This is a genomic window from Enterobacter sp. JBIWA005 (assembly GCF_019968805.1).
GTDB lineage: Bacteria > Pseudomonadota > Gammaproteobacteria > Enterobacterales > Enterobacteriaceae > Enterobacter > Enterobacter vonholyi.
In genome coordinates this window covers 1-57,671 of record NZ_CP074159.1, presented here as the reverse complement: position 1 = coordinate 57,671, position 57,671 = coordinate 1, and the positions used below count along the sequence as shown (strand labels likewise).

Sequence of the window (57,671 nt, the reverse complement as noted above, 5' to 3'; positions counted from 1 at the left end):
ATTAATGTTCAGCTGCGCGTTGCCGAGCAGCGTGCCACTGTTGTTCAGCTGGCCGTAGTTAACCGTCAGCTGTCCCGCCTGGGTGGTGCCCTGGCTGGCAAACGCGGTGCCGGTCAGGGTGGCCCGGTCGGCCACCCACGTGCCGCCGTTGGTAGCGTTTGCCGCATTCAGGATCAGGTCGGTGGCCTGCAGCCAGCCGGTGCCGGTGAACTGCGGCGTGCCGAGCGTCAGGCGCGCGCCGGAAAGAAGCCTGCCGTCGTTACGCGCCTGCGAGGAGGCGGTCACGCGCGTCTCGCCGCCGCCCTGGATAAGGCCGTAATTAAACAGCGCGGGCGTGGTCAGCGTCAGCGCATCGCGGCTGACGATTTCGCCTCCGCTGCTGTTGGTCAGCGTCCCGCTGAGGGCCAGCGTCGCGCCGTTATCGCCCTGCAGACGTCCGTTGTTGGTGAGCGCCCCGGTGGTGATGCCGAGCGTGCTCCCCTGCATTTTGCCCTCGCTGGTGACGGAGGCCGCCGTGACGTTCAGCGCCCCGCCGGAGAGCAGGGTGCCGGTCGACTGCTGGCTGACCGCGCCGGTCTGGCTGAGGGTCAGGCCATTCACGCCGCTGATGGCGCCGCTGTTGCTGAGCGTGCCGCCCGTCAGCGTCAGGTTTTTCGCCGCCCACTGCCCCTGGTTCGCCAGCGTGGCGGCCTGCAGCGTGGCCGCACCCAGCGCGGTGATCTTACTGCCCGCGGTTCCGGTGAGCGTGTCGGCCAGCGTCATCTGCAGCCCGTCGGCGCTCTGCACCGTGCCGCTGTTGCTGAGCGACTGCGCGTTAAGCAGGATGTTCTGCGCCTGCCAGCTGCCGGCGTTGGTCACCGCGCCGGATGCAATGGTCAGCGCGCCCTGAGTGAGAAGCCTGCCGCCTGCGCCGTTAATCAGCGCCTGCTGCGGCACGGCCATCGCCATGCGCGCCATCAGCCGCTGCTCCCCCTGAACGGTCAGGCTCTGCAGGCCGGTCAGCGTGCCCTGGTTGTTAATGCTGTTCTGATGCAGCGCGAGGGTGTTCCCCTGCACGGTGCCGCTGTTTTTAAGGGTGCTGCCGCCGAGCGTCACATCGCCCTCGCTGAGGAGCTGCCCGCGGTTATCCAGCGTCTGTGCGGTGATATCCGCCCGCCCCTGGCTCATCAGCGAGCCGGCTGAGGTCAGCGTGCCGCCGGTCGTGGCCGTCAGCGCTCCCTGGCTGAGCAGGGACCCGCCGTGCGTCCAGTCGCTGGCGCGGATGTCCGCGCCGTTCCCCTGCAGCGTGCCCTGGGTGGTCAGCTGGCCTGCATCCAGCGTCAGCATGCCGCCGGAGAGGGTGCGCGAGGCCGCGCCCGTGGTCAGCGCGGTGCCGGTGAGCGCCAGGCCGTTCGTTCCCTGCATCAGCCCGCCGTTGTTCATCTCGCGGGCGGTGAGGGACAGCGTACCGCCAGTGATGCGCCCCGGGTTCGCCAGGGTGTCCGCGGTGAAGGCGGTCGTGCCGCCGCTCTGCAGCAGCCCGGTATTCGTTAACGCCCCGCCGAGCGTGCCGCTGAGTCCCGTCTGCCCGTTCACCGTGCCGCTGTTGGTGAGGGTGGTGCCGGTCATGCCCAGCGTCGCGCCCTGCAGCGTACCGGCGTTCGTCAGCTCTCCGCCCGTCAGCGTGAAGCCGCCGCCGGAGAGCCATTTGCCGTTCTGCTCGTTGATAAAGCGGTCAGCGGCGGCGTTAACCGCGCTGCTGCCCTGCATCAGGCCACTGTTGCGCAGCTCCGTCGCGCCAGCTGTCAGCGTTTTGCCCGCCACCGTGCCGCTGCTGGTCAGCGTCGTCGCGTGAAGCGCGGCATCTCCGGTGGCAACGATGTTCCCCGTGCTGGTCAGGGCACTGCTCAGGCCCAAATCCAGGTCCTGCGCCTGAATATCGCCCCGGTTGGTCAGGTCGCTGCCCCGCAGGGTAAACCCGCCGTTCACCAGCAGCAGGCCGGCGTTATCGAGCGTGTCGAGGGACAGGTCCAGCGAACTGCCGCTAATCAGCTGCCCGGTGGCGCCGTTGCTCAGCGCGCGGGTGGTCAGCGCCAGCGTGTCGTTGCCCTGAAGAATCCCGGTGTTGTTCAGCTGCGCAGCCTTCACCGTCAGCGCCTTCCCGGCCAGCTGGCCGTCGTTGAACAGCTGCGCCGCCGTCAGCGTGAACAGGTTCTGGCTGAGCAGGGCGCCCGTGTTATCCAGCCTGCCGGTCGTGGAAAGGGTCAGGGCGTCCAGCGTCTGAACGCTGCCCTGGTTATTCAGGCTCCCGGCGTCAAGCGTCGCGCTGCGCCCCTGCAGGCTGCCCGCGTTGCTCAGCGTTTGTCCGCTGAGCGTCAGGGTCTCGCCGCCCGTCACCTGGCCCTGAGGCTGGTTCGTGAAGGTGTTGCCGGACCAGGCCAGCGTGCTGCTGCCCTGAAGCAGGCCGCTGTTCTGCAGGTCGCCCCGCAGGGTCAGCACTTTCGCCAGCAGCTGGCCCCGGTTACCGGTGCTGCCGGCCTGGACGTCCAGCGCCTGCTGGCTGAGCACCTTGCCGCTGTTGGTCAGCGTGCCGGTCACCGCCGCCGTCACGCCCGCTTCCCCCAGCGCGTTGCCGGTATTCATCCACTCGCCGGTGGCCAGGTTCAGGGTGTTGCCCTGCAGCAGCCCGGCGTTGGTCAGGGTGGTGTGGCGCAGGCCGAGCGCGCCGCCGGAGAGCAGCATGCCCGCCTGCAGGTTGCTGAGCTGTGCCCCGGTCGCCGTCAGGGAACGGGTCCCCTGCAGCGTGCCGCCGTTGGTCACCGACGCGCTGTTAAACTGCGCGTCGGTACCGGCCATCAGGCCGCCGTTCGTCAGGCTGGCGGTAGTCAGCGTCAGGCCGTCCCGGGCAATCACCCGCCCGTCGGCATCGTTGCTGGCCTGGCGGGTCAGGCTCAGCAGCAGCGCGGTGGCGCTGAGCTCGCCGCTGTTGGCCAGCGTTTCACCGTTAAGCGTGAGCGTTCCGCCGCTGCGCAGCGCACCCCGGTTAGTGAGGTCTGCCACGCCGAGCGTCAGGGCCGCGTCCCCCCCGACGGTGCCCTGGTTCTGCAGGCTGTCCGCCGTGATGTGCAGGTCGCCGGCCGCAATATTGCCCGCGTTAGTAAATGCAGTGCCGTTCAGGGTGAGCCGGTCGTCCGCCAGCAGGCGCCCGCTGTTGGTCAGGCTGAGGTAGTCGCTGCTCAGGCTGACGCCGTTGATTTCACCCTGGTTTGTCAGCGTGTCGCCTTTAATGCGCAGCGTGCCGTCGGTGGTGATAAGCCCGCTGTTGGCCAGCGCCGGAACGTTCAGCGTTAAATCCTGCGCGCTGTAGACCGACCCGCCGGCGAGGTTCGTGAGCGACCCGGTCTTCAGGTCGAGCAGGGTGGTCCCCTGCAGCAGCCCGCCGTTCTCCACCGAGGCACCGTCCAGCGCCAGCGTACCGGCAACCAGCGTACCGCTGCTGGTGATGCGCCCGGGGGCCGTCAGGGTCATGCGGTCCGCTTTTGCGACGCCGGACTGGAGGATGTTCTGTCCACTGAGCGCGATGGCGCTGGCGGTGAGCTCGCCGCCGCTGGTCAGGTCGCCGGTCGCGTTAAAACTCAGCGCGTTACCGGTGGATTTCCCGGCGTGCGCAAGGGTGCCCGCCGTCACCGACAGAGCCCCTTTCGCCGCCTGCGTGCCGTTCAGCGAGGCATTCTTCGCCTGCAGGGTAAGCCCCTGCCCGCTCTGCAGGTGCGCATCCTGGCCGGTGGTCAGGTCGCCGGTGCTGACGGTTAATGCCCCCGCCGCGTCCGTCTGCCCGTTCAGGCTGGCGCTGCGGGTCGCGGTAATCTGTACGTTACCCTGGCTGGTGGTGCGGGACGCCTGACCGCTGGTCAGGGTGCCGGCCTGCGCCGTCAGCGCCGTCGCGCCGGACAGGGTGCCGTTCTGCTCAAGCGCGTCTGCCGTCACGCGCATCGCCCCGTCAGCCAGCAGGCTGCCGCTGTTACGCAGGGTCTGCTGCGCCGTGACGTTCGCGTTGCCTTTCGCGCTGAGCGTGCCCCGCTGCTCCAGGGTACCGGCGCTCAGCGCCAGGTTGCCGGCGCTCTGCAGGGTACCGCTGTTAGTGACCGTCTGCCCCTTCAGGGTGACGTCGTTACCCTGCGCCGTGCCGCCGTTCGTCAGCTCTCCCGCGTTCACGTCAAGGCGGCCTTTCGCCGCCAGCTGGCCGCTGCTGGACACCCTGTCGCCGGAGAGCGCAATGTCGCGCCCCGCATTCACCTGCCCCTGGTTACTGACGGCGCTGCCCGTCAGGCGAACATCGCCCGCGGCATCGGCCCGGCTCTGGCCGTCCAGGACTATTTGCCCGCCGCTCAGGGCCAGATTCTCTCCTGCCGAGACCGCGCTGGCCGCGGAGGACAGCGTGCCGCCGCTGCTGAGCGTCGCGCGGGTATTGCTTCCGCTGCGGGTATTCGTCAGGGTGATATCTTTCCCGGCCGCCACGCTGAGCGCGCCTTTGCTGGTGACGCTGCCGCCGCGCTGCGTCAGGCTGCCGCCGGTGGACAGCGTGGTGTCGGCCTGACCCGTCAGCGTCGCATCCGCAAGCGCCATTCCCTGTTTGCTCGTGACGGTCAGCGCCCCGCCCTGTGCCGACACGCCGCCGCCGTTGACGGTCAGGGTGTCTTTACTGTCCAGCGTCGCAGCGCCGCGGGAAACCAGGGAGGTATTGCTGAGCGTCATCCCCTGCCCGCTGCTCACCGACAGCGCGCCCGCGCTGTTTGTCCCGCCACCCGTCGTCTGCACTTTCCCCGCAGCGGAAAGGCGCATATCGCCCTGGCTGGCGAGCGTGCTGTTATTGAGTTTCACATCCTGCGAGCTGGTTACATTCACCGCGCCACCGGCCTGATGGCTGCCGCTGAGGGCCACCCCCGCGCCATTCGCGGTAATCGAGCCGCTGGCCAGGCTGTTCGTGACCGTCAGTTTCCCGCCCGCGTCCAGCTGAATGTCGCCCTGGCGCGCGGTGAGGTTGCCGAGGTTCACCCCCACGCCCGTCTCGCTGGAGACCAGGCGAATACGGTTCGCATACATCCCGCCGAGCGCGCCGGTATCCACGGCCACCACGGGCGCGGCGCCCTCACCGGCAACCGGCCTGACGCTGCCGTCTGCGCCCACGCGGTTCGCCCCTGCCGTCACCGTCAGGTCGTTCGCGTGTATCGCGGCGTTCACTTCCGTCGCGCGCGCAATAATCGACAGCGCGTCGCTTTTACTGGCATCCAGCCCCTGCCCTTCAACCGTGATGGCCCCTTTCGTCACCTCCAGCGCCTGCAGGTTACCGCTGGCGTCGAACTGCGGTTTCCCCGTGGTCAGGGTGACGTTCGGGGTGTTGATAAATCCGCACCCGTTACAGGTAATGCCGTACGGGTTGGCCACCATGACGTTTGCTGCTTTACCGGCAACTTCCGTGTAGCCCTGCAGCTGCGAGCGGCTGGCACCCGTGACTTCGTTGATAATGCCTTTCGCTTCCCGCCCGGCCTGCAGGTTGGGGTTGTTCTGGATAAGCCCGCCCAGCTGGGTCCGGGTTAAACGGTCCGTGCCGTTGTTAAGGATAAGCCCCTCTTTGCCGACGTTATACTCACCGAACTGGTTATGCGAGATACCCGCCCCGTTGGGCGTGGCGATGTTGACGACCGGCACCCCGTTCCCCGCCCGATCGACCGTGGCCTGTCCGGCCGGCGTGAGCGCCGCCGCGACGGCAGGCGCCATCGGCTGCCAGACCATCAGGCCGCAGACAATCCAGCTGATCAGACGCTGCGAGAAACGAACGGGTGGGTGACGGGTATCCATAGTCGTAGAGTCTCTTAAAGCATGAAGGCAATGCGCCAGTTAACGCTCACATGATCCGGGCCGAGCCAGTCGGGGTAGTGCAGGGGCGTCCCGACCGAAATCTGGCTGCTGTACCAGCGCCCTGCGCTGCTCAGCCCCACCGAGCCTCCCCACAGCGTGCCGGAGGCAAAGCGGTCCTGACGGTCTTTTTCCAGCCAGCCGCCGTCAACGGCGACCGTTGCGCTCACCGCGCCAATCACCGGAAGGGTGAAGAGGGAATACCCCAGCTCGTTGCGCCAGTAGCCGCCGTTGTCCCCGGACAGGTACTGCTCCTTAAAACCGCGCACGGAGCTTTCGCCGCCGAGCGTCAGGCGCTCAGAGCCGTACAGCCGGTCGGGCGACCACTGGCCGTAGGCGCTGGTCAGCCACCAGGCGTTACGGGCGACAGGACGCTGGAAGCTGGCGTTCAGGCTCCATTTACGGAATTCCGCGCGCGGCATATCCCCGGACTTATCTTCGTCGGTTTCGGCACTGAACCACGGCATGCCGTGGCTCCAGGTCGGGTTGAAGGTCGCCACGCCGCCCAGCATTTTTTGCGTGTGCGTAATGCCCAGAACCAGGCTGGAGAGGTTGCGCGTGCTGCTCTGAAGCGGCGCGTCGTTGAGCCAGTTGCGGCTGGAGCGCTGAACCACGCCAGCCGCAATGCCGGTTTTCACCTCCCCGTTGCGGAAGAGCACCCAGGACGCGTTAACGCGGTGGGTTTTCGTATCGCCCGTGGAGAGCCAGTTGAAGCCCTGGTTACTGATGGTGGTCCGGTAGTTACTCCAGGCGTAGCTGTAGTCCAGTAATCCGTAGCCAAACGGCACGCTGACGCCCGCCTGGAAGTTCTGCGCATCGTACGCGCTGGCAAAATCGCTGCTGCGCCCGCCGCTGACAAACCATTTATCCGCCAGCCCCAGCATATTATTCGCGGTGAGCACGCCATTCAGCTGATTTTCACCGGTGCTCTTCTGCCCGCTATTATCCAGGCTTACCGATGCACTTAAGGGAAATTCCGGTTTTGCCGTAAGATTAACGATGGAATATCCGGCCTGCGTTCCCGGAAGAATTTCAATCTGAACCGGTTCGGCACGCAAACGGTTAATTTGCTCCATGCCCTGTTCGATGTCGCGTAAATTAAGGATGCCGCCGACCCGTCCCGGAAACGCCATTTTCAGCATGTGCGGCGTTTCGCCTTCCAGGCGGATCGCTTCCAGCCGTCCTTCCAGCACCACAATATTCAGCTGACCGCCGGAGAGATCCTGCTCGGTAAGAAAAGCGCGGCTGGTGATATATCCCCGGCTGATATACCAGTCAGAAATATGGGCGAGAAGCTCCGTTATTTTTGCCATATCCAGACACCGGCCCTGCCACGGCGCGACAAGGGCCTGCCGGGTTTTCGGGGAGATTAGGGTCGTGCCGGAAAGGGTAATGGTATCAATGGTGAAGCAGGGCCCGGCGCCGGTAGCCGGCAGCGGTCTGGCGGGCGCGGGACGAGGAATACTCCGCTCCAGCTCCTCACGCTGTTGCTGGTTCTGTAATAAAAGCTGCTGCTGTTGCTGCTGGATGGAATCGCGATCGGCTGGAGACAAGGGGGCAGCGTTAGCGCTCGCTGAAAAAAGCGCAACCGATAAGATAAAAATAATATAATTTGCTAATGAAATTATTCTCTTTTTTATTTTATTGCTATTCATCCATGCCACAAAATTTATTCGCAATTAATATTTTCGAAATATAAGAGCATTCTTAATGCGAGTATATCTAATTTGCGTTAGGGCTCATCAAATAAAATATTTTTTTAGAAAAATGAGAGGTCGATTAAGAAAAAATAATAAATTATTTAACTAAGCCTTAAATCTTGAGTTAGCCAAAATAAACTAGCTGTGAAGACGAAAGGTTTTTCTCCATTCCGCAGGGCTCACCCCAAAACGCGCCTTAAACTGCTGTCGCCAGGTGACGGCGGAATTAAATCCCACCAGCTCGGCCACGCGCTCAATCGGCATATTTCCGGCTTCAAGCAGGACCTGGCTGCGCCGCAGGCGTTCGGCGGTCAGCCAGTCGGCGACGCTCATCCCCGTAGCGTTAACAAAATGACGGGTCAGGGTGCGGCGACTCATCGAGACGACCTCTGCCAGCGAGTCCAGACTATGCGGTTCGGTGATGTGCTGCTGAAGATAGTCGATCAGGCAGTTAATGCGTCCGTCGCGGGTATCTTTGGGTACCGGCTGGGCGATGAACTGCGCCTGACCGCCCTCGCGGTGGGGCGGTACAATCATCCGGCGGGCAATCTGGTTGGCAACCACGCTGCCAAAGCGCTGGCGAATGATATACAGGCAGCAGTCCAGCGCGGCGGCAGTCCCGGCAGAGGTAATGATATTGCCGTCATCCACGTAAAGGGCATTAATATCCAGCCGAACGTTCGGGAAGAGGGACTGAAACTGACGTTCGAACTCCCAGTGGGTGGCCGCACGCTTACCGTCGAGGATCCCCGCCCAGGCCAGCACAAACGACCCCAGACACAGCCCGACGATTTCTGCGCCGCGGTCTCTCGCCTGCACCAGGCTGTCGAGCAGCGACTGCGGCGGGCGTTCAAGAACGTGCTGCCAGTAGGGAACGACAACAATATCGGCCTGCCCAATGGCGGTAAAATCCTGCGTGGCGTTGAGGGCAAATCCGTCTTTTGAGGTGAGGAACCCCGGCGTTTCGGCGCAGATCGTCACGTTAAAGCGCTTTTCTCCGGAGACCGAGTCGCCAAACAGGATGCAGGGAACGGAGTAGTGGAACGGGCTGAACCCGTCTACCGCGACAATCGCGACGTTGACTAGCGGCATTTGTCTCTCCTTTCCCTTTTAGATACTCAGAATATAACGGTTTCGCCATCCTGGGGAATGCTCACTGCGTCACTCACCTGGTTGGCTTCAACGTACTCACGCAGCGCGCTCCGGGTTAACAGGCAGTGGTTAATGGCTTCCATATGGCTCGCCACAATTTTGGCCTGCGGCAGCAGGAAATGGACGTTGAGCACGTCCTCCTGCCCCATAATAATGGGCCCAAAGCCAATGACGTGAGCATAGCCGGCGTTCAGCACCACCACGTCCGGCTGATGCTTTTGCAGATCGGCCGCCACTTCGTCACGCCAGACGGTATCCCCGGCAAGATAGAGCGTCTTCTCATCAGGATGACGCAGCACCACGCCACAGGCCTCGCCCAGCCTCTCCGCCAGTTCGGGCACGGCGTAAGCGCGATCGGTCCCGTGCTGCCCGCCATGGGTTTTCGTAATCTGAATATCGCCGAAGAAGGTCGCGTCGGTCATGATCGTCAGGTTGCTAAACCCCTGGCTGCGCAGCAGCGCGGCGTCACGTTCGTTTTGCACGTAGATCGGCTTATCTTTGGCGATCAGCTCTGCCGCGGCGCGATCCCAGTGATCGTCATGAGTATGGGTGACGATCACCGCGTCGGCGTCCAGCAGCGTGTTGATGTCAACGGGGAGTTCAACCGTCGGGTTACGGCGTTCGGCATACGCCGTGCCGGGAAAGCCCGGATAAGCGCCCTGCGGAGCCAGCATCGGGTCGATTAAAAAACGTTTTCCGGCGTAGGTAATCAGCTGGGTGGCGTTGCGAATGTGGGTGATGTTCATGGGCTATCCTCCGGTTGGTGTGATAAGGAGGATAGCCAGCCGTCGCGCGTCATGCTGTGGGTTAAAGGGCGATTACCGATGGAATCGGGCCAATTTAAGCAACCCTTTTTCCATCAGATTGTTTACCAGCCTGGCACCGCCCCGCCGTTGAAGATCGTCTCCGCCGCTTTCGCCACTTCAGGCGACTGATACGACTGGATAAACTCCTTCACGTTCTCGGCATCTTTGTTATCTTCGCGCGTCACCACGATGTTCACGTACGGCGAGTTTTTGTCTTCGATAAAGACGCTGTCATGCACCGGCGACAGCCCGGTTTGCTGGATATAGGTGGTGCTGATGATGGCGACATCGACTTTCGGGTCGTCCAGCACGCGCGGCAGCTGCGCCCCTTCGAGCTCCATGATTTTCAGCTGTTTAGGGTTGGCGGTAATATCCAGCGCCGTTGGCAGCAGCCCGGTGTCCGGCTTCAGGGTGATGAGCTTCTCTTTTTGCAACAGCAGCAGCGCGCGGCCGAGGTTGGTCGGGTCGTTTGGAATGGCAATGGTCGCCCCGTCCTTCAGATCAGAGACGGATTTGATTTTGCGGGAATAGCCAGCCATCGGGAAAACAAAGGTGTTCGCCACGGCCACCAGCTTGTAGCCATGCGCCTTGTTATCTTCTGCAAGGAACGGGCGATGCTGGAAGACGTTGGCATCCAGTTCCCCCTGGTTGGTGGCATCGTTAGGCAACAGCGAGCCGCTGAAGCCTACCAGCTCCACGTCCAGGCCATATTTCTCTTTTGCCACCTTTTTGGCGACTTCCGCCACGTCCTGCTCGGCGCCGTTGATGACGCCGACTTTAATGTGTTTGGCATCGTTGCCACTTTGATCGCACCCTGCCAGCAGCAGGCCAGCCAGTACCAGAGCACCCAATCGACGTTTCACAAGACAGTTCCTTTTGCTGAATGTTGTAGTGACTATATCGACAACGAGGCGGTGAAATAAAAACCGAAAAAGAATCAATAAGAAGGATAAGTTATATGCGGCTATGGCCGGGTGGCGCTGCGCTTACCCAGCCTACGGATTCAAAGCTTAAAGGGCTTTCGCCAGGTAATGTCGCTGCATGCCCGGATAAGGATAATCCTGCAAAGACATTTGCAGCTGGTACCCCTGTTTTTCATAGAACGGCCGCGCCTGGAAGCTGACGGTATCGACCAGCGCGTGCTTGCAGCCTTTGCGTCTGGCTTCCTCTTCGGCCGTTCTGATGAGCTGGCTGCCAACGCCGGATCCGCGCACGGTCTCGCTCACCCAGAGATAGTCGATATTCAGCCAGTCGCCTTTACGCACACCGATTAACCCGCCCAGCATGGCGCCATTATCGTCACGCACGTAAACGCCAACGTCGCCGCTAAAGGTCGCCATATCCAAAAATTGCGCGTTGTAGGCACGCAGCCCAACGAATAACTCTTCTTTTTCCTGCTGCGTAACCGTATTGGTAATGCTCAGTTGCATGACGTTCTCCCTGTTTTTGTGTGCTGTTTGACTATCTCACAGATACTTTACGGAGAAAATTCATACTTTCGGCTGGCGTCGCTACACTGAATGTAACGATATATTTCATGGGAAGCCTGTGACGTCAAAAGGGGATTGTTGATGAAAGCTGCACACCTTGTCTGCCTGCTGGTTTGTCTGCTGTTCGCCGCGTTTGTCCATGCTCAGGAAAAGGAGGATCCCGCGAAAGAGGCGCAAATAAAACAGCAGGTCCTGAAAGATATTAAGAAAACCTGTACGCCACAGAAAAAGCAGAGCGATAAAGCCTGGCAGGAGATGATTTTGTCGTCCGAGGCCAATCAGCTGCTAATCAAAAATGCCATTACCGCCGTGAAGCGCGACAACCTGGACGCCTACTGGGGGGCGATTGGTCAGGTGGATTGTATGGAAGATTATTGAATGCTGCTTGCCGGGTGGCGCTGCGCTTACCCGGCCTGGAAAATATGTTTAACGCTTACGCACATCCGGAATAATTAAATCTCCGCGCAGCACATACGAGCCCAGCATCTGCGTTTTCTCCGTCAGCCAGCTCACGATACGCGCCGCCATGGCATCCATGGAATATTCAATCGCCGGGATCACCGGAATACCCGGCAGGTGCAGCGATCCGGCAAGGCTAAAGACCATGATGTCATCCGGCACCGATTTATTAAACGCCTGCAGCTGCGGGATCACCCGCTGGGCTTCCTGCTCGTCCGCCACCAGCAGCGCGTTGAAGTTCAGCGTGCTGGCGTTATTAAGCAGCTCCTGCAGCGCAACGGACGAAGACGTCGCGTCCATAAAGACCAGGTTGCGATTAAAGGGCAGGAAATTTTTCTCCAGCGCGTGCTTGTAGCCGAGCAGCACCTGGTCGGCAAAACCGCTGCCGTGGGGGTGGATCAGCGCAATCTGGCGACGCCCCTGGCTGGTGAGATAGTTACAGGCAGTTTCTGCGGCAAAAGCGTGATCGAACTGGATGCTGTTGGAATTATCAGAATCCATGCAGTCCACCAGAATGACGTTGTCCATGTCGACGTCCAGCGGGAAACGGGCGCCGATCACCAGGATGTCATCACAAAGCCCGCAGGAAAGTTCTTCAAGGGCGTTCATCACTTCCGCTTTGCTGTGCGCGAAACGCAGCAGCAGGTGTTTTTGATGCTGGCTGAGCTGTTTTTCCAGCGCGTACAGATAACCGGTGGTCTGGTTAATATTCTCCTGCGCGCAAATGACCCCAATGCAGCCCGTCGACTGGCTCAGCAGCGACTGGGCAATCACGTTGGGACGATAGTTCAGCTCATCCACAGCTTTCAGAACGGCCTGACGGCTGGCTTCCTTAACGCCACGCGACCCACTCAACACTCGCGAAACCGTGGCTTTAGACACCCCGGCAAGACGTGATACATCATTGATTGTCGACATCTTTTTCCCCTGGCAGGCTTACCTCGCGCCTGCAAATTCCATCACCGCTTCGGCTCACATTATAGCCAGAACGGAGTATATCCGTTTCCGTTTTCCATGGAAACCGATTTTCCGTTTCCACTCAAAATGCTGTCAAACCAGCCAAATTATGTGACACACATCCGGTTAATTAGCCTCATAAGTATTGGATCTTGATGGCTATCACAGTTCTGCTTTTTATAAATGGAAACCGGTTTCCGTATCATGTCCAATCATCCTCGCAATAACTTTTTACATTTAGAGGATGGTTGTCGATGTTCAAGATTATGCTGTGCTGCTCTGCCGGGATGTCCACCAGCCTGTTGGTCAGCAAAATGGTCGATGTCGCGAAAGAACGTGGTTTGCCGGTGAAGATTGATGCGTACGGTGTTTCCGAATTTGATACGCAGTTTCCGCAATACCAGGTTGTCCTTCTCGGACCGCAAGTGAAATACATGTTACAGACACTCTCAGACAAGGCGGCTACGAAAGGCATTCCGGTGCAGCCCATCGATATGATGGACTACGGCATGCAGCGTGGCGATAAAGTACTGGACTATGCTCTGTCGCTCATCGAAGCGGCACACTAAAAGGTGTTCACATGAGTTCGTTATATCAATCCATGGTCGCGGTGATTGAGCAGTCAATTACCCCGCTGGCCGCAAAGCTCGGCCAGCAAAAGTATGTGATTGCCATCCGCGACGGCTTTACCGCCGCGCTGCCGTTCATGATCATCGGCTCGTTTATGCTGGTGTTCATCTTCCCGCCGTTCTCGGCGGATACCACCAACAGCTTCGCCCGCGGCTGGCTGGATTTCTCCCAGACCTACCGCGAGCAGCTGATGCTGCCGTTTAACCTCAGCATGGGCGTGATGACCTTCTTCATCTCGGTGGGGATTGGGGCGAGCCTGGGGCGTCAGTTTAACCTCGACCCGGTGATGTCCGGCCTGCTGGCCTTTATGGCCTTCCTGCTGGTCGCCGCGCCGTATGCCGACGGCAAAATCTCGACCCAGTATCTCTCCGGTCAGGGCATCTTCACCGCGCTGATCACCGCGATTTACGCCACCCGCGTTTACGCGTGGCTGAAGCAGAACAACGTGACCATTCGTCTGCCGAAGGAAGTCCCGACCGGCGTGGCGCGCTCGTTTGAGATCCTGATCCCGGTGATGGTGGTGATCGGTACGCTGCACCCGCTGAACCTGTTCATTGAAGCGCAGACCGGGATGATTATCCCGCAGGCGATTATGCACCTGCTGGAGCCGCTGGTGTCCGCCTCTGACTCCCTGCCCGCCATTCTGCTCTCCGTGCTGCTGTGCCAGATCTTCTGGTTCGCCGGTATCCACGGCTCGCTGATCGTTACCGGCATCATGAACCCGTTCTGGATGGCAAACCTCTCGGCAAACCAGGCGGCACTGGCAGCAGGCGCGGCGCTGCCGCACGTTTACCTGCAGGGCTTCTGGGATCACTACCTGCTGATTGGCGGCGTCGGCTCCACACTGCCGCTGGCGTTCCTGCTGCTGCGCAGCCGCGTTACCCACCTGCGCACCATCGGCAAAATGGGCGTTGTGCCAAGCTTCTTTAACATCAACGAGCCAATTCTGTTCGGCGCGCCGATCATCATGAACCCGATGCTGTTTATCCCGTTCGTGTTCGTTCCGCTGGTCAACGCCTGTCTGGCGTACGCGGCAACCAAGCTCGGCTGGCTGGCACAGGTTGTGTCATTCACCCCATGGACTACCCCTGCACCGATCGGCGCCTCGTGGGCGGCGAACTGGGCGTTGAGCCCGGTGGTGATGTGCCTGGTCTGTATGGTGATGTCCGCGCTGATGTACCTGCCGTTCCTGCGCGCCTATGAGCGTACGCTCATCAAAAACGAAGAGCAGAAGGCCCAGGCAACCGTCGGTGCCGCCGAGACCGCCAGCAATTAAGTCAAAGAGGAAGAGTCATGAAATACGCATTTCCCGATAACTTCTGGTGGGGCAGCGCAAGCTCCGCTCTCCAGACGGAAGGGGCAAGAGAGGGGGAAACCACGTGGGATTACTGGTTTGCCCGCGAGCCGAACCGTTTTCACAACGGCGTGGGGCCACAGCAGACCTCCACGTTTTATCAGCACTGGAAAACGGACATTCAGCTGTTGAAACAGCTGAACCACAACAGCTTTCGCACCTCGATTAGCTGGGCGCGCCTGATCCCCGACGGTATCGGTGAAGTGAACCCGGACGCGGTCGATTTTTATAATCAGGTCATTGACGAGCTGAACGAACAGGGTATCACGCCGTTTATCACTCTGTTCCATTTCGACATGCCGATGGCGATGCAGGAAATAGGCGGCTGGGAAAACCGCGACGTGGTGGACGCGTACGCCCGTTACGCGCAGATTTGCTTCGAGCTGTTCGGCGATCGCGTGCTGCACTGGTTTACCTTCAACGAGCCGATCGTGCCGGTGGAAGGCGGTTATCTGTACGACTTCCACTACCCGAACGTAGTGGATTTTCGTCGGGCAGCCACCGTGGCGTATCACACGGTGCTGGCCCATGCGAAGGCGGTTCAGGCCTACCGCGCCGGGCACTACGCGGGGGAGATCGGCATCGTGTTGAACCTGACGCCGTCGTATCCGCGCTCGCAGAACCCGGCAGACGTGAAGGCGGCGCACGTTGCGGATCTGATGTTTAACCGCAGCTTCCTTGACCCGGTCCTGCGCGGCGAATACCCGGCGGATCTGGTGGCGCTGCTAAAATCCTACGATCAATTACCCTCCTGCAAGCCGGAAGATGGTTTCCTGATTGCGGAAGGGAAAATCGATCTGCTCGGCATCAACTACTATCAGCCGCGTCGCGTGAAGTGTCGCGACAGCGCGGTGAACCCGCAGGCGCCGTTTATGCCGGAGTGGTTCTTTGATAATTACGAGATGCCGGGCCGCAAGATGAATCCGCACCGCGGCTGGGAAATCCACGAGCCGGGTATCTACGATATTCTGATTAACCTGCGCGACAATTACGGCAACCCTCGCTGCTTTATTTCCGAAAACGGCATGGGCGTCGAAAATGAGCAGCGTTTTATTGAAAATGGTCAGATTAACGATCAATACCGCATCGAGTTTATTTCCGAACATTTAGCCTGGCTGCATAAAGGGATTAGCGAAGGGTGTAATTGTCTTGGCTACCATATGTGGACGTTTATAGATAACTGGTCGTGGTGCAATGCCTATAAAAATCGCTACGGATTTATCCAGCTCGATTTAGAGACGCAGAAACGCACCATTAAGAAAAGCGGGGAGTGGTTTGCCGCCACCGCGTTAAATAATAGTTTTGAAAAAGAGTCATGATTATGATCGCATTAGAAGAAGCCGTAATGGAAATTATCGTCAATGCCGGGCAGTCCCGCAGCCTGTGCTTTGAAGCCCTGCACGCCGCGCGTCAGGGAAACATTGACGAGGCCAAAAGCCTGCTGCGCGAAGCCGATGGCTACGCGCGCCAGGCGCACAAGATGCAGACCAAACTGATCGAGCAGGATGCGGGCGAAGGCCGTCAGCCGATGACGTTAATCATGGTTCACGCGCAGGATCACTTAATGAATTCCTTATTAGCACGTGAATTGTCCGAAGAAATTATTCATTTATATCAGAGATAGCCTATGTCGAAATAAATTAATGTAATACCTCTGTACCTAAAACTAGAAATCCACTTGTTCTGATGATAGCGACATATTCTGTCAGATCGGAGCGGGATGGTTATTGTCTGAATAAAATTAAACTATATTGAGATAACCATGAATACGATTAAAAAACTTCCATTAACCATGGCGGTTATCGCCGCGCTTTGCCCAATTTCCGTGCTCGCACAGGAATTCACGCAGGAACAAATCGACGCCATTGTGGCGAAAGCGGTGGATAAAGCCCTGGCTGAACGTCAGGCCAAAATGGATGCTGCCGTCGCGAAAAAAGCGGACGTGGTGACCGAGCCGCAAAGCGCAGCGCAATCTCCGGATATGGCGATTCCGTTTGGGGTTAAATTTACCGGCTACGCCCGATACGGCGCGCACTTCCAGGCCGCCGATCAGAAATACGTGGCGGTGGACGGTTCATACAACGGCGCGTCCGCCATTGGTCGTCTGGGCAACGAAGGCAACGGCGGGGAATTCCAGCTTTCCAAGGCCTTTAAAGGCGAAAACGGCGCCATCTGGGATATCAACGTGATGATCGACCACTGGGGCGACGAAGTTAACCTGAAAAAAGCCTACGCCGGGGTGACCAACATTATGGCCTCCAACCCGAACGCCTATTTCTGGGCCGGTCGTGACTTCCACCAGCGTCCGCAGCAGGGCATCAACGATTACTTCTGGATGAACCACGACGGCCAAGGCGCCGGGGTGAAGAACTTCGATATCGGCGGCGTGCAGTTTGACGTCGCCGCCGTGGCGGCGGTGGAATCCTGTAGCCCGGAAGTGATGGAAGATGAAGCCAACCCGTCGCGCATCACCTGTACCGGCGGGTCCGGCACGGGCGACAAAGGCAACTACGCCGCGACCTCAAAAATCCACGGCATGAAGCTCGGCCCGATCGACATGGAGCTTTACGCCAACTACGGCTTTGACTCCAAAGCGGTGGAGAGCGACGAACGTCTGAACGCGTGGCAGGGCGGCGTGGTGCTGAGCCACACCAACGACAGCGGCGTGAACAAGGTGATCGCCCGCTACTCCGATAATTCGGACAACAGCGTGTTCAATAAAACCGAAGACCTGACCACGGTCTACGCCAGTTTCGAAGGGCTGTACAAATTCACCCAGGCCACGCAGGTGGAGTACATCCTCGCCTTCCACGACTACGACAACAGCCGCGATAAGACCGATAACCGTAAGAACTACAACGCCATCGTGCGTCCGATGCACTGGTGGAACGACGTTCACTCCACCTGGCTGGAAGCAGGCTGGCAGCACGTTGACTACGACAACGGCGGCGACAACAAGGGCTGGAAGCTGACCCTGTCGCAGAACATGTCTATCGCCATGGGGCCAGAGTTCCGTCCGATGCTGCGCTTCTACGTGACCGGCGGCAAAGTGGATAACGCACGCACCGCGCGCGTGAACAACACCAAAGACGAAACGCTCGACGACTTCAACGTCGGCGCGATGTGGGAGGCGTGGTTCTAGTACAGCGCCGTTTGTTTCGCCCGGCGGCGCTGCGCTTGCACGGGCCTACAAGGTTTTGTAGGCCGGGTAAGCGTAGCGCCACCCGGAAAGATCCCATGTTATGCTAGAAAAAAACCAACATAACAGGGGAGAAAATGGGTTCTACACGTAAAGGGATGCTGAACGTCCTGATCGCCGCCGTTTTATGGGGCAGTTCCGGCGTTTGCGCGCAGTACATCATGGAGAAAAGCCACATTTCTTCGCCTTACCTGACCATGGTTCGCCTGCTGTTTACCGGCGTGATCCTGCTGACGCTCTCCTTCGTTCACGGCGACAAGATTTTCTCGGTCATCAAACATCGCAAAGACGCCCTCAGCCTGCTGTTTTTCTCGCTGGTCGGCGCGCTCACCGTGCAGCTCACCTTCCTGCTGACGATTGAAAAATCCAACGCCGCGACCGCTACCGTTCTGCAGTTTCTGTCACCAACGATTATCGTGGCGTGGTTCGCGCTGGCGCGGAAAAAGCGCCCTGGCGTGTTTGTTTTATCCGCGATTGTGACCTCGCTGGTCGGAACGTTCCTGCTGGTCACCCACGGCGACCCAACCTCGCTCTCCATCTCGCCTGCCGCACTGTTCTTCGGCATCGCCTCGGCGTTTGCCGCGGCGTTTTACACGACCTATCCGTCAACGCTGATTGCCCGCTATGGCACATTGCCGATTGTCGGCTGGAGTATGTTGATTGCCGGGTTAATGCTGACGCCGTTCTACGCCGGGCGCGGGACGACCTTCGTCATTGACGGCAGCCTGCTGCTGGCGTTTTTCTACCTGGTGGTGATCGGCACCGCGCTGACGTTCAGCCTGTATCTGAAAGGCGCGCAGACGATCGGCGGGCCGAAAGCGAGCATTCTGAGCTGCGCCGAGCCGCTGAGCAGCGCGCTGCTGTCGGTGGTGTTGCTGGGCGTGGCGTTCACCCTGCCGGACTGGCTGGGGACGCTGCTGATCGTGTCGTCGGTGGTGCTGATTTCGATGGATTCGCGTAGAAGGGTTAAGGCATCGGCGTAGCCTGATGCCCTCACCCCAACCCTCTCCCACGGGAGAGGGAAAAAACACTACTTCGCTTTAACCTTCCCTGCCACCAGCAGCGCCGTCAGCAGCATCAGCGTGCCGGAAATCACCAGCGGTGACGTCAGCCCCAGGTGGTCGAGCGCCACGCCGCCAATCGCCGCGCCGCAGGTGTTTGCCAGCTGGATCACCGCCACCTGAATCGACCCGGCTTTTTCAGCCTGATCGGCAAGCGAGCGGGTGATCCACGTCGACCAGCCCACCGGCACCAGCGCAAAGGCAAAGCCCCAGATAATCGCAATGGCAGACGCGACCCACTTATCGCTGCCCCACAGCACCAGCACCGCGGCGCTTGCAGCCAGCACCAGCGGCGCACCCGCCAGCGCCACTTTCAGGGAGCGCTTCAGGAACTGGGACGAAAGCGAGGTACCGACAAAGCTGGCGATACCGAAGCTCAGCAGCACCAGCGTCAGGCCGTCTACGTCAAAGCCCGCCATGGTCATAAACACCGGGCGGATATAGGTAAAGAAGGCAAACTGCCCGGCAAAGGACATAAAGATCGCGGTCATCCCCGCCAGCACGCCGGGACGCTTCAGCAGGCTAAACATGTTCTGTTTGTGGTGCGCCGCTTCGCCAGGCAGGGACGGCAGCGCCTTCCACACCCAGATAACGCAAAGCACGCCCATAACCGCCGCCGCATTAAAGACGTTACGCCAGCCGATAATCCCGCCCAGGAAGCTGCCCAGCGGCGCGGCAATCACCAGCGCGATGGAGACCGCGCCAAATATGACGGACAGCGCTTTCGGCACGGTGCGCGCAGGCACCAGGCGCATGGTGAGCGAGGCGGACATCGCCCAGAAGCCGCCGAGCCCCAGTCCCAGACAGGCGCGCCCCAGCAGCAGCAGGGTAAAGCTTTCCGCGAAGGAGACCAGCAGGCAGGAGAGCGTCAGCAGCACGCTGAACAGAATGACCACTTTGCGGCGGTCGATGGTGCCAATCACCTGGGTGATAAACAGGCTGGCAAACATCGCCACAAACGCGGTGACGGTAACGGACTGCCCCGCCACGCCTTCGGAAATGCCCAGGTCCTGCGCCATCGGCGTCAGCAGGCTCACCGGCAGAAACTCAACGGTAATCAGGCAGGCGACGCAGAACGCCACGGAGAAAACCGCCGACCAGTTGGGGCGTGAAACCTCTTTGGTCTGCGGTCTGGTCGTGGGCTGGATATGTTCTGTCATGGCATCACCTGAAGATAAAAACGTGCGGAAAAGTCGCGCAGTTTATCATCAAAAGTGTGACGGATTTAACGTTTAGACAACTTTTGTGGTTTTTAGAGGGGATCAGTGCAGATAAAACACACCCTCTTCCGGCAGAAAGAGCTGGTTGTAGCGTAGCTGGAAGGCGTTCAGCTCCTGCGGATCGGGCTCCATCTCCCGCATGAAGCCAAGCGCCAGACGAATTTGCGCATCGGTAATGGGTGCGGCAAGGCGGGCTTTTCGCAGCATGCGGTGCCAGGCGTGCAGGTTCTCCTCGCTGCCGTCGACAATGCAGACCTGCCAGATCAGCAGCACCTGCGCGGCGTTTTGCAGATGCGCTTCGTCCGGGCGCTCAAGGTAGCGGATAAACTCATTGCCCGGCATTTTGCCGAACTGATCGATCATCGACTCAACCGGCATCGGGGTGATGCCCAGACGCTCGCTTAAACGTTTGATGGCGCGGCGGGAGTCTGAGGTCAGGACGCGAAATCCCACCACAAACACCACGGCAAGCGTTGCCAGCATTATCCAGACCATGCGTTCTCCTTTGACTAGCCGCTCATCATAGCGGGAAACGCACGGCGTCAACAGCGGGCAGAACCAGAATAGTGCACTGAAAAGACGTTGCGGGACGGGGGATAAGGTATTAATGCCGTCGGCGGAAATAAAAAAGCCCGGCATCACACACCGGGCAAAGACGTTACCTGCACACTCAGGCTGTTTTTAATTTCTGCGCACGATTCTCACGGCGAATTTTACGTTCCTCCAGTACCGCGACCATCGCCATCAGGACGATACAGCCGATCGCTGCCGCATCCAGCGCCGCGAAGGTGCCCGCCCAGCCGGTGAGGCCGAAAATTGGCGTACCGTCAGCGATCATCCCCAGATCCAGCTTGGCGAAGCTGTCGCCAATCAGATAGGCGAAGGTGCCTTTAATCCCATCGGCAGCGCCGATCGCTTTTTTCGGTACGAAGCCCACTGCCGCCACGCCGATCAGCAGCTGCGGACCAAACACCAGGAAGCCAAGCGCGAACAGGGATGCGAGGTAAACGTACTGGTTGCTGGCATGCTGGTAGACGCCAAGTGTGGCGATAATCAGCGCCAGCGCGACGCAGGCCACCAGCGCACGACGGCCGTTGGCGAGGTCAGAGAGCCAGCCCCACAGCAGGGTGCCGACAAGCGCGCCCACTTCGAACAGGGTGAAGCCCTGAATCGCCACCTCTTTAGAGAGCTTAAGCTCCTGGAAGGCGTACACGGTGGACCACTGGTCGATGCCGATACGCACCACGTAGAGGAAGATGTTTGAGAAGCACAGCAGCCAGATCACTTTGTTTTTCAGCACGTACTCAACAAATATCTGCCATTTGGACATCTCGTTCTCTTCGGTCTCTTTGTCCTCTTCGCTGATCTCTTCCCCGAACAGCTCTTCGGCTTTGCCGAGGCCGTACGATTCCGGGGAGTCGCTGCCGTAGCGCAGGCCGATAAAGCCGACAATCAGGGCGATAATCGACGGGAAGATAAACATGCCGATCACGTGGCCGTCGAACAGGTAGTTTGCGCCAAACAGCGCCACGCCTGCCGCACCCGCTCCGCCGAGGTTGTGGGAGATGTTCCACATGCCGAGGTACGAACCACGCTTGCGGCGCGGGGTCCACTTGGTGATGGTGGAGTAGCTGCACGACCCGCCGGTACTCTGGAAGAAGCCGCTCAGGGCGTAGAAGGCGATCATCAGGAACAGGCTGACAGACCCTGCGCCCATGCTGGCGCTGAAGCCGAGCATACAGATGGCGGAGAGGATCAGCATAAACGGCAGGAACTGCTTGGTGTTTTTGCCGTCCGCGTAGTAGGACACAACCGTTTTTCCCACGCCGTAGGTGATGGAGAAGCCCAGGCCAATCATCCCCAGCTGCGTCATGCTCAACCCGTAGGTGGAGATCATGTCGTTCTGCGCGATGTTAAAGTTTTTGCGGATCAGGTACATGGTCAGGTAGCCGATAAAGACCACCAGATAGGACTGCATGAACGGTTTGAACCACATTTTGCGCCGCACGTCGAGCGGCAGATCCAGGGTCGGCTTGCGCACCTGGTTGAGGAAGGCCAGCATGGTTTGCTCCTGAGCTGATTTTTACCTGCGAATGGCAGGCATTGTAAAAATCAGCCAGGAGAGATGCCTGAGACAGCGTCCAGGTAAAACCGGGAAAATTTCTTAGTTTTACGCCACTCGGGCCAGAAAGGTGAGGCGCATCACGCTTCACCCATCTCGCGCGGGGCCTGCGCGTGCAGGAAAGGCAGCAGCAGCAGGGCGGAAATTCCCGCCGCGATGGCGATCACCGCGAAGAAACCGCTCCAGTGCCAGATATCGATCACCCGCGCCAGCGGCCAGCCGGAGAGCGATGCGCCAAGGTAGGCAAACAGCCCGACAAAGCCCGTCGCCGCGCCTGCCGCCTCTTTGTGGGAACACTCCGCCGCTGCCATGCCGATGAGCATCTGCGGGCCAAAGACGAAGAAGCCGGTGGTAAAAAAGCACGCCGCCTGCATCACGTAGCTGGCGAACGGCATCAGCCACAGCGAGCCGACGGAGAGCAAAATCCCGGCGGCAAAAATCAGGTTCATCGGGCCGCGGTTGCCGTTGAACAGCTTATCCGAACCCCAGCCCGCTACCAGCGCGCCGATAAACCCGCCCAGTTCGAACATCGTCACCGCCGAGTTAGCGGTGACCAGGTCCACGCCGAGCGTCTCGGACATGTACAGATTGCCCCAGTCGTTGATAGCCGCGCGCACCACGTAGACCAGCACGTAGCAGAGCGACAGCAGCCAGATGTACGGGTTTTTCAGCACGTATTTGGTGAGGATCTCCTTACGGGTCAGCCCCGCCCCCTCCTGCTGCTGGGCAATCTCCATTTCGTCGTGCCGCCAGTCGCCCACCGCAGGCAGGCCAACGGTTTGCGGCCTGTCGCGCAGGCGCCAGCAGAGGAACAGCCCGGCGAGAATGGCGAGGCCACCGGCAATCATCATCCCCGCGCGCCAGCCGTAGTGCAGCGCCGCGGCGCCGACCACCATCGGGATCAGCGCCCCGCCGACGTTATGCGCGGTGTTCCAGACGGCCCACCAGCCGCCGCGCTCGTTGCGCGAGTACCACGCCGTGAGCAGGCGGGCGCAGACCGGCGCGCCCCAGCCCTGGAAAAAGGCGTTCAGCGCCCACAGCAGGGCGAAGGCCCAAAGCGAGGTGGAGAAACCAAACAGGATGTTCACCACCCCGGTCGCGATCAGCCCAACGCCCATGAAATAGCGGGCGTTAGAGCGGTCGCTAACAATACCGGAGAAGAACTTCGACAGGCCGTAGGTGATGTAAAACAGCGTTGCCAGCAGGCCGATATCGGTGCGCGTCATCACGCCGCTGGCGAGGATCTCCGGCGCGGCGGCGTTGAAGCTTTTGCGAGTGAAGTAGAACAGCGCGTAGCCGAGCCAGATGGTAATCAGAATATGACGTCGCCAGTAGCGGTAGCGGGCGTCAATTTCCGCTTTGTTGCTTAATGGGGCTGCGCTGGCTGGGGGTTTAAACATGATGCGTCCTTAACGGCAAACTGACGCTGACGCGCGTCCCGTGGGTACAGGAAAGGTTCAGCGTGCCGCCCAGCGCCTTGACGCGCTCGCGCATGCCCGCCAGGCCAAAGCCCTGCTGGCCGGAGCCCGGCGGCAGGCCGCAGCCGTCGTCTTCAATCACCAGCATCAGGCGCTCGTCCTGCTGCCAGCCCTGTATCGTGACCGCGCTGGCACTGGCGTGTTTGACGATATTGTTCAGCCCCTCCTGACAGACGCGGAACAGGGTTACGCGCTGGCCTTCGCTCAGCGCAGATTCGTTAATTCGCCAGTTGAGATGGCTGACAATGCCGCGGCTTTCCAGCTCCATCTCGCGCATCAGGGAGCGCACCGCCTGCTCCAGCGACAGGTCGTCAAGCTGGCGCGGGCGCAGCCTGCCGAGCAGGCGTCGCACCGAGTCATATACGCCAAGTGAAAGCTGCTCGATATGCGCCCCGCCCTGCTTCACGCCCGCATTTTCCGCCGCAAGACGCTGGACAATGCCCGCCTGGGTGCGGATGGCGGTGATCGTCTGGCCGATATCATCGTGCAGCTCGCGGGCCACCTCCTGCCGCACGCTCTCTTCCGTCTCCAGCAGGCGTTCAGCCAGACGGCGATTGCGCGCCAGCTCGGTCTGCAGGGACTGGTTCAGCTCGCGCAGGCGCTGAATGCCCGCGCCGAGCAGCAGCCCGGTCAGGCTCTGGGCCAGCAGCGAGAGCAGCAAATCCACCGGATGGTCGTGCCAGGTCTGGCTGGCGATCAGCGCGATGGCGTTCATCAGGGTGGCGATCAGCGCCCCCTGCCAGCCATAGTGCCAGGCCAGAGCAATAATCGGCAGCGCAAGGCAAAACGGCGTGAAGCGTGAAAGCTCGGCGGGCAAACCCAGCTGAAGCCAGAGGCTTACCACGAACAGCAGCAGATACCAGATGAGATGCCGGGCGCGCCAGTTCACCGGTTGGGAAACCAGCCCCGGGCCGAGCGGCTGCCAGACGGTGCTGGTGAGGTAGTGCCAAATCACGAGGCAGGTGGGTGCCAGCGTCAGGCCACCGGTGAGGGTCAGCAGCAGGGCGTTGAGCATCTCTTTCTCGCCAATCCACGGCAGGGATTGTAACAACGCGGCGGCAATCAGCGCCGCCCCCTGCCGCAGCAGGGTGCGCCAGTCGCGCTGGTGACGATAGCGGGAAATGAGGGCAACAGGGAGAAGCGTGAGCAGGCTTCCGGTCATCAATAAGGGAAGATGCGCGAGGGCAACCTCCTGAGCCAGCCAGACCAGCATCAGCCACTCTGCCCCGAGCAAAACGGGCCAGTAGCCGCGCGGGCATTGCAGCATCAGCCCCAGACGCAGGCCGAATGGAAACAGCAGCACCGCCAGCTCCGGGCGCTCCACCAGATGCAGACTAATGCTCCACAGGCAGAACCACGCGGCGGAGAAGATAAAAAAGCTGGCGACGACGGCGATCAGCCGTGAAAAAGCGGAACTCATTGCCAGCTGTCGAACATGCGGCGCGCCAGCTCGACGTCGTTGCTGACGTTGAGTTTTTCCATCAGGTTGGCGCGATGGACATGCACGGTTTTTGGCGACAAATCCAGCTCAGCCGCAATCTCTTTCACCGACATCCCCTGCGCGAGCTTCTCAGCCACCTGACGCTCGCGTCTGGTGAGCGGATCCTGCCTGCCGGCCGCCAGCTTGATGGCGATATCCGGCGTCAGGTAGCAGCCGCCGGTGGAGACGGTGCGCACGGCGGCAATCAGCTCGTCCGTGCTACAGCGTTTGGAAAGGAAGCCGCGCGCCCCCGCGTTAAGCGCCTGCTCGACCAGCGCCGGGCTATCGTGAACCGACAGCATGATCGTCGCCATCCCTTTCGGCAGCTGGCTTAACAGCTCCAGCCCGGAGAGATCCGGCATCGAGATATCGCAGATACAGACCTGCACCCCACGACCCGGCAGGCCCGCCAGCGCCTCGCGACCAGAGCCAAACTCGGCCACCACCTGAAAATCCGGTTCGAGGTTCAGAAGCTGGGCAAATCCGGAGCGGACGATAAGGTGGTCGTCGATAAGGGCGATGGTGGTCATGGCGCGTTCCTGGCGGGCGGATAAAAAACGCGCCTACCTTAACGATAAGCGCGCGGGTGTTCAAGCAATGAGCGATCTATTCGAAAAACACCGCAATTTTGTTAAACATGGTGGGATCGGACTGGTTGCGCGCCACGTTGGTGACGTCCTCCAGCTTGTCAATCTGCGCCATCATCTGCTCCAGACGCTGGTCATCGTTCACCAGGAGCCAGATGCGGCTGTGCTCGCTGCCCTGAATCGGCAGACAGAGAATGCCTTCCACGTTAAACGCGCGGCGGGCAAACAGCCCGCAGACGTGAGTCATGACGCCGGGATGGTTGCGGACGGTGAGTTCCAGAATGACGTTATCATGTTGTTTCTGCATGGCTTATTCTCCCACCATCTCAGTATTTGCCGCACCCGGCGGCACCATCGGATACACTTTTTGTTCAGGGTCGATACGGACGTGGATCAGCGCCGGGCCCGGACGAGAAATCGCCGCCTGCAGCGCCGCGTGGGCATCCTCTTCCGCGTTCAGATCGCAGGTGTGCAGGCCAAAGCCGGCAGCAATCTGCATAAAGTTAATCATCCCCGGATAGGTCGCCGCAAACACGCCCTGCTTGTAGAACAGGCTCTGCTGCTGGTGGACCAGGCCAAGCGCCTCGTTGTTCATCAGGATGATTTTCACGTCTAACTGGTTTTCGGCCGCGGTCGCCATTTCCTGAATGTTCATCATCAGGCTGCCGTCACCGGAGAAGCAGATGACCTTGCGGTCCGGGTTGGCGAGTGCTGCACCGACCGCCGCAGGCAGGCCGAAGCCCATGGTTCCCAGACCGCCGGAGGTCAGCCACTGGCGCGGACGGTTCAGCGGATAGGCCTGGGCGGTCCACATCTGATGCTGGCCGACGTCGGTGGTGATAATCGCGCTGTCGTCCACGCAGGCGGCCACGGCGTTGATCAGTCCGTAGTGGCTCAGCGGATCGCCTTCGGTTGGGATAGCGCCCGGGAACTCACGCTGCAGATCGGCCACCAGCTGACGCCAGTCGGCGCGATCGGTCGCATCCGTTTGCGGGATCAGCTGCGTCAGTACTTCCGCCACATCCCCCTGAATCGCCACGTGCGGCTGTTTGATTTTACCCAGCTCGGCGCGATCGATATCCACGTGAATGATTTTCGCATTCGGGCAGAACTGCTCGGTTTTGCCAATCGCCCGATCATCAAAACGCGCGCCCATAACAATCAATAAATCCGCCTCCTGCAGGATGTAGTTGGTGCTGCGTGCGCCGTGCATCCCCAGCATGCCCAGGGACAGCGGGTGCGCTTTTGGCAGCATGCCGAGCGCCATCAGGGTCATGGTAGTCGGCAGGTTGGCTTTTTCTGCAAACTCGCGGATTTCATCTGCGGCGTTAATCGCCCCGCCACCCAGATAGAGCACCGGGCGTTTGGCGGCGTTAATCATGGCGGCAGCGTCGCGCACGCTCTCAGCGCTGAATTCCGGCGCGGGGGCTCGCTCGCCCGGCTCCGGCAGAACGTCGATCTCGATCTCTGCGGTCTGGACATCCTTAGGAATGTCTATCCACACCGGGCCCGGACGGCCGGACTGCGCAATGCGGAACGCATCGCTGATAACCTGAGGAAGCTCGCTGATATCGCGAACTAAATAGTTATGTTTGGTGATGGGGATAGAGATGCCGTAGGTATCCACTTCCTGGAACGCATCGGTGCCGATCATCGAGGACGGCACCTGGCCGGTGATGCAGATCAGCGGAATGGAGTCGAGGCGCGCGTCGGCGATGGCGGTCACCAGGTTGGTTGCGCCCGGCCCGCTGCAGGCCATACAGACCGCCGGTTTACCCTGGGTACGCGCCATGCCCTGAGCGATAAAGCCTGCCCCCTGCTCGTGGCGCGCCAGCACGTGGCGGATCTGCGTGCTTTGGCTTAACGCATCGTACAGCGGCAGCACCGTGCCGCCAGGGATGCCCGCAACCGTGGTGATGCCCTGTCGCTCCAGCAGATGAACGATCAGCTGCGCGCCGGTAAAACGCGTCTTGGTGGATGTTGTGCCCGAACTTGCCATGCTCCAGTCCTTTTCTTCTGGGCCGACTTTCCGGGGAGGGTCCTAAACGAAAAACCCCGCCCGGTTTGCGCCGGCGGGGTTTTGGATTCGTGTGTTGATCCAGTCCCTACGGCGCATTGCCGACGACCACCACCACACGCACGACGACCACTGCGGCTGGTTGCGCAGTTTTTAGTAGGGTCGAAGTGAAGATGGATGAAGTCATTGGGGACCTGTGTTTGGATTCATTGATCGAATTTATACAAACACAGGTTTTCGGGCGTGACAATGGAAAAATTTTCATCTGCGCAAAAATGCGTCAGGGATCACGTTTCGTTTGTTGGGTTTGCTCTCCGTTTTCACCTCTCAAATTTGCCCTAAACGCTATTAGGTTCAGTCACATATTAATTTCTTATGAAAATCTGAAAATAGCGGCTCGAGGGTATTGTCGCAGGCTTTATGTGGTTATGATTTTTCGAACCTAAGAACAACTACAAAAATACTAGAGCGTGCCGAGGGATACAGGCAGGTGTTAAGGAAGACAACATGAATAAGTTTAACACAATGCTTTTCGCGGCTTTGCTTTTACTGGCGGGATGCGACCAGCCCGTAAAAACGGAACCAGCCCCGCCCGGCGGGGGCGGAACCATTGAAGCCATTAACCACACCAGCTGGGCCATCAACCGCTTCAGCGTTAACGGGCAGTCCGGCCTCGATATTATCGGCCCGTATTCGGGTGGAGGTGGAGGATGCTGCTTTGGCGTGAGCGGGCCGTGGACGCCCGGAATGACGGTGCAGGTTGACTGGGAAACGGGCGTCGCGTTTGCCAGCGATGTGCCTGAGATCCCGCAGCCTGATGAACCAGATACCACCGGGATGAACCGGGATGAGCGTTACAAGGCATGGCAGGAATATGCAGATAAACGCCGTGGGTGGCGAGCAATAATCAAAGGGTTGAATAAAAAACATACTCAAAGCGTTCCGGTCCCCGATTACACCGGCCAGAAAACCTGCGGTATTACCGTTCACTTCCTGCCCTGTGACCAGGTGAAGGTCACCACCAGCTGTGCCGACTACGGCAGCCCTGATTATCCCGTCAAAGACCCCGTGCATATGGAGAAGCCCAAAGTATGTCCAAACTGAACCCTGATAATGTCTGGTACCCTCCTGAGTTTCCGGAAAGAGGTAGATTACCTAGTACTAGATCTCACTTTGGGCAAAACTGCAGGGAACAAGGCAGTCTGGAAACGCAATACCATAACCAGCTTTGCACGGCTGCCAACCGACGCGTCTTGCCTCCCTGCTGTAAAACGCTCCATATCAGCCTTTTCTTTGACGGTACGGGCAACAACCTGAATCATGACCTCTATGAATCGACCCCGCTTCATCCGACCAATATCGCTCGCCTGTTCCGTTCCACCATAGGACAAGGCTATGCAGGGGGAACCGGCGCGCATAACGCAGAGCTGGTCGATCAGGAAGGCGTCGCGCACAACCAGTATTACAAATACTATATTCCCGGCGTGGGGACGCCTTTTCCGGAGGTGCTGGATCTCGACTTCAGTGATGCAGGCCTGAAATACGCAGCTTACGGCGAGGAGCGCATCAACTGGGGTCTGCTTCGGCTGGTAGACGCTCTGCGACGTACGCTTGGGCTTGGCAAGCTGAGCGATGAAGAAAACTGGCACTCCATTCAGGCTATGGCCACCAACTACTCACACTCCAACGTTCACGGAGAATACCTCCGCCACAGAGAGCTTTTCCGGCTGTTAAACGGGTTGGGTAAAACGCTGGAGACCGCGTTAACGCAGCCAACGCCAGGCACCTCTAAGCTGCTGGGAATCAAGCTCTATGTTTACGGTTTCTCGCGCGGAGCGGCCTCGGCCCGGGCCTTTGTTAACTGGCTTAACGCCCTGCTTTCGCCTTCCCGAGCAGGGGCCTTACAACCTTTTTACCTGGCGACAAAACAGGGTGAAATTCCGATTAGCATTGAATTTTTAGGTTTGCTGGATACGGTCTCTTCCGTAGGGATTGCCCATATTGCCCCGGTAGCGGAAGGTCATATGGGCTGGGCCGACGGAACGATGGAATTGCCGGACAATGCGCTGATTAAGCGCTGCGTGCATCTGGTTTCGGCTCACGATCAGCGGTTGTGCTTCCCACTCGATTCAATCTGTCGTGCTGACGGGCGATATCCTGAATATGCCGTAGAGGTGGTTTATCCTGGCATGCACTCTGATATTGGGGGCGGGTACCCACCAGGCGATCAGGGGAAAGCAAATGCTAATGTCGATGATTTCTTATTATCACAGCTTTGTTTAAACGACATATACGCAGCAGCCTTTACTTCAGGTGCCCCATTAAAAGTCCAAAAAGAGTCGCTCCCTGAAGATTTACAAAAAGATTCATGGAGAATTATGCCAGAAGCCCTGGTTGACGAATTTAGTACTGACCCCTTACTAATCCAACGCTTCAACGCCTGGCGCCAGCTCACTCTTGATTTACCTCCTTCCGAAAGTGGCGTTCCCGATGAACAGGCAACCCTCTACTCCCCCGTTCGCGCTCGAGTCAATATCATCGAAGCGCTTGAAAACCAAATCGGCTGGATAACCGCCTGGCGCATCAATCGCTACGCCCAGGAAACATTCCGGAGCCAGCGCTTTTATCACGACGCCGCAGCCAATAATCAAAATCAGGATAACGATCCTGGTAAAAGGGCGGAACGGGAAAGAGAACGCGAAAAATTACAAAAAGGTGCAGAAAGAGAGCGAATTAAACAGCCCGGTAGCCACCCGCAGGGTCAGTTTGTGATGCTTAAGACAGGCCCTAAAGACTTTGATGCCTTGCTCGGACAAACACAGCTTTTACAGGCCGCATTCGAGTTCAAAGAGGACTATCAGGACGTTTCTCGTACTCAGGCAAAAAGCACAACCTACGCCGTACTCGATTACTTCAAAGGTTTTGTTTTTGCCTTTAACCAGGATGACATTCCTGTTGAGTTTAAAAAGATCAAAGAGGCAGGGAAACAACACCTGGAAACACTGTTTCCACCACAAGGGGAACAGAGCAATGCCAATGAACCCTCAGGACTAACAAGAGCGCTTTTTGATGATCAAATCCATGATTCCCGCGCCTGGTTTATGCACAGCGCGTTGGGCTCGCGCGAACCCTGGGGCAGTTATTTTATCTACCGTATGATCTATTTCGGCGAAGCGACGAGTAAACAGGTTAAGCCACTCTCCATGCTGGGCTATGTTGCGGGTCTGGGTTACCCCATCTCAACGCACGAGGTCCAGTTTCTTATTCAATTGCAAAATATCGGGCAGGGGCCATCTGCCCCCGTCGAACAACACATTTCTGTCTTTGATGCCAGCACGGGATATCCGCTGGGGGTACTGCAGGATAAAACCCGGCAAATACCCTGCGTTCACTACCCTGCCGCAGCCCTGGCAGAGTGTCAAAAAACGGAGGAAATGGCCTTTGAACAAAAGAGAGCCGCAATACGGTCTTACGTTGAAAATATGAATTATTCAGACTGACAGAAAACAAAAAACCCCGCCTAAGCGAGGTTTTTATCAGGGTTTTGCGGTTGGTCGCCGCAGAACACACTGTGTTACGTCAACGCAAAAAAGTATACGCGATCGAAGATGGACGCGCAATTCCGGCACGGATTTTGACGTTTTTGAGTATGGATCGCCTTCCAGATTTTGTCCAAAAAATACTGTTCATGCATACAGTATTTATCTATACTGAGGGTGTTCGCAGTGAGCGAGGGGGCCGCAGATCTACCGGCGCAACGAAGTCCTGGCTGAAACGGGTGGTGCCGTCAGTGCCTTAACCCTCTGAAGTGAGCACACTGTGTTACGTCAATCCAGGTGCTGGCAACAGGCGGCGGAAAGGTACGCCAGCATCGTGCTCCTTTTAACCAAAAGGAGACGCGTATGAGCGTAGTGGATATGGTGATACTTATCCTCAAACTCATTGTTGCTGTACTGCAACTGCTTGATGCTGTCCTGAAATTCGTTCGGTAATTCAGGTTCAAGTCGCACCTGAGAGGGGCGGGCAACCGCCCCTCTTTAATAACGAGGGAATGCTATGTCGCGTCTGTTAATTGAGCCTGTCACGCCAGACGAGCCGGGTTATATCGCCCTGAAGGCGGAAAGTATTGCACTGAATTTCAATATGCTGCGCAGGCTCGAAGAGAGCTGGCAGCGGGGTGAGAACCGCTTTAACGCGCCGGGCGAAAAGCTGTTAGGCGCGTTTCTCAACGGCAAGCTGGTCGGCGTGTGCGGTCTGAATCGCGATCCGTTCAGCCAGCAGCCGCGCGCCGGACGTATTCGCCATCTCTACGTCAGCGAAAAGTGCCGCGGGCTGGGAATTGGCAAGCAGCTTTTGACCGTGGTGATGGCCGATGCCAGCATCTGGTTTGATTTCCTCAATACCCATGCGCCGGACGCTGCCTACGGGTTTTATCGCCAGGCAGGATTTACGCTGGTCTCGGACGAACCGCGGGTAACGCATCGCCTTTTTTGTGCGGTGTAACCGGCTGGCGGCATCAGGATGTGAATGTTACAGTTGAGTGACAATTCATCACCCGATACGCCATGACCATCACCGTATTCTGCATTTTGCTCTTCGCCGCGCTGCTGCATGCCAGCTGGAACGCCATCGTTAAAGCCGGAACGGACAAGCTCTATTCCGCAATAAGCGTCAGCGGATCCGCCACGGTTATCGCTCTGGTCTTACTGCCGTTTTCTCCACAGCCCTCTGCTGCAAGCTGGCCGTTTTTGTTAGTCTCCTGCGCCTTACAGGTGGTGTACACCGTGCTGGTCGCGAAGACCTATCAGGTTTCCGATATGAGCCAGACCTATCCGCTGATGCGCGGCACCGCCCCGCTGCTGGTGGCGCTGATCAGCGTGCTGGCGCTTGGCGATCGTCTCTCCTGGCTCGCCTGGTCCGGCATCGGGGTAATTTGCCTGTCGATTCTGGCGATGGCGATGAACGGGCGCATGCAGTCACGCAAAGGGATCTGGCTGGCGCTGCTGAATGCCTGCTTTATTGCCGGGTATACGCTTGTGGACGGCACCGGCGTGCGGCTGTCGGACACCGCGCTGGGCTATACGCTATGGACCTTCTTTATGAACGGCTTCTGCCTGCTCGGCTGGGCGATGGTGGCGCGCCGGCGCGAGGCGTCCGGCTACCTGCGCCTGCACTGGAAAAAGGGGCTGCTCGGCGGGGTTGGCACCATGGGCTCTTACGGTCTGGCGCTGTGGGCAATGACGCAGGCGCCGCTGGCGGTAGTCGCGGCGCTGCGTGAAACCTCCATACTCTTTGGCGCGCTAATCGCGTTTATCCTTTTAAAAGAGAAGGTTGCGGGCCTGCGCATCGCGGCGGCGCTGGGTATCGCTGGCGGCGCCATTCTGCTGCGCCTGGCGTAAATCACTGGCAACATTAGTTGCCGTTATTGTTTACAAATCCTGCCTTTCACGTTTTTTTCATTCACCACGACAATGCTTAATTTGTCATCTCTCTGTGGTAGATTCCTCGCGCATTTATGGGAATGCGCAGTTACTTATTCTTCATTTTTCTCTTTTGGCAAAAGTATTCAGCGACATGAAAAAACAAAGGAACGTTAACTTATTGTTGATGCTGGTGTTACTGGTGGCCGTCGGTCAGATGGCGCAAACCATCTACATTCCGGCGATTGCCGACATGGCAAAGGAATTAAACGTCCGCGAGGGCGCAGTACAAAGCGTGATGGCAGCCTACCTGCTGACCTATGGCATTTCGCAGCTGTTCTATGGACCGCTCTCCGACCGTATCGGACGCCGTCCGGTGATTTTAGTCGGTATGTGCATTTTCATGGTGGCGACCGTGATTGCGATGACCACCCACAGCCTGACCGTATTGATTGCCGCCAGCGCCCTGCAGGGCGTCGGGACCGGCGTCGGCGGGGTAATGGCGCGAACCCTACCGCGCGATATGTATCAGGGCACTCAGCTGCGCCATGCCAATAGCCTGTTGAATATGGGGATTCTGGTGAGCCCACTGCTGGCCCCGCTGATTGGCGGCCTGCTGGACACTATGTGGTCCTGGCGCGCCTGCTACGCCTTCCTGCTGGTGCTCTGCATGATTGTCACCTTCAGCATGGCGCGCTGGATGCCGGAAACGCGGCCGCAGGACGCGCCGCGCACGAAGCTGATCGCCAGCTATAAAACGCTGTTCGGCAACGGCGCGTTTACCTGCTACCTGCTGATGCTCATCGGCGGCCTGGCGGGCATCGCGGTGTTTGAAGCCTGCTCCGGCGTGCTGCTGGGCGCGGGGCTGGGCCTGAGCAGCATGGTGGTGAGCATTCTGTTTATTCTTCCAATCCCGGCGGCGTTCTTCGGCGCGTGGTTTGCCGGGCGTCAGAACAAGCGCTTCTCCACCCTGATGTGGCAGTCGGTGATCAGCTGCCTGCTGGCGGGTCTGATGATGTGGATCCCAGGGCTGTTTGGCGTGATGACCGTCTGGACGCTGCTCATCCCGGCAGCGCTGTTCTTCTTCGGCGCGGGGATGCTGTTCCCGCTCGCCACCAGCGGCGCGATGGAGCCGTTCCCGTTCCTCGCAGGCACGGCGGGCGCGCTGGTGGGCGGTTTGCAGAACATCGGTTCCGGCGCGCTGGCCTGGCTCTCGGCTATGATGCCGCAGACCGGGCAGTCTAGTTTGGGGTTGTTGATGACGCTGATGGGGCTGCTGATTTTACTGTGCTGGCTGCCGCTGGCGTCGCGCGTTCCGCATCACGAGCAGCCGGTTTAAGCGCATGATGGCCCGGCTTCTCGCCGGGCTTTTCACAGGCAGGCGTTATCATCGCCTGCAGTAAGGGCTCTGGCGCAGGCTGCCATGCCCCCTCTTCCCCGTCGTAAAACTGGAAATCCGCGTTAAGCGCATACGGGATTTTCGCTTTTTGCAGTTCGCAGGCCATAAAGGTGGCGAAGGCCATTTGCGAAGCGGTTGGCGTAAGGTGGTTTGACTCCCCCACGCCCCAGCCCCCGACCCAGCTAACGTGACCGGTTTTTTGCTGCCAGTGCAGGGCGGTATTGATGCGATTATGGATAGCCGCTTTCTCCGCCGCCGTGCCGGACGTCCACGGGTATTTACCACCATTTTTCAGCGGCCCCCACGGGAAAATATGCCACTCCGCCAGCAGGTAGTTTTGGCTGTGCGCAGGCAGCTTCAGGCTGGATAAATCCTCCGGTGCGGCACGCAGGCGCGGCGCAATAAAGATCATGCGCTGGGGGTCGATGTCGTGGATCGCTTTAATAGATTTTTCATACACGCGGTTTAGCGACGCCAGGCTGTGGTTAAGCTTGTCGGCCGGCTCATAGATGAGATCAAAACCCAGCTGCGGATAGCTTTGGCCGAAATAGTGTGCCACGGCAATCCACCAGTTGACCGTCTCTTTCTCGTTATCGGCTTTCGGGTCGTTTTTATATTCATCAGCCTGATAAGCAATTATCGGGATCACGCCATACTGCTCGCAGGCTTCTACCAGCTTGCGAAGGTGAATTAACCGCGCTTCCGTCGGCTCATCGGCCACGCGGATGCGCACGTGGGTAATGCCTTTTGCACGAAAATCGCGGACCACCAGCGGGTCGAATTCACGTATGCCGCGTTCGGTGCGCGCCCAGTCCACATCCATCCCGACGCCCAGCTGCTGCGCATAACGGGCAGCCGTCAGCGGCGGCTCAGCGGCCATCGCCCAGCCGGAAGAGATCAGTAATGCAAAGGCAATAAAAGGCTTTAACACGGTTTACCCTGGATAAATCGAAAGCATTACCTGTATTTAGCACGCTTTTTCACATTTGGTGTAGAGCGAAAGCGTAATAATTCTTCAACCTGCCAGTTCTTTCAGCCAGCCGATAAAGGCGTCTATTTTCGGCCACTGACGGCCAGAAAGCGTCGAGACATAGTAGTGCTGATGGCATTTCAGGGTCTTGTCACCAAACGGGGCGATCAGCTCGCCCCGTTCGAGCCTCTTCTGCACCAGCCGCTTTCTGCCCATCGCGACGCCAACGTGATTGATGGCCGCAATAATCGCCAAATCAGAGCGATCGAAACCGATACCCGACGATGGCGGCATATTCACCGCAAAGTGCTGCGCCCAGCTCAGCCATTCATCCGTACCGGAATCGTTACTCCAGGCCTGACGGTCGTGCAGCAGCGTGCAGTGGCTGAGGTTATCAGGGTTTTTCAGCAGTTCATGCTCGCGGGCATACCGCGGGGAGCAGACGGGCAAAATCTCCTCGTCCATCAGGAAGTGATGAGACAGATGGTTTGGTGGCGTATCGTCGAAATAGAGCGCCAGATCGACACCCGTTCGCTGCATATTGACGTAATCATTGCCGGTCAGGATGGTGAGCGAAATCGACGGATAGCGGCGGGTAAAGTCACCCAGCATGGGTACCAGCCAGCACTGAGCGATCGATGGCCGGGAGTAGACCGTCAGCGTGCCGGACAGCGCCTGGTTTTTGATGTCCAGGATCTCCTGATTCAGGGTGTCGAGGGACGATTTTAGCGTCCAGTAAACGCGCTTTCCCTCCTGCGTCAGTTCGACTTTACGGTGCGAACGGACAAACAGCTGAATACCCAGCTCTTCTTCCAGCAGGTTGATGCGGTGGCTTACCGCGCTGGGGCTAAGCGACAGTTCCTCCGCCGCCAGCGCGAAGGATTCATGCCGGGCAGCCACTTCAAAGGTGTACATTTTCGACAGCTGCCAGCCGTTTAATAGCCGGTTTCTGGCTTCATTTGCATCGGTCATCACAATTCTCACGCGTGTTTTCTGCGCTCAGCATACCGTTCCTGGGTGAATTTATGTGACCCTAATGCAGATTAAGTGCGTTTTTTAGAGCATAGTCACTCATTTGATTCAATCTGGCTCATCTGAACGCCAAATTATATCGTTTGTCAGCCCACGCCGCTTTTTCGTCCAATACCCCCAGATGACATAAGGATGAGGTGAGATATGGGATCTCAGGTCTGGGTTGTGGCAACGCTGCTTGTCAGCATCGTGTTGATTGTTTTAACCATCGTAAAACTGAAGTTTCACCCATTCCTCGCGCTGCTGCTGGCGAGCTTTTTCGTCGGTGCAATGATGGGAATGAGCCCGCTGGATATGGTAAACGCCATCGAGAGCGGGATTGGCGGCACGCTGGGCTTTCTGGCGGCGGTTATCGGCCTTGGAACCATTCTAGGCAAGATGATGGAGGTTTCGGGCGCGGCAGAGCGCATCGGGATCGCCCTGCAGCGCTGCCGCTGGCTGTCGGCAGACGTGATTATGGTGCTGGTAGGCCTAATCTGCGGCATTACGCTGTTCGTGGAAGTGGGCGTGGTTCTGCTGATCCCGCTGGCTTTTTCCATCGCCAAAAAGACCAACACGTCGCTGCTTAAGCTGGCCATTCCGCTCTGTACCGCGCTGATGGCGGTGCACTGCGTGGTGCCGCCGCATCCGGCCGCGCTGTTTGTGACCAATAAATTAGGGGCGGACGTCGGGACGGTGATCGTCTACGGCCTGCTGGTGGGCCTGATGGCCTCTCTGGTCGGTGGCCCGCTGTTCCTGAAGCTGCTCGGCAATCGTCTGCCGTTTAAACCGGTTCCGGCAGAATTTTCAGACCTGAAGGTGCGGGAAGAGCACACCCTGCCGTCGCTGGGCGCCACGCTGTTCACGGTGCTGCTGCCGATTGCCCTGATGCTGGTGAAGACCATCGCCGAACTGAACATGGCAAAAGACGGCACGCTGTATACGCTGCTGGAGTTTATCGGCAACCCGATCACCGCGATGTTTATCGCCGTGTTTGTCGCCTACTACCTGCTGGGCATCCGCCAGCATATGGGCATGGGCGCGATGCTGACGCATACCGAGCACGGCTTCGGCTCTATCGCCAACATTTTGCTGATTATCGGCGCGGGCGGCGCGTTCAACGCCATCCTGAAAACCAGCGGGCTGGCGGACTCGCTGGCGCAAATTCTCTCTAACCTGCACATGCACCCTATCCTGCTCGCCTGGCTGGTGGCGCTGGTGCTGCATGCCGCGGTTGGCTCCGCCACTGTCGCGATGATGGGCGCCACGGCGATAGTCGCGCCGATGCTGCCGCTCTACCCGAACGTCAGCCCGGAGATCATCACCATTGCCATCGGGTCCGGCGCGATTGGCTGCACGATCGTGACCGATTCTCTCTTCTGGCTGGTGAAGCAATACTGCGGCGCGACCCTGAATGAGACCTTCAAATACTATACGACGGCGACGTTTATCGCCTCGGTGCTTGCACTTGGTGGCACATTCCTGCTTTCTTTCATTATCTGAGCGCGAAGAGACGTATTATGGAAAACGCAACTATCACTACTTTAACCGCACAGTTTCCTCTGGTTGAGGATCTGATTGCCCTGAAAGAAACCACCTGGATTAACCCCCGCACCACGACGCTGGCTGAAGGGCTGCCCCATGTCGGGCTGACCAAAGCCGATGTGGACAACGCCCACGCTCGCCTGAAACGCTTCGCGCCTTATCTGGCGAAAGCCTTCCCTGAGACGGCGGCAACGGGCGGGATTATTGAATCCGAGCTGGTCGCGATTCCGGCAATGCAGGCGCGGCTGGAGAAAGAGTCCGGCAAGGCCATTCCCGGCACCCTGCTGCTGAAAAAAGACAGCCATTTGCCGATCTCCGGCTCGATTAAAGCGCGCGGCGGTATCTATGAGGTGCTGACCCACGCGGAAAAACTGGCGCTGGAAGCCGGGTTGCTGAGCGTTGAAGACGACTACAGCGTTCTGCTGGAGCCGCGCTTTAAGGACTTCTTCAGCCAGTACAGCATCGCCGTGGGCTCAACCGGCAACCTGGGGATGTCCATCGGCATTATGAGCGCCCGCATCGGCTTTAAGGTGACGGTGCATATGTCCGCCGACGCCCGCGAGTGGAAGAAAGCCAAACTGCGCAGCCACGGCGTGATCGTCGTGGAATACGAACAAGATTATGGCGTGGCGGTGGAGCAGGGACGCATAGCGGCGGAAAGCGATCCTAACTGTTTCTTCATTGACGATGAAAACTCCCGCACCCTGTTCCTGGGCTATGCGGTGGCGGGCGAGCGGCTGAAGGCGCAGTTTGCCGCACAGGGCCGCGTGGTGGATGCGGAGCATCCGCTATACGTCTACCTGCCGTGCGGCGTCGGCGGCGGCCCCGGCGGCGTGGCGTTTGGCCTGAAGCTGGCCTTTGGCGATAACGTTCACTGCTTCTTCGCGGAGCCCACGCACTCCCCGTGCATGCTGCTGGGGGTTTACACCGGCCTGCACGACGAGATTGCCGTACAGGACCTAGGCATTGATAACGTGACGGCAGCAGACGGGCTGGCGGTAGGGCGCGCGTCTGGCTTCGTGGGTCGCGCGATGGAGCGCCTGCTCGACGGGTTCTATACGCTTTCCGATCGGAGCATGTACGACATGCTCGGCTGGCTGGCGCAGGAGGAAGGCATTCGTCTGGAACCGTCGGCGCTGGCGGGGATGGCCGGGCCGCTGCGCGTCAGTGCCGGTGCGAACGTTACCCACCTGGTGTGGGCGACCGGCGGCGGGATGGTGCCGGAAGACGAGATGGCGAAGTATTTAGCAAAAGGCCGCTAATCGTAGGCCCGGTAAGGCGTAGCTGCTACCGGGCTTTAAAAGCTCACAATTTGCTGAATGTGAGTCACTGCGAAGAGTAAAGACAGAGACAGCACGGCCAGAGCAATCAGGAACTTATCCCGCACCGCCTTCGGCTGCACAAAGTCGTTCTGCGCCACGTCCATCAGGTTACGGCTGCGGGTATAGCGCCATAAAACGATCGCCACCAGCGCCAGCACAACAAGCGAGATCCAGAACGGCACCCCGGTGCGGTGCCAGTTGTGCTTAATCGCCAGGGCAATCAGCGCGCCATACCCCAGCAGCGTACGCAGCCAGGCGAGCGACGTCCGCTCCGGCTGCAGGCCGGGGTCCGCTTCCCGTCGCGCTTTGCGGCTATCCGCCATAGAACACCAGCACCATCACCACGCCCGCCACCGCCAGCAAAACCGCGCTGATGATGAGTAACCCGCGCGTATAGGGCAGATCCTGCTTCAGACGCATCGCCTTCTCATTGCGCAGCCAGCGCAGATAGCCGTAAATCGCCAGTACGCCCGCAAACAGGCACAGGAGCAGCGCCAGCACCTCTCGAATCAGCGGCGTGGCAAAATCAGGCGCGAGCTGGTCGAGACCCACCCCTGCGGCAAGGAATCCCAGCGCGGTGCGGATCCACGCTAAAAACGTGCGTTCATTAGCCAGTGAGAAGCGGTAGTCCGGCGCTTCGCCGAGGCGGGAAATTTTCATGAAGGTTCCTTGTCGTGCAACGGGCAGGCTTCAGCATAGCGTAAATCGACAAGGACAAGGAGACCGACATCGGGCGATGTCGGTCAGGACGATCAGTGCAGCTCTGGCCAGTAATCCTTATTGGCCTCGATCAGGTCATCCAGAATCGCTTTCGCGACGGACGCGCTCGGCACGGTTTTCGACAGGGTGATCGCCTGCCAGAGTTTCTGGTACGAGCGCTGCTCCCAGGCATCCACCACCAGTTTTTCCACCGCTACCTGCTGGCTCATCAGCCCTTTCTGGAAATGTGGAATATCGCCCACCGTAAGCGGCTCAGGACCGTTATGGCCCACCAGGCAAGGAATTTCCACCATCGCATCGGCATCGAAGTTATGGATGGCCCCGTTGTTAGGCACAATCAGCAGCATCCGCTCCTGGGTGTTAAAGGCAATTGCCGTCGCCAGATCGACGATGTACGACGCATGTTCATCAATTTCCAGCTCACCGGCGGAGGATTTGCCCGCCTCGATAATCGCCCGGCAGGAACTGAACACATGCTTTTCACGGTGATCCATGACCTCATTGGCGCGGGTGCGTTCCGGGTTGGAATGCGCGACCACGTAGTCCGGGAACAGGTAATACTTCAGGTAGGTGTTCGGCATGGTGTCCGGATCCAGCGCCTGCACGTCTTTTGCTTTGGCGAACGTATCGTTCCAGCTCGCTTCGGTGTGCGCATCCTCCGAAGGCGGAACATAGCCGTTTTTCGCCACGTATTCGCGCAGCTTCGGCATCAGATCGTTGCCGTTCAGGTCTTCAATCGACGTCCACCAGCCGAAGTGATTCAGGCCGTAGTAGCGCACGCGCATCTCTTTGCGGTCCTTCAGGCCGACAATCTGCGCCATGCGCCCTTCAATGCCGATCGGCATATCGCAGATGTTGAGGATTTTGGCGTTCGGACGCAGGCGGCGCGTGGCTTCCGCGACAATCGCCGCCGGGTTGGAGTAGTTCAGCATCCACGCGTTTGGGGAGTACTGCTCCATGTAATCCACCAGCTCCAGCACGCCGCCGATAGAGCGCATGCCGTAGGAGATGCCGCCCGGGCCGCAGGTTTCCTGGCCCAGCACGCCGTGGCGCAGCGGGATTTTTTCATCTTTTTCACGCATTGGGTATTTGCCCACGCGGATATGCGCCATCACGAAATCGACATCGGTAAACGCCGCTTTCGGATCGGTGGTGTAGCTGAATTCAATCTCCGGAGCCTGCTCCTTAAGGATGATTTTGCACGCTTCGGCGATGGTCTCCTGACGCGCGCCGTCGTTGTCATAGAACTTCAGGGCGCGCAGCGGGAAACGGTCACGGTTGGCTAACAGCATCAGGACGATACCAGGCGTAAAGGTGCTGCCGCCGCCTGCAATGACAACTGAGAATTTTTTCATGATATAGCCTCTGTCAGGGTGGTTTGTTCATTCGTTAAGGGGGTTTTCATCAGCGATTCCAGCTGGTCGCGCACCTGAGGAACGTGCAGGCCGACAATCACCTGAATGCCGTTGCCGCGTCGCACCACGCCGTGGGCGCCGAGGGCTTTGAAGACGTCATCGCTTTGCGTTTTCGCCATATCGACCAGGGCGATGCGCAGGCGGGTGGCGCAGTTGTTGATGCTTTCGATGTTGGCCGCACCGCCAAGCGCCTGCAGGAACCCGGCGGCCTGTCCGACCTGCTGGCTGGCCGCCGCCGGGGCGGTGGTTTGCCCGCGCACCGCCTTATAGTCGGCCTTGCTGTAGAGTTTGATTTCGCTCTCTTCCCGGCCCGGCGTTTTCAGGTTCAGACGCGCAATCAGCGTTTTGAAGACCACGAAGTAAATTCCGGTGAAGCACACGCCAATGCCGATCTGGGTGAAGACCATCGCGGCGTGGTTATGGAACATCGGGATCCAGTTTTGCGGCAGGAACTGGTCCAGCAGGCCGCCGCCCATGTTGCCGACCACGCCGAAGGTGTACATCACCGTTGCCATGGTCGCCGCCAGCACGGCGTGAACGGCAAACAGCAGCGGCGAGATAAACAGGAAGGTGAATTCGAGCGGTTCAGTAATGCCCACCAGCACCGCGGTAAGCGTGGCCGGGACCAGCAGCCCCGCGACCTTGACGCGGTTTTCCGGCGACGCGGTGTACCAGATCGCCAGCGCAATCCCGATCGAACCGAACACTTTTGAGTTACCGTGCAGGGCGAAGCCGCCTTCCGGGAAGAGGGTTTTCAGCGGCAGGGTGCTCTGGCTGAATTCCTGCAGGTGCTGTGCCCAGTAGACCTGAATCCCCCCTTCCACCGCCGCCGGGCCGAAGATGAACGGACCGTAGACGAAGTGGTGCAATCCGGTTGGGATCAGAATGCGTTCCAGGAAGGTATACACCCACACGCCCAGCGCCCCGGCAGAGCGCAGGAACGCCTGCAGGGACTCAATGCCCATCTGCACTTTCGGCCAGCCCAGCAGCGTAAGCCAGGCGCAGGGGATCATGACGAAGAATGCGAGGATAACGACAAACGAGCTGCCCTGGAAAATCCCCAGAAACACCGGCAGCGGCTTGTCAAAATAGCGGTTGTGGATGGCGGTGACGATGCCTGAAATCACGATGGCCCCGATGATGCTGGTATCGAGCGTTTTGATCCCGGCAATCATCGCCAGCCCGCTACCTGCCGTCGGTTCGGCGGAGAAATCGACGCCAAAGAAGTGGCCCCAGGTCATCCCCATCGCGTTGATAAAGTAGTTCCAGGTCAGGAAACTAATCAGCACCGCCAGACAGGCGCGGCCCTGCGCCTGCTTCGCCAGGCCAATCGGCAGGCCGACGGCAAAAATCAGCGGCATATTGCGGAACACCGCCCAGCCGCCCTCTTCGATGATGTGAACAATCTGCGCGAAAAGATGATCGGGGGCCGTTAAGGCTTCGCCGACAAACAGCGGGTTGCGAAGCATGATGGCGATTCCCACCACGATCCCGGCGAACGGAAACAGCAACACCGGGGTAAACATGGCACCGCCAAAACGTTGTATTTGACTGAGCATTTTTAAATCCTCATGAAACAACCTGTAGGGGTAGAGGCCTTTATGGTTTTTTGCTGGCCTGAGGTGAGCATAAGAACTTACTGATGCGCGAACATGGCGTGCCGCTGCGATTCGTGATCGCATTCATGGTTTTATTTTGACCAATCAGGTCTACTTTTTACGGTAAATATGGACATGTCAGGACGCCATCCACGCCCTGATAAGGGCAGAGAGGTCTACTGGTGATCTACAAATCCATTGCTGACAGATTGCGGCTGCGGCTGAATTCGTCTGACTACAACATCGGCAGCCCGCTGCCGGGCGAGAAAGCGCTGGCGCAGGAATTTGGCGTGGCGCGAATGACCATCCGCAAGGCGCTGGATCTGCTGGTGAGCTGGGGGCTGGTTGAACGGCGGCACGGTAGCGGAACGTTTGTGTCGCGCAAAGACGTTCACCACGAAACCACCAACCTGACCGGGCTGGTGGAGGTGTTGCGTCAGCAGGGAAAAGAGGTGCAGAGTAAGGTCTTACAGTTCGAAGTGATGCCCGCCCCGCCCGCCATCGCCAGCCAGCTGCGGATTCAGGTGGATGAGCGGATCTACTTTTCCAGACGGGTGCGCTACGTGGACGGAAAACCGCTGATGCTGGAGGACAGCTTTATGCCGGTGAAGCTGTTTCGCAACCTGTCGCTGGCGCATCTTGAAGGGTCAAAGTTTGATTACATCGAGAAGGAGTGCGGGATCACCATCAGCGGCAACTACGAGAGCCTGACGCCCGTGCTGGCCGATAAACAGCTGGCCGGTTATATGAACCTGCCGGAACAGACGCCGCTGCTGCGTATCACCTCGCTTTCCTACAGCGACAGCGGCGAGTTCCTTAATTATTCCGTGATGTTCCGAAATACCAGCGATTACCAGGTGGACTACCATTTGCGGCGCATCCACCAGGAAGATTTACTAGCTCATCCCCCAGAACAGCACCGCCAGTAGCTGTGGAGTGATGATGCGCAGGAACATCACCAGCGGGTAGACGGTGGCATAGGAGAGCGCTGCCGCGCCGCTGGTGGCGTGCAGGTTGTTGGCAAAGGCCAGCGCGGGCGGATCGGTCATGGAACCCGCCAGCATGCCGCACAGCGTCAGGTAGTTCATTTTGGCGAACATCCGCGCCAGTATGCCCACCGTCAGCAAAGGAATCGCCGTGATAAAGATGCCGTAACCGACCCAGCTCATCCCTTCGCCCTTGATCAGGGTGTCGACGAAATCCCCGCCGGACTTCAGCCCGACCACCGCAAGGAACAGCACGATGCCCAGCTCGCGCAGCGCCAGGTTAGCGCTTGGCGGCATAAACCAGTAGAGCTTGCCGATGCAGCCGATACGCCCGAGGATCAACGCCATAATCAGCGGCCCGCCCGCCAGACCCAGCTTGAGCGCCACCGGGAAGCCCGGCACGTACACAGGGATAGAACCGAGCAGCACGCCGAGCCCGATACCGATAAACACCGGCAGCATCTGCACCTGCTGCAGTTTCTGCTGGGCGTTGCCCACCATATCCGCCACGGCGTCAATGGACGAGGGGCGACCGACCAGGTTGAGGATATCCCCGAACTGCAGGCTGGCCTCCGGGCTGGCGACCAGCTCGACACCCGCACGGTTGAGGCGGGAGATCACCACGTCATAGCGCTCTTTTACCTGCAGATCGCGTATTTTCTTGCCGAGAACATGCTCGTTTGTTACCACCACGCGCTCCACCCGCATATCGGTGCCGCGGGTTGAGAGCGAGGTATCCACTTCCTGACCAATCACCAGCCGCGCGTTATTTAAATCCCCGGGCTGACCGACAAGGTGCAGCAGATCGCCTTGCTGAATGACGGTGCCGGGTGCGGGGACCATCAGCATATCGTCGCGCTTAAGGCGGGAGCAGATGATATTGGCGCTGTTCAGGATCGGCACGTCCTGAATCGCCATATTATTCAGATTAGGGTTATCGACCCGAATATTGATGGTTTTGATCGGCATATGGCCGTTGGTGAGCGTGGTTTCATGGTCCTTCGCCTCTTTGTCGACGTTAATGCGAAACAGGACGCGGACCAGCCACATGGAGAGCAGAATGCCGCAAATGCCAAACGGATAGGCCATGGCGTAGCTCATCCCCATCTGGTCGACAATGCCGGGTTCGATACCCAAATCGCGAAGGATCTGCTGCCCCGCGCCGAGCGCAGGCGTGTTGGTGACCGCCCCGGAGAAAATGCCCAGCACTACGGGGAGCGGGATATCGAAGATTTTGTGCAGAATCGCTGTGACCAGCCCGCCCATTATCACAATGCCGAGGGCAAACAGGTTGAGCCGTAATCCGGAGACCCGAAGTGAGGCGAAAAACCCCGGTCCCACCTGAATACCGATGGTGTAAACGAAGAGGATCAGGCCGAACTCCTGGGTAAAGTGGAGCATTTCGGCGCTCAGCACCAGCCCGAGCTTGTCGGCAAAGTGCCCGACAAAAATGCCGCCAAACAGTACCCCGCCTATCCCAAACCCGACGCCGCGGATTTTGATATTCCCTATCCACAGGCCAACAACAGCGACCAGGGCCAACACGCTTACGGTTAACGCGATATCACTCATGATCCACTTCCTTGGCATAACCTTAGTTATGCTAAGGATTCTCTCAGAGCCGTGGGCGGTTGTATGGGCGATGGCGCACAAAAAAGCCCTGCCGTGGCAGGGCTTTATCTTTTCACCCTCTCCCTGTGGGAGAGGGTCGGGGTGAGGGCACCAGCCCGCACACTGTTAACTGTTTAACGCCGGCCGGTCGCTAATGGCGATACGCTGTGGCGCGATGGCTTCCGGCACGTTACGGGTCAGGTCGATATGCAGCAGCCCGTTGGTAAACGTTGCGCCGGAGACGTCCATATGGTCTGCCAGAGTAAAGCTCAGGCTAAACGGCTGATTAACCAGCCCCTGATGCAGCCATTTGGTTTCGGTCTCTTGTTTCTCCGGCGTACCTTTCACGGTCAGACGCGTGCCTTCGAGCTGGATATCCAGATCCTCCTGGCGGAAACCGGCCAGCGCCAGGGTGATGCGATAGTGGTTATCGTCGCTTTTTTCGATGTTGTAAGGCGGAAAAGTCTGTTGCTCAGCGGTGTTTTGCAGGGCGTTAGCCAGTTTGTCAAAACCAATCCACTGACGAAGCAAGGGGGATAAATCGTAGTTACGCATACTAAATCTCCTTCTGAGAAGCGAGTTCGGCACAATTTTTTGTGCGCAGTTGTTCCTGCAAATCCAGGTGGATTCGCATATGCTCCCGTTACGGCAAGCAAGTCCGGGTGGGCCGCTCGCGCGACCCGCATAATTAGTTAATTTCGATACGACGCGGTTTTTTCTCTTCCGGAATCACACGTTCCAGTTCGATAAACAGCAGGCCGTTGACCAGGTTCGCGCCTTTCACGTGAATGTTCTCGGCTAACTGGAACTTGCGTTCAAAGTTGCGCTCGGCGATGCCCTGATAAAGGTAGGTACGTTCTTTCTGCTCGGCCGTATGGGAACCTTTCACCACCAGCAGGTTGTCCTGCGCGGTGATCTCCAGTTCGTTTTCTGCAAAACCGGCGACGGCAATGGCGATGCGGTAGTGGTTTTCGTCGACCAGCTCAACATTGTATGGAGGGTAGCCGTTGCTCTGGCTTTGGTTATTTTCTAAATGGTTAAACAGACGGTCAAAACCAATTGCAGAACGGTATAGCGGAGAAAGATCGAAGTTACGCATAAATAAAACTCCTGAAATCAGCGAGAAGTTGAAGCCTTCCACCATGGACAGGCCTTTGCGCCCCCGAACACCCATCAGGCGAGTTCGTTATCGGGCCACATCATTAAAATGGGTCTGCAATCGGCCTTTTCAAGAACGACACCTGCACTTTTTTTTGCACTTTCCTGCATCTCGCTTAGACTGGGACAACAGCACAAAGGGTTAAATTGCGATGGCTGCCACAGTGCGGGGTTATCGGGCTATCCATTTTGGATAAGGCTCGCTATAACCCTGAGTTGAAGGTCTATGCAGTGCCATTAACGATGACTGAGTGATGATGAAAAATGTTCTGATAAAGCTGACGACGTTCAGCGGGGTTGTTTTACTTTGCGGGTGTTCGAGCGTGATGTCTCACACCGGCGGTAAAGAAGGAACATATCCGGGGACGCGAGCCAGCGCGACGATGCTCTCCGATGACGATACAAACTGGGGCACAAAATCCCTGGTAATCCTCGATATGCCGTTTACGGCCGTGGCGGATACGCTTCTGCTGCCGTGGGATATGTTTCGTAAGGACAACTCCGTACGCTCACGGGTAGAAAAAAGCGAGCAGGAGAATCTGGCGACAAACGCCGTCATCCCGCCCGCTGACATGCCTCCACGCTAGCGCTGCGCGGTTTCCGTTACCCAAAGCTGACGGAAACCGGCTGTCTCTTCCATCCATGCAATAACGCGCCCGTCCGGAGAAAACACGACCGCATCAGCAGATGGCGGATTGCCGTGATCGGACGTCAAAAACGTCACCTCTCCGGTCTGTGCGTCGCAGCACGCGATCCTATTTTCGAGCACAAACCCCAAACGATCGCCGGAAGGATGCCAGTTAAATGCAGACTGGATATCGCTTCCGTTTCGCGTCAACTGGCGCGGCTCGCCGCCCTCCGGCGAGATCAGCCACAGCTGCACAATGCCGTTATCATCCCGCATCAGAAACGCAATCTGTGTCCCCTGCGGATTATTGCGAACCCAGTGACGCGGCACGTTTACCAGACCCGGATACGCCCTCTGATGCGTAAAGGTTAAACGACGCTGTTCTACTCCCGCTGGCGGCGCTGGCAGGGTATCCGTCGTGCCCTGTAGCGGCGCATCGCCCGCACGCTTCCAGCCCTGCTCGTCTTCGGGCAGATTAACAATAAAAAGTTCAGGCACTTTCTCGCCGGTTGCAGACAGGGTATCGCCGATAAACGCCAGCCTGTCGTTGCCCACCCAGCCCTCTTCGTAAGCGCGGTTAATCTCGTCGCTGCCCGGCTGCGGATTGGGCGTCGTGCGGCTGACCAGCACGCTCCAGTAAGCGCCCGGGTATTCACGGGGATGGTTCCCCTGCGGGTTTACCGGACCGAAAGGCGCCGCCACGCCGACGTTGCGTAAATCAAGTTTAGGATCGCGCTCGTGGAGCACGTGGTCGTTATAGGTAAAGCTGACGAGCAGGCCGTTCGGGCTGAAGACATGGACGTGGCTTCCGCCGCGCAGCGCGCCAGGAGTGTACGGCGAAGTGATATCCATCGCGTCCAGGTTGCTCAACTGGCCGTGATGCGCAATCACCCCCTGACGATGATGAAAATCGTAGTGCCAGTCTGCATCCGGGTTTTTCGGACCGTGGATAAACACGTATTTTTCCTGCGTGGGATGAACGGTCACCACGCCGACGTGCGCGCCGTCAGTGGCGCGATAAACCACCTCCACCTCACCCGTGCCGACGTTGACCCGCTCGATGGTTTCACCGGTGAACGACGCACCTGACGGGCGCACGTCATAGACCAGCCACTGGCTGTCCGGCGTCCAGGTATTGATGTTGGTCAGCTGGTGGTTGCGGGAAGCGAAGGTGATTTGTTTCATGAGGATACCCTGATGCACAGTTATCGCATCAGGGTATAGCAAGCGGGTGTTTAGTTCAGCACAAACTTCTCAATCGCGTAGGCAACGCCGTCTTCCAGGTTGGATTTGGTGACAAAATTAGCCACTTCTTTCACCGACGGAATAGCGTTTTCCATCGCCACGCCCATGCCCGCGTATTCAATCATCGCGATGTCGTTTTCCTGATCGCCCAGAGCCATGATTTCATCCGGCTTAATGCCCAGCGCGTCAGCCAGCGATTTAACGCCGGTGCCTTTATTGACGCGTTTATCGAGTATTTCGAGGAAGTACGGCGCACTTTTCAGCACGGTGTATTTCTCTTTCACCTCGGCCGGAATGCGTGCAATCGCCTTATCCAGGATCTCCGGCTCGTCGATCATCATCACTTTCAGGAACTGGGTCGCCGGATCCATTTTCTCGGCTTCACAGAACACCAGCGGAATGGTCGCAACGTAGGATTCATGTACCGTGTAGTAGCTGATATCACGGTTGGCGGTGTAAAGCGTATTGCGATCGAGGGCGTGGAAGTGGGAACCCACCTCACGGGACAGTTTTTCCAGGAACCGGTAGTCGTCATAGTTCAGCGCGGTTTGCGCAACCGTACTGCCATCTGCGGCTTTCTGCACCAGCGCGCCGTTATAGGTGATGCAGTAATCACCCGGCTGATTCATGTGCAGCTCTTTCAGGTAGCTGTGCACGCCAGCATACGGACGCCCCGTGGTCAGAACCACATTCACGCCCTTTGCGCGCGCCGCGGCGATCGCGTTTTTAACAGCTGGAGAGATGGTGTGGTCCGGCAACAGCAGCGTGCCGTCCATATCGATTGCAATGAGTTTGATAGCCATGAGTTCCCCGGAATAAATGAGTGCTGCCTCATGCTAACGCGATTAAGCACACAAAAATAGAGCTACATTGCGCAACAGGAACACCCCTTTTACGTTTATCCCGGGGAACAAAGGCTTACTCGCGGGTGAGAACGATTTTACCAAACGCGCCGCGATCCAGATGTTCAAGTGCCTGTTCAAGCTCGTTAAAGCGGTAGCGATGCTCAATCACCGGCTTCAGTCCCGTGACGTCAACAGCGCGAACGAAATCTTCCAGCGCCCTGCGGTGTCCTACGCCGATCCCCTGAATGACGGGAGATTTCAGCAACAGTTCGCCAGCAGAGAGTGAAATGTCAGTTCCGGCCAGCACGCCAATGACCGATATGCGTCCATGAACGGCAACGGCGCGCAGGGAATGCTTCAGGTTCTCGCCCCCCACGGTTTCAATAATATGGTCAATGCCGCGATCCTGAGTCAGCGCCAGCGCCTCTTCAGCCCAGTCGCCTTTCAGGCGGTTGATGCCCTGGCTGGCCCCCAGCGTTTTGGCCAGCGCCAGCTTTTCATCGCTCCCGGACGTAACAATGACCTCTGCGCCGTGCGCTTTGGCAATTTGCAGGGCGAAAATCGCCACGCCGCCCGTCCCCTGTACCAGCACCGATTGCCCGGCGCGCAGCTGGCCGCGTTCCACCAGCGCGAACCAGGCGGTAAGCCCTGCACAGGGTAAGGTGCTGGCCTCTGCGTCATCCAGGGTTTCCGGCGATACCGCCAGCGCGTCTTCCTTCACAATCACATATTCGGCCAGCATTCCCTGGAAGTATCCGCCGGACGTTCTATAGGGCAAATTGCGCGCGTCCGCCTGCGGTTTACCGTCGATCCACTCCGGGAAAAAGGTTGAGATAACGCGAGCGCCAGGCTGGAAACGCGTGACGCCTTCACCAACGCTGTCTACGACGCCCGCCATGTCAGACGCCGGGGTAAACGGGAAGGAGAGCGGAATCGGCATCGTGCCTTCAATCACCATTTTATCGCGATAGTTGAGCGCAACGGCATTCACCCGCACGCGTACTTCACCCGGGCCTGGCTGTGGAATGGGCTCCTGAGTGAGTGTGAGGCTCTCGCGCCCGAGGGCGTTCATCGTCCAGCGTTGCATTGTCTCTGTCATTTTTCTCTCCTGCGATCAAATAAGCTTCAGTACCGACAGTCTAGCGTTGACTCTTCGTCACCAGTGGCGATAAGTTTTCTCTTTATTGATGCCTGAATGGATACAATCCATGACCGATACGCTGAAAGATATTCCTGTTTTTGTCGCTGCCGTGGAGGCAGGAAGCTTTGCACAGGCCGCAGTTCGCCTGCACCTGTCGCGCTCGGCGGTGGGAAAAAGCATTGCTCGCCTTGAGGAACGCCTGGGAGTACGGCTCTTTCAGCGCACCACCCGCAGCCAGAGGCTGACCGATAACGGCGCCCTTTTTTATGAACGCTGCCTGCGCGCGCTGGAGGAGATTCGGGGCGCAGAGTCGCTGCTTGAAACGGGGAAACAGCAGGTCAGCGGCCGCCTGCGCGTTGCCATGCCGGTACTCTTTGGCCGCCAGTGCGTCGCGCCGCTGTTGATTGAACTGGCGCAGGAACACCCCGGGCTTGAGCTTGAAATGTCGTTCAGCGACCGCGTGGTGGATCTGGTGGAGGAAGGGTTTGATATGGCGGTGCGTAACGGCACGCTTCAGGACAGCAGCGTGCTGGTCGCCAGAAAGCTGGGAGAACACCGCATGGTGCTGTGCGCCACGCCGGAGTATCTGCTGAAGAAAGGCCAGCCACAAAGCGTTAATGATTTATCCCAGCATACGGCCATCAACTATTTGAGCGCAGGCAGAGTGTTGTCCTGGCAGCTGATGGATAACGAAGGAACGTCGCACACCTTTACACCCCGGTCATCACTCAATATGGATGATTTGCAGGCGATCTGCGACGCTGCGCTGGCCGGACACGGCATTGCATGGCTGCCCTGCTGGATGGTCGTTAAAGAAATCCATCAGGGTAAACTCGTCCCGCTCCTGAAGCAGGCACCGGATGTGCATTTCAACGTTCATGCCGTGTGGCAGCAGACGCCGCATCTGCCGCTAAGGGTAAGAATTGCGATCGATACGCTGGCGAGCCGTTTACCTTCCGTGATGTCGCTGGATATGCCTGCGCCCACAAAAAAGCCGCGCTAAACGCGCGGCCAGTTATCGTGCGGTATCACGTCGATTAAATATCGATATTTGCCGCTTTCAGGGCGTTCTCTTCGATGAAGGCACGACGTGGTTCAACCGCATCGCCCATCAGGGTGGTGAACAGCTGGTCTGCAGCAATCGCGTCCTTAACGGTAACGCGCAGCATGCGGCGGCTTTCCGGATCCATGGTGGTTTCCCACAGCTGCTCCGGGTTCATTTCGCCCAGACCTTTATAGCGCTGGATCGCGAGGCCGCGACGGGACTCTTTCACCAGCCAGTCCAGCGCCTGCTCGAAGCTGGCTACCGGCTGACGACGTTCGCCACGTTCGATGAACGCATCGTCTTCGATCAGGCCGCGCAGCTTCTCGCCGAGCGTGCAGATACGACGGTATTCCGGACCGGTCACAAATTCGTGCTCCAGCGGGTAGTCGGTGTCGACGCCGTGGGTACGCACGCGAACGATCGGCTCGAACTGCTGATCGGCATTCTGCTGAACATCGCATTTCCACTGGCTGCCGTGCTGCTCTTTTTCGTTCAGATCGGTCACCAGGGCGTTCACCCAGCGGGTGACGGTCTGCTCGTCGCTCAGATCGGCTTCGGTCAGGGTTGGCTGATAAACCAGTTCCTTCAGCAGCGTTTTCGGATAACGGCGTTCCATACGCGTGATCATTTTCTGTGTGGCGTTGAACTCGGATACCAGACGCTCCAGCGGCTCACCGGCCAGTGCAGGGGCGTGCGAGTTCGCGTGCAGGGTCGCACCATCAAGGGCGATCGCGATTTGGTACTGATCCATCGCTTCGTCGTCTTTAATGTACTGTTCCTGCTTGCCTTTTTTCACCTTGTACAGCGGCGGCTGTGCAATGTAGACGTGGCCACGCTCAACGATTTCAGGCATCTGACGATAGAAGAAGGTCAACAGCAGCGTACGAATGTGCGAGCCGTCGACGTCCGCATCGGTCATGATGATGATGCTGTGGTAGCGCAGTTTGTCCGGGTTGTACTCGTCACGGCCAATGCCGCAGCCCAGCGCGGTGATGAGGGTCGCCACTTCCTGTGAAGAGAGCATCTTGTCGAAGCGCGCCTTCTCAACGTTGAGGATTTTACCCTTCAGCGGCAGGATAGCCTGGTTCTTACGGTTACGGCCCTGCTTCGCAGAGCCGCCCGCGGAGTCCCCTTCCACGAGGTACAGTTCGGACAATGCCGGGTCGCGTTCCTGACAGTCAGCAAGTTTGCCCGGCAGGCCTGCCAGGTCCAGCGCGCCTTTACGACGGGTCATTTCACGCGCTTTACGCGCCGCTTCACGGGCACGCGCCGCATCGATAATTTTGCCCACCACGATTTTCGCGTCGGACGGGTTTTCCAGCAGGTATTCGCTCAGCAGTTCGTTCATCTGCTGCTCAACCGCCGATTTCACCTCAGAAGAGACCAGCTTATCTTTGGTCTGTGAGGAGAACTTCGGATCCGGCACCTTCACGGAAACCACGGCAATCAGGCCTTCACGGGCATCGTCACCGGTGGCGCTGACTTTCGCTTTCTTGCTGTAGCCTTCTTTGTCCATGTAGGCGTTCAGGGTACGGGTCATCGCCGCACGGAAGCCGGCAAGGTGAGTACCACCGTCACGCTGTGGAATGTTGTTGGTAAAGCAGTAGATGTTTTCCTGGAAACCATCGTTCCACTGCAGCGCCACTTCCACGCCGATACCGTCTTTTTCGGTGGAGAAGTAGAAGATATTCGGGTGAATAGGCGTTTTGTTCTTGTTCAGATACTCAACGAACGCCTTGATACCGCCTTCGTAGTGGAAGTGGTCTTCTTTGTTATCACGCTTGTCGCGCAGGCGAATCGAGACGCCGGAGTTCAGGAACGACAGTTCACGCAGGCGTTTCGCCAGGATGTCGTACTCGAACTCGGTGACGTTGGTGAAGGTTTCGAGGCTCGGCCAGAAACGCACCATGGTACCGGTTTTGTCGGTGTCGCCCGTAACGGCCAGCGGTGCCTGCGGCACGCCGTGCGTATAAAGCTGACGGTGGATTTTGCCTTCGCGCTGGATAACCAGCTCCAGCTTCTGCGACAGGGCGTTTACTACCGAAACACCTACGCCGTGCAGGCCGCCGGAAACTTTATAGGAGTTATCGTCGAACTTACCGCCTGCGTGCAGGACGGTCATGATCACTTCCGCTGCAGAGACGCCCTCTTCCGGGTGAATACCGGTTGGGATGCCACGACCGTCATCGGTGACGGAGACGGAGTTGTCCGCATGGATGGTGACCACGATGTCTTTACAGTGACCCGCGAGCGCTTCGTCGATAGCGTTATCTACCACCTCGAATACCATGTGGTGCAGACCGGTGCCGTCATCCGTGTCGCCGATATACATACCCGGGCGCTTACGCACCGCATCCAGCCCTTTCAGGACTTTGATACTGGAGGAGTCATAAGAATTCGACATCAACGTTTCTCGCTCATTTCAACTTGGGTTAATCCGTTATTTTACCCTTTTCCACGGTAAACATCTTCGAATTTTCGTCCGACATGTCTATAACGTGTTCAGCGCTTATCGCGCTAACGAAAACCTGCGACTGCGTGGCTTTTAAGCGGCTGGCAAGCAGCCCGCGCCGCGCGTCGTCAAGTTCCGAGGCAAAATCATCTATCAGGTACAGGCAGCGTCTTCCGCTCTCGCGGGTGAGAAACTCTCCCTGTGCCAGGCGCAGCGCACACATCAGGAGCTTGAGCTGCCCGCGCGACAGCGTGTCTTCCACCGGCGCACCGTCAGCACGAATGCGGAAATCCGCCTTGTGCGGGCCGTGCGCGGTATAGGTCAACATGCGGTCGCGCTCGAAGCTTCTCTCTAACACCTCGGCATAGTCCGTCTCTTTCTCCCAGCCGCGCTGGAAGGAGAAGGTGAGAGAGAATTCAGGTAAAAACTGTTTGCAGGTGTCGGCCATGTCTTCGGCGATACCAGCGCTGTATTCGGCACGCCAGCGGCTGATCTGTTCCGCGAGAGGAATTAACTCCATGTCCCACGGACGCAGCTGGGCGTAGCGCGTCACCTGGCGCAGCGCGGCGTTACGCTGCTTGAGCAGACGCTTCAGGTTGCTCCAGGCGTTAAAGAATCCGGCTTCGTTGTGAAAGCATCCCCAGTCGAGGAACGCTCTTCTGTATTTGGGGCCGCCATTGAGTAAAGTAAACCCCTCGGGCGTTATCAGCTGCATCGGCATCAGCAGCGCCAGCTCCGCCACTTTATGGCCGTCAGTGCCGTCGATGCGCACCTTGCTGTCGCCCTGCTTGTCTTTGGTCAGGCCGATGGCGGTCTCCCGCTCCTCGCCCTGCAAACGCCCGTGCAGAACAAAGGATTCCTGCTCGTGGCGAATAACGCGACCAATCTGCAAACTGCGAAACGCCCGGCCGTGGCCGAGCGTATAGATGGCTTCCAGCACGCTGGTTTTGCCGCTGCCGTTCGCGCCAACCAGGAAGTTAAAGCCGGGGGATAAAGCGAGATCCGCGCTTTCGATATTGCGAAAGTCGCGGATCAACAGACGGGTGAGCGACATTACAGTCTCATTGGCATAACAACATAGGCAGCCGACTGTGATGCGGCATCTTCAATCTGTACGCTCGAAACGGAGTCGGTCAGCAGGATGCGCACGTTCTCGCATTTAAGCGCGTTCAGTACATCCAGCACGTAGCTAACGTTGAAGCCGATTTCCATCTCAGCCCCGGAATAGGTGACGTCCAGAATCTCTTCTGCCTCTTCCTGCTCCGGGTTATTGGCGGTGATTTTGATCTGGTTTTCACTCACGTACAGGCGCACGCCGCGGAATTTCTCGTTAGAGAGAATAGCCGCACGGGCAAAGGCCTGCTTGAGGCTATCGCAACCGGCTTCCAGCGTTTTGTCCGGGTTCTTCGGCAATACGCGGCGATAATCCGGGAAACGTCCGTCAACCAGCTTCGATGTGAAGACAAAGTCGCCCACGTGTGCGCGGATGTTGTTGCTGCCGATCTGCACGCGCAGCGGCGTGTCGCCACCGTCGAGCATACGCATCAGCTCAATCACCCCTTTACGCGGCACGATCACCGAATGGTTTGGCAGTGAGTCGCCAATCGGCATAGAACAGACCGCCAGACGGTGGCCGTCGGTTGCCACGGTACGCAGCTCTTCACCTTCGGTTTCGAACAGCATGCCGTTTAAGTAGTAACGAACGTCCTGATGCGCCATGGAAAACTGCGTGGCTTCAATCAGACGCTTCATCGTCGCCTGAGGCAGGGTGAATTCAACTTCGCTCTGCCAGTCGTCCAGGTTCGGGAAGTCCGCTGCTGGCAGCGTGGAGAGCGAGAAACGGCTGCGGCCAGAACGCACCAGCATACGGTCGCCTTCCAGCTGCACGGCGATTTCAGCGCCTTCCGGCAGCCCGCGGCAGATATCAAAGAATTTACGTGCCGGAACCGTGGTCGCGCCCGCGTCGTGCGGCTGCGTCAGCGTAACGCGCGCGATCATTTCCATTTCCAGATCTGTACCGGTCAGCGACAGCGTACCGTCCGCGACCTGAAGCAGCAGGTTTCCGAGAATAGGCAGCGTTGGGCGACCGCCTAATGGGCCACTCACCTGTTGCAGCGGTTTTAATAAATGTTCACGTTCAACGGTAAATTTCATAGCGTCACGATGATAATGTTCTGATTAAATTGGAAAAATCTTCTTTTATGTCGTGGCTTTCTTCGCGTAACTGCTCAATCTTGCGACAAGCGTGCAGTACGGTCGTATGGTCACGGCCACCAAACGCATCCCCAATTTCCGGCAGACTGTGGTTGGTTAACTCCTTTGCCAGCGCCATCGCCATCTGACGCGGACGCGCCACCGAGCGGGAACGACGTTTAGACAGTAAATCTGCCACTTTGATCTTGTAGTACTCAGCCACCGTCTTTTGAATATTGTCGATAGTGACCAGTTTTTCCTGCAATGCCAGCAAATCGCGCAGCGCTTCACGCACAAAATCGATGGTGATCGCACGACCGGTGAAGTTGGCATTGGCGATAACGCGGTTCAGTGCCCCCTCCAGCTCACGGACGTTGGAGCGCAGACGCTTGGCAATGAAGAACGCCACTTCACCCGGCAGGCGAATGTCGTTTTCATCGGCTTTCTTCATCAGGATCGCGACGCGGGTTTCCAGTTCCGGTGGCTCGATCGCCACGGTCAGGCCCCAGCCGAAGCGGGATTTCAGACGATCTTCAACGCCGTTGATCTCTTTAGGATAACGATCCGAGGTCAAAATGATCTGCTGATTGCCTTCCAGCAAGGCATTGAAGGTGTGGAAAAACTCTTCCTGGGATCGTTCTTTATTGGCAAAGAACTGAATGTCATCGATCAGCAGCGCGTCAACAGAACGATAGTAGCGTTTAAACTCTTCGATCGCATTGTTTTGCAGGGCTTTTACCATGTCCTGAACGAAGCGTTCGGAGTGCATATACACCACTTTTGCATTGGGCTTGCGCGCCATAATGCCGTTGCCCACCGCATGCAGCAGGTGCGTTTTACCCAGACCCGTGCCGCCATAAAGAAACAGCGGGTTGTAGGCTCCACCGGGATTATCAGCAACCTGACGAGCCGCCGCGCGCGCCAGCTGGTTCGATTTACCTTCAACGAAGTTATCGAACGTGTGTTTCACGTTAACGTTAGAGCGGTAGGTTGGCTCAGCCGGTGCAGGGACATTATCCCAGCCCTGACGAGCGGGTGCGACACGAGGGGCCGGAGCAGGAGCGGCCTGAGCAGGTGCTGCGACGTTCACGGTTTCACGTACGGTTTGGGTGACCGGCTTTGTGCCCACTTCAAAGCGCAGCTGCGGGGCATCTGACCCACAGAAATCGTTCAGCAGTCCATTGATGTTATTAAGGTACTTGTCCCTTACCCAATCGAGCACAAAACGGTTTGGCGCATACAAAGCCAGCGTGTTATCGCTCAGTTCCGCCTGCAACGGGCGGATCCACATACTGAATTCTGTGGCTGGTAACTCATCCTGCAATCGGGCAAGACACTGCTGCCAAAGCGAAAGTGACAC

The 57,671-nt window shown here is 58.4% G+C and carries 49 protein-coding genes, 1 pseudogene and 1 other annotated feature (1 of these 51 running past the window's edge); of the genes and pseudogenes, 18 read left to right on the top strand and 32 right to left on the bottom strand.

All coding sequences use genetic code 11. From position 1 onward, the window contains the following. The 6 genes and pseudogenes from KGP22_RS00255 to KGP22_RS00225 form a co-directional block, all read right to left on the bottom strand. Window positions 1-5,838 (bottom strand): annotated as a pseudogene (locus KGP22_RS00255) (hemagglutinin repeat-containing protein); its annotated part reaches 5,676 nt to the left of the window's first position; the annotation flags it as partial. 14 nt (window positions 5,839-5,852) lie between these two features. Then, window positions 5,853-7,550: a ShlB/FhaC/HecB family hemolysin secretion/activation protein gene (locus KGP22_RS00250; protein ID WP_223580839.1), complete on the bottom strand. Its 1,698-nt coding sequence runs from the start codon at window positions 7,548-7,550 to the stop codon at window positions 5,853-5,855. Window positions 7,551-7,733: 183 nt separating this feature from the next. Then, entirely contained in the window at window positions 7,734-8,687 is a 954-nt protein-coding gene (locus KGP22_RS00245) for a helix-turn-helix domain-containing protein (protein WP_223580837.1), read from the bottom strand. Between the two features lie 26 nt (window positions 8,688-8,713). Continuing rightward, entirely contained in the window at window positions 8,714-9,493 is a 780-nt protein-coding gene (locus tag KGP22_RS00235; RefSeq protein ID WP_245405363.1) for an MBL fold metallo-hydrolase, read from the bottom strand. A 122-nt stretch (window positions 9,494-9,615) separates the two neighbouring features. Next, window positions 9,616-10,416: a lipoprotein NlpA gene (nlpA, locus tag KGP22_RS00230; RefSeq protein WP_111964268.1), complete on the bottom strand. Its 801-nt coding sequence runs from the start codon at window positions 10,414-10,416 to the stop codon at window positions 9,616-9,618. 147 nt (window positions 10,417-10,563) lie between these two features. Then, a complete protein-coding gene (locus KGP22_RS00225; protein ID WP_111964267.1) occupies window positions 10,564-10,983 on the bottom strand; it encodes a GNAT family N-acetyltransferase in 420 nt (139 codons plus the stop codon). 141 nt (window positions 10,984-11,124) lie between these two features. On the opposite strand from KGP22_RS00225, the gene KGP22_RS00220 reads away from it, so the two are divergent. Next, window positions 11,125-11,421, top strand: a complete 297-nt coding sequence (locus KGP22_RS00220; RefSeq protein ID WP_115876738.1) for a YicS family protein — start codon at window positions 11,125-11,127, stop codon at window positions 11,419-11,421. Window positions 11,422-11,469: 48 nt separating this feature from the next. On the opposite strand, the gene KGP22_RS00215 is transcribed toward KGP22_RS00220, so the two are convergent. Then, the gene (locus tag KGP22_RS00215) at window positions 11,470-12,420 is read right to left on the bottom strand and encodes a LacI family DNA-binding transcriptional regulator (RefSeq protein WP_111964266.1); all 951 of its coding nucleotides are present in this window, start codon (window positions 12,418-12,420) and stop codon (window positions 11,470-11,472) included. Window positions 12,421-12,713: 293 nt separating this feature from the next. Between KGP22_RS00215 and KGP22_RS00210 the strand changes: the two genes are divergently transcribed. The 6 genes from KGP22_RS00210 (at window position 12,714) to KGP22_RS00185 (ending at window position 18,625) form a co-directional block, all read left to right on the top strand. Continuing rightward, window positions 12,714-13,028 carry a PTS sugar transporter subunit IIB gene (locus tag KGP22_RS00210; protein ID WP_014830072.1) on the top strand — a complete coding sequence of 105 codons (315 nt, stop codon included), beginning with the start codon at window positions 12,714-12,716 and terminating at the stop codon, window positions 13,026-13,028. An 11-nt stretch (window positions 13,029-13,039) separates the two neighbouring features. After that, window positions 13,040-14,365 (top strand): PTS transporter subunit EIIC, encoded by a 1,326-nt coding sequence (locus KGP22_RS00205; protein ID WP_223580835.1) that lies wholly within the window; start codon window positions 13,040-13,042, stop codon window positions 14,363-14,365. Window positions 14,366-14,382: 17 nt separating this feature from the next. Further along, window positions 14,383-15,762 (top strand): glycoside hydrolase family 1 protein, encoded by a 1,380-nt coding sequence (locus KGP22_RS00200; protein ID WP_111964265.1) that lies wholly within the window; start codon window positions 14,383-14,385, stop codon window positions 15,760-15,762. Between the two features lie 2 nt (window positions 15,763-15,764). Next, on the top strand, window positions 15,765-16,067 hold the full coding sequence (locus KGP22_RS00195; protein ID WP_029741865.1) for a PTS lactose/cellobiose transporter subunit IIA: 303 nt from the start codon (window positions 15,765-15,767) through the stop codon (window positions 16,065-16,067). Window positions 16,068-16,205: 138 nt separating this feature from the next. Next, window positions 16,206-17,585 (top strand): carbohydrate porin, encoded by a 1,380-nt coding sequence (locus KGP22_RS00190; RefSeq protein WP_111964264.1) that lies wholly within the window; start codon window positions 16,206-16,208, stop codon window positions 17,583-17,585. A 134-nt stretch (window positions 17,586-17,719) separates the two neighbouring features. Further along, a complete protein-coding gene (locus KGP22_RS00185; RefSeq protein ID WP_136195864.1) occupies window positions 17,720-18,625 on the top strand; it encodes a DMT family transporter in 906 nt (301 codons plus the stop codon). 47 nt (window positions 18,626-18,672) lie between these two features. On the opposite strand, the gene nepI is transcribed toward KGP22_RS00185, so the two are convergent. The 9 genes from nepI to ivbL form a co-directional block, all read right to left on the bottom strand. Further along, window positions 18,673-19,863, bottom strand: a complete 1,191-nt coding sequence (nepI, locus tag KGP22_RS00180) for a purine ribonucleoside efflux pump NepI (protein WP_223580833.1) — start codon at window positions 19,861-19,863, stop codon at window positions 18,673-18,675. Window positions 19,864-19,965: 102 nt separating this feature from the next. Further along, a complete protein-coding gene (locus tag KGP22_RS00175) occupies window positions 19,966-20,418 on the bottom strand; it encodes a DUF1198 domain-containing protein (protein WP_213751760.1) in 453 nt (150 codons plus the stop codon). Between the two features lie 175 nt (window positions 20,419-20,593). Next, window positions 20,594-21,985: a hexose-6-phosphate:phosphate antiporter gene (uhpT, locus tag KGP22_RS00170; RefSeq protein ID WP_223580830.1), complete on the bottom strand. Its 1,392-nt coding sequence runs from the start codon at window positions 21,983-21,985 to the stop codon at window positions 20,594-20,596. Window positions 21,986-22,125: 140 nt separating this feature from the next. Beyond that, window positions 22,126-23,445, bottom strand: coding sequence for an MFS transporter (locus tag KGP22_RS00165; protein ID WP_223580828.1), 1,320 nt, complete (start codon window positions 23,443-23,445; stop codon window positions 22,126-22,128). Beyond that, a complete protein-coding gene (gene uhpB, locus KGP22_RS00160) occupies window positions 23,438-24,943 on the bottom strand; it encodes a signal transduction histidine-protein kinase/phosphatase UhpB (RefSeq protein WP_223580826.1) in 1,506 nt (501 codons plus the stop codon). Before uhpB ends, KGP22_RS00165 begins: the two co-directional genes overlap by 8 nt. Continuing rightward, entirely contained in the window at window positions 24,940-25,533 is a 594-nt protein-coding gene (gene uhpA, locus KGP22_RS00155; protein ID WP_223580824.1) for a transcriptional regulator UhpA, read from the bottom strand. The genes uhpB and uhpA overlap by 4 nt, the downstream gene beginning before the upstream one ends. A 76-nt stretch (window positions 25,534-25,609) precedes the next feature. Further along, the gene (ilvN, locus tag KGP22_RS00150) at window positions 25,610-25,897 is read right to left on the bottom strand and encodes an acetolactate synthase small subunit (RefSeq protein ID WP_008500144.1); all 288 of its coding nucleotides are present in this window, start codon (window positions 25,895-25,897) and stop codon (window positions 25,610-25,612) included. A 3-nt stretch (window positions 25,898-25,900) separates the two neighbouring features. Beyond that, window positions 25,901-27,589: an acetolactate synthase large subunit gene (ilvB, locus tag KGP22_RS00145; protein WP_115876750.1), complete on the bottom strand. Its 1,689-nt coding sequence runs from the start codon at window positions 27,587-27,589 to the stop codon at window positions 25,901-25,903. Window positions 27,590-27,695: 106 nt separating this feature from the next. After that, entirely contained in the window at window positions 27,696-27,794 is a 99-nt protein-coding gene (ivbL, locus tag KGP22_RS00140) for an ilvB operon leader peptide IvbL (protein ID WP_057979964.1), read from the bottom strand. Between the two features lie 320 nt (window positions 27,795-28,114). Here ivbL and KGP22_RS00135 point away from each other — a divergent pair, with 320 nt between their 5' ends. The 6 genes from KGP22_RS00135 (at window position 28,115) to emrD (ending at window position 34,366) form a co-directional block, all read left to right on the top strand. Further along, window positions 28,115-28,711 carry a DUF3304 domain-containing protein gene (locus tag KGP22_RS00135; RefSeq protein WP_223580822.1) on the top strand — a complete coding sequence of 199 codons (597 nt, stop codon included), beginning with the start codon at window positions 28,115-28,117 and terminating at the stop codon, window positions 28,709-28,711. Beyond that, window positions 28,699-31,107 (top strand): DUF2235 domain-containing protein, encoded by a 2,409-nt coding sequence (locus KGP22_RS00130; protein ID WP_223580820.1) that lies wholly within the window; start codon window positions 28,699-28,701, stop codon window positions 31,105-31,107. The genes KGP22_RS00135 and KGP22_RS00130 overlap by 13 nt, the downstream gene beginning before the upstream one ends. Window positions 31,108-31,509: 402 nt before the next feature. Beyond that, a complete protein-coding gene (tisB, locus tag KGP22_RS24260; RefSeq protein ID WP_008500146.1) occupies window positions 31,510-31,599 on the top strand; it encodes a type I toxin-antitoxin system toxin TisB in 90 nt (29 codons plus the stop codon). 64 nt (window positions 31,600-31,663) lie between these two features. Then, the gene (locus tag KGP22_RS00120; RefSeq protein WP_021242692.1) at window positions 31,664-32,110 is read left to right on the top strand and encodes a GNAT family N-acetyltransferase; all 447 of its coding nucleotides are present in this window, start codon (window positions 31,664-31,666) and stop codon (window positions 32,108-32,110) included. 62 nt (window positions 32,111-32,172) lie between these two features. Then, the gene (locus KGP22_RS00115; protein ID WP_223580818.1) at window positions 32,173-33,006 is read left to right on the top strand and encodes an EamA family transporter; all 834 of its coding nucleotides are present in this window, start codon (window positions 32,173-32,175) and stop codon (window positions 33,004-33,006) included. 175 nt (window positions 33,007-33,181) lie between these two features. Beyond that, the gene (gene emrD / locus KGP22_RS00110) at window positions 33,182-34,366 is read left to right on the top strand and encodes a multidrug efflux MFS transporter EmrD (RefSeq protein WP_223580817.1); all 1,185 of its coding nucleotides are present in this window, start codon (window positions 33,182-33,184) and stop codon (window positions 34,364-34,366) included. Here emrD and KGP22_RS00105 read toward each other — a convergent pair. Then, window positions 34,269-35,357, bottom strand: a complete 1,089-nt coding sequence (locus KGP22_RS00105; RefSeq protein WP_223580815.1) for a cellulase family glycosylhydrolase — start codon at window positions 35,355-35,357, stop codon at window positions 34,269-34,271. The two genes, emrD and KGP22_RS00105, sit on opposite strands and share 98 nt — an antisense overlap. Before the next feature lie 84 nt (window positions 35,358-35,441). Then, on the bottom strand, window positions 35,442-36,368 hold the full coding sequence (dsdC, locus tag KGP22_RS00100; protein ID WP_127729026.1) for a DNA-binding transcriptional regulator DsdC: 927 nt from the start codon (window positions 36,366-36,368) through the stop codon (window positions 35,442-35,444). 204 nt (window positions 36,369-36,572) lie between these two features. Between dsdC and dsdX the strand changes: the two genes are divergently transcribed. Beyond that, window positions 36,573-37,910 (top strand): D-serine transporter DsdX, encoded by a 1,338-nt coding sequence (gene dsdX, locus KGP22_RS00095; protein ID WP_223580812.1) that lies wholly within the window; start codon window positions 36,573-36,575, stop codon window positions 37,908-37,910. 17 nt (window positions 37,911-37,927) lie between these two features. Beyond that, on the top strand, window positions 37,928-39,214 hold the full coding sequence (gene dsdA / locus KGP22_RS00090; protein ID WP_223580810.1) for a D-serine ammonia-lyase: 1,287 nt from the start codon (window positions 37,928-37,930) through the stop codon (window positions 39,212-39,214). A gap of 35 nt (window positions 39,215-39,249) precedes the next feature. Here the strand turns inward: dsdA and KGP22_RS00085 are convergent, their stop codons facing one another. From KGP22_RS00085 to KGP22_RS00070, 4 genes are all read right to left on the bottom strand, one after another. Next, entirely contained in the window at window positions 39,250-39,597 is a 348-nt protein-coding gene (locus KGP22_RS00085; RefSeq protein WP_115876759.1) for a DUF202 domain-containing protein, read from the bottom strand. Further along, the gene (locus KGP22_RS00080) at window positions 39,587-39,934 is read right to left on the bottom strand and encodes a YidH family protein (RefSeq protein ID WP_223580809.1); all 348 of its coding nucleotides are present in this window, start codon (window positions 39,932-39,934) and stop codon (window positions 39,587-39,589) included. The genes KGP22_RS00085 and KGP22_RS00080 overlap by 11 nt, the downstream gene beginning before the upstream one ends. 92 nt (window positions 39,935-40,026) lie before the next feature. After that, a complete protein-coding gene (locus tag KGP22_RS00075; protein ID WP_111964251.1) occupies window positions 40,027-41,349 on the bottom strand; it encodes a 6-phospho-alpha-glucosidase in 1,323 nt (440 codons plus the stop codon). Beyond that, complete coding sequence (locus KGP22_RS00070; RefSeq protein ID WP_223580808.1) at window positions 41,346-42,968, bottom strand: alpha-glucoside-specific PTS transporter subunit IIBC; 1,623 nt, start codon at window positions 42,966-42,968, stop codon at window positions 41,346-41,348. The genes KGP22_RS00075 and KGP22_RS00070 overlap by 4 nt, the downstream gene beginning before the upstream one ends. Window positions 42,969-43,189: 221 nt before the next feature. Here KGP22_RS00070 and KGP22_RS00065 point away from each other — a divergent pair, with 221 nt between their 5' ends. Next, the gene (locus tag KGP22_RS00065) at window positions 43,190-43,936 is read left to right on the top strand and encodes a GntR family transcriptional regulator (RefSeq protein WP_111964249.1); all 747 of its coding nucleotides are present in this window, start codon (window positions 43,190-43,192) and stop codon (window positions 43,934-43,936) included. On the opposite strand, the gene KGP22_RS00060 is transcribed toward KGP22_RS00065, so the two are convergent. The 3 genes from KGP22_RS00060 to ibpA form a co-directional block, all read right to left on the bottom strand. After that, window positions 43,904-45,565, bottom strand: coding sequence for a putative transporter (locus KGP22_RS00060; RefSeq protein WP_149367376.1), 1,662 nt, complete (start codon window positions 45,563-45,565; stop codon window positions 43,904-43,906). The genes KGP22_RS00065 and KGP22_RS00060 overlap by 33 nt on opposite strands. Window positions 45,566-45,730: 165 nt before the next feature. After that, the gene (ibpB, locus tag KGP22_RS00055) at window positions 45,731-46,159 is read right to left on the bottom strand and encodes a small heat shock chaperone IbpB (RefSeq protein ID WP_008500161.1); all 429 of its coding nucleotides are present in this window, start codon (window positions 46,157-46,159) and stop codon (window positions 45,731-45,733) included. 133 nt (window positions 46,160-46,292) lie between these two features. Further along, window positions 46,293-46,703, bottom strand: coding sequence for a small heat shock chaperone IbpA (gene ibpA / locus KGP22_RS00050; RefSeq protein ID WP_008500162.1), 411 nt, complete (start codon window positions 46,701-46,703; stop codon window positions 46,293-46,295). Further along, window positions 46,697-46,768, bottom strand: a sequence feature (ROSE (Repression Of Heat Shock gene Expression) occurs in the 5'-region of heat shock genes and acts as an RNA thermometer to modulate expression.). Its footprint overlaps the gene before it by 7 nt. A gap of 248 nt (window positions 46,769-47,016) precedes the next feature. Here ibpA and KGP22_RS00045 point away from each other — a divergent pair. Next, the gene (locus KGP22_RS00045; protein WP_096150942.1) at window positions 47,017-47,349 is read left to right on the top strand and encodes a YceK/YidQ family lipoprotein; all 333 of its coding nucleotides are present in this window, start codon (window positions 47,017-47,019) and stop codon (window positions 47,347-47,349) included. Here KGP22_RS00045 and KGP22_RS00040 read toward each other — a convergent pair. The 3 genes from KGP22_RS00040 to KGP22_RS00030 form a co-directional block, all read right to left on the bottom strand. Continuing rightward, on the bottom strand, window positions 47,346-48,575 hold the full coding sequence (locus KGP22_RS00040; protein ID WP_223580807.1) for a DUF3748 domain-containing protein: 1,230 nt from the start codon (window positions 48,573-48,575) through the stop codon (window positions 47,346-47,348). The two genes, KGP22_RS00045 and KGP22_RS00040, sit on opposite strands and share 4 nt — an antisense overlap. Before the next feature lie 50 nt (window positions 48,576-48,625). Next, on the bottom strand, window positions 48,626-49,438 hold the full coding sequence (gene yidA, locus KGP22_RS00035; RefSeq protein ID WP_111964246.1) for a sugar-phosphatase: 813 nt from the start codon (window positions 49,436-49,438) through the stop codon (window positions 48,626-48,628). Window positions 49,439-49,553: 115 nt separating this feature from the next. Then, the gene (locus KGP22_RS00030; protein WP_111964245.1) at window positions 49,554-50,579 is read right to left on the bottom strand and encodes an NAD(P)-dependent alcohol dehydrogenase; all 1,026 of its coding nucleotides are present in this window, start codon (window positions 50,577-50,579) and stop codon (window positions 49,554-49,556) included. 109 nt (window positions 50,580-50,688) lie between these two features. Here KGP22_RS00030 and KGP22_RS00025 point away from each other — a divergent pair, with 109 nt between their 5' ends. Beyond that, entirely contained in the window at window positions 50,689-51,624 is a 936-nt protein-coding gene (locus KGP22_RS00025; protein ID WP_111964244.1) for a LysR family transcriptional regulator, read from the top strand. A gap of 34 nt (window positions 51,625-51,658) precedes the next feature. On the opposite strand, the gene gyrB is transcribed toward KGP22_RS00025, so the two are convergent. From gyrB to dnaA, 4 genes are read right to left on the bottom strand one after another with little or no spacing between them, the layout of a single operon-like run. Continuing rightward, window positions 51,659-54,070 carry a DNA topoisomerase (ATP-hydrolyzing) subunit B gene (gene gyrB / locus KGP22_RS00020; RefSeq protein ID WP_111964243.1) on the bottom strand — a complete coding sequence of 804 codons (2,412 nt, stop codon included), beginning with the start codon at window positions 54,068-54,070 and terminating at the stop codon, window positions 51,659-51,661. Between the two features lie 28 nt (window positions 54,071-54,098). Continuing rightward, window positions 54,099-55,172, bottom strand: a complete 1,074-nt coding sequence (gene recF, locus KGP22_RS00015; RefSeq protein WP_048030318.1) for a DNA replication/repair protein RecF — start codon at window positions 55,170-55,172, stop codon at window positions 54,099-54,101. After that, entirely contained in the window at window positions 55,172-56,272 is a 1,101-nt protein-coding gene (gene dnaN, locus KGP22_RS00010; RefSeq protein WP_223580806.1) for a DNA polymerase III subunit beta, read from the bottom strand. The genes recF and dnaN overlap by 1 nt, the downstream gene beginning before the upstream one ends. Window positions 56,273-56,276: 4 nt before the next feature. Then, window positions 56,277-57,671: a chromosomal replication initiator protein DnaA gene (dnaA, locus tag KGP22_RS00005; protein ID WP_010426558.1), complete on the bottom strand. Its 1,395-nt coding sequence runs from the start codon at window positions 57,669-57,671 to the stop codon at window positions 56,277-56,279.

Coding starts and splice junctions, on each gene's coding strand:
- KGP22_RS00250 (WP_223580839.1), bottom strand. CDS start 7,550: ATGAATAGCAATAAAATAAAAAAGAGAATAATTTCATTAGCAAATTAT.
- KGP22_RS00245 (WP_223580837.1), bottom strand. CDS start 8,687: ATGCCGCTAGTCAACGTCGCGATTGTCGCGGTAGACGGGTTCAGCCCG.
- KGP22_RS00235 (WP_245405363.1), bottom strand. CDS start 9,493: ATGAACATCACCCACATTCGCAACGCCACCCAGCTGATTACCTACGCC.
- KGP22_RS00225 (WP_111964267.1), bottom strand. CDS start 10,983: ATGCAACTGAGCATTACCAATACGGTTACGCAGCAGGAAAAAGAAGAG.
- KGP22_RS00220 (WP_115876738.1), top strand. CDS start 11,125: ATGAAAGCTGCACACCTTGTCTGCCTGCTGGTTTGTCTGCTGTTCGCC.
- KGP22_RS00215 (WP_111964266.1), bottom strand. CDS start 12,420: ATGTCGACAATCAATGATGTATCACGTCTTGCCGGGGTGTCTAAAGCC.
- KGP22_RS00210 (WP_014830072.1), top strand. CDS start 12,714: ATGTTCAAGATTATGCTGTGCTGCTCTGCCGGGATGTCCACCAGCCTG.
- KGP22_RS00205 (WP_223580835.1), top strand. CDS start 13,040: ATGAGTTCGTTATATCAATCCATGGTCGCGGTGATTGAGCAGTCAATT.
- KGP22_RS00200 (WP_111964265.1), top strand. CDS start 14,383: ATGAAATACGCATTTCCCGATAACTTCTGGTGGGGCAGCGCAAGCTCC.
- KGP22_RS00195 (WP_029741865.1), top strand. CDS start 15,765: ATGATCGCATTAGAAGAAGCCGTAATGGAAATTATCGTCAATGCCGGG.
- KGP22_RS00190 (WP_111964264.1), top strand. CDS start 16,206: ATGAATACGATTAAAAAACTTCCATTAACCATGGCGGTTATCGCCGCG.
- KGP22_RS00185 (WP_136195864.1), top strand. CDS start 17,720: ATGGGTTCTACACGTAAAGGGATGCTGAACGTCCTGATCGCCGCCGTT.
- nepI (WP_223580833.1), bottom strand. CDS start 19,863: ATGACAGAACATATCCAGCCCACGACCAGACCGCAGACCAAAGAGGTT.
- KGP22_RS00175 (WP_213751760.1), bottom strand. CDS start 20,418: ATGGTCTGGATAATGCTGGCAACGCTTGCCGTGGTGTTTGTGGTGGGA.
- uhpT (WP_223580830.1), bottom strand. CDS start 21,985: ATGCTGGCCTTCCTCAACCAGGTGCGCAAGCCGACCCTGGATCTGCCG.
- KGP22_RS00165 (WP_223580828.1), bottom strand. CDS start 23,445: ATGTTTAAACCCCCAGCCAGCGCAGCCCCATTAAGCAACAAAGCGGAA.
- uhpB (WP_223580826.1), bottom strand. CDS start 24,943: ATGAGTTCCGCTTTTTCACGGCTGATCGCCGTCGTCGCCAGCTTTTTT.
- uhpA (WP_223580824.1), bottom strand. CDS start 25,533: ATGACCACCATCGCCCTTATCGACGACCACCTTATCGTCCGCTCCGGA.
- ilvN (WP_008500144.1), bottom strand. CDS start 25,897: ATGCAGAAACAACATGATAACGTCATTCTGGAACTCACCGTCCGCAAC.
- ilvB (WP_115876750.1), bottom strand. CDS start 27,589: ATGGCAAGTTCGGGCACAACATCCACCAAGACGCGTTTTACCGGCGCG.
- ivbL (WP_057979964.1), bottom strand. CDS start 27,794: ATGACTTCATCCATCTTCACTTCGACCCTACTAAAAACTGCGCAACCA.
- KGP22_RS00135 (WP_223580822.1), top strand. CDS start 28,115: ATGAATAAGTTTAACACAATGCTTTTCGCGGCTTTGCTTTTACTGGCG.
- KGP22_RS00130 (WP_223580820.1), top strand. CDS start 28,699: ATGTCCAAACTGAACCCTGATAATGTCTGGTACCCTCCTGAGTTTCCG.
- tisB (WP_008500146.1), top strand. CDS start 31,510: ATGAGCGTAGTGGATATGGTGATACTTATCCTCAAACTCATTGTTGCT.
- KGP22_RS00120 (WP_021242692.1), top strand. CDS start 31,664: ATGTCGCGTCTGTTAATTGAGCCTGTCACGCCAGACGAGCCGGGTTAT.
- KGP22_RS00115 (WP_223580818.1), top strand. CDS start 32,173: ATGACCATCACCGTATTCTGCATTTTGCTCTTCGCCGCGCTGCTGCAT.
- emrD (WP_223580817.1), top strand. CDS start 33,182: ATGAAAAAACAAAGGAACGTTAACTTATTGTTGATGCTGGTGTTACTG.
- dsdC (WP_127729026.1), bottom strand. CDS start 36,368: ATGACCGATGCAAATGAAGCCAGAAACCGGCTATTAAACGGCTGGCAG.
- dsdX (WP_223580812.1), top strand. CDS start 36,573: ATGGGATCTCAGGTCTGGGTTGTGGCAACGCTGCTTGTCAGCATCGTG.
- dsdA (WP_223580810.1), top strand. CDS start 37,928: ATGGAAAACGCAACTATCACTACTTTAACCGCACAGTTTCCTCTGGTT.
- KGP22_RS00085 (WP_115876759.1), bottom strand. CDS start 39,597: ATGGCGGATAGCCGCAAAGCGCGACGGGAAGCGGACCCCGGCCTGCAG.
- KGP22_RS00080 (WP_223580809.1), bottom strand. CDS start 39,934: ATGAAAATTTCCCGCCTCGGCGAAGCGCCGGACTACCGCTTCTCACTG.
- KGP22_RS00075 (WP_111964251.1), bottom strand. CDS start 41,349: ATGAAAAAATTCTCAGTTGTCATTGCAGGCGGCGGCAGCACCTTTACG.
- KGP22_RS00070 (WP_223580808.1), bottom strand. CDS start 42,968: ATGCTCAGTCAAATACAACGTTTTGGCGGTGCCATGTTTACCCCGGTG.
- KGP22_RS00060 (WP_149367376.1), bottom strand. CDS start 45,565: ATGAGTGATATCGCGTTAACCGTAAGCGTGTTGGCCCTGGTCGCTGTT.
- ibpB (WP_008500161.1), bottom strand. CDS start 46,159: ATGCGTAACTACGATTTATCCCCCTTGCTTCGTCAGTGGATTGGTTTT.
- ibpA (WP_008500162.1), bottom strand. CDS start 46,703: ATGCGTAACTTCGATCTTTCTCCGCTATACCGTTCTGCAATTGGTTTT.
- KGP22_RS00045 (WP_096150942.1), top strand. CDS start 47,017: ATGATGAAAAATGTTCTGATAAAGCTGACGACGTTCAGCGGGGTTGTT.
- KGP22_RS00040 (WP_223580807.1), bottom strand. CDS start 48,575: ATGAAACAAATCACCTTCGCTTCCCGCAACCACCAGCTGACCAACATC.
- yidA (WP_111964246.1), bottom strand. CDS start 49,438: ATGGCTATCAAACTCATTGCAATCGATATGGACGGCACGCTGCTGTTG.
- KGP22_RS00030 (WP_111964245.1), bottom strand. CDS start 50,579: ATGACAGAGACAATGCAACGCTGGACGATGAACGCCCTCGGGCGCGAG.
- KGP22_RS00025 (WP_111964244.1), top strand. CDS start 50,689: ATGACCGATACGCTGAAAGATATTCCTGTTTTTGTCGCTGCCGTGGAG.
- gyrB (WP_111964243.1), bottom strand. CDS start 54,070: ATGTCGAATTCTTATGACTCCTCCAGTATCAAAGTCCTGAAAGGGCTG.
- recF (WP_048030318.1), bottom strand. CDS start 55,172: ATGTCGCTCACCCGTCTGTTGATCCGCGACTTTCGCAATATCGAAAGC.
- dnaN (WP_223580806.1), bottom strand. CDS start 56,272: ATGAAATTTACCGTTGAACGTGAACATTTATTAAAACCGCTGCAACAG.